We start from the raw sequence: 47,700 nt of genomic DNA, 5'->3' as shown, positions 1-47,700 counted from the left end.
TCGCTGCCCTCGGCATGGACGTCACCATCGCCTCGCGCGAACAGACCGCATGAACCGCGCCAACGCGTATCACTGCAGGTGATTTTCAAGAGAGTTCGAGGTACCGCGCCGCTCTCCTGCGGCGTCGCTGCTCGGCTGAGGCGTTTTTCTGAGGGCGGAGAAAGGACAACGACACCCTGGACGACGAGCGCGGAATGCGAGTGGCCCTCAGCGCCCGGGCAGCACTTGGTTGAACAGCCGCACCTGACCCCTGGCGATCAATCTGCCGTCCCCGTCGCTGATCTCGACCACCCAGAGTTGCAGACTCTTGCCCTGCTGGACGGGCGTCGCCAGGACGTCGAGGCGGCCGGCGACGTACGGCCGCAGGAAGTCGGTCTGGTTGCTCACGCCGACGGCGAATCCGCCGTCGGACTCCACCGCATAAGACGCACCCACACTGGCGACGCTTTCGATGACGGTCGCATACAGACCTCCGTGCGTGATCCCCCACGGCGTGTGGTGCCGCTCGGAGACGTCCAGGTGGGCCCGGACCTCGCGCGGGGACACCGTGTCGATGTGCAGACCGACAGCCCGCAGGAACTCACCCGCGTGCGCCGGGTCGAGGTCAACCGCGAGCTTCGCAGCGGGCGGTTCGGAAGCTTCGGACATCGTGACTCCTTGTCATATCTGGAGAGATCAGGTGTGGGCGGGGCGGTTGCGGATGAGGACAACGGCTGCCGCAGCGGCCGCGAGAATGCCCACAGCCGGGATCAGGACAGCCATGTGCAGGGCACCGGTGAACGCGTCGCCAATAGCCGCCGCAACGGTTTCACGCAGACCAGCAGGGGCTGCGGAAGCCGAGGCCCCGCTGCTGATGGCGCGGGTCACCTGGTCGGCAACGGCGGGTGGCGTGCCCTGCTGGGCCAGTTCGGACCGCAGTCGTGACGTCAGCCCGCTCGTGAGGATGGTGACCGTGATACTCGCCCCAAGCGTGCTGCCGACCTGGCGGAACAGATTGACCGTCCCACTGGCCATGCCACCATCGATGTGCGGCACGCTGATGACCGCCACCGCAGTGCTTGAGGGAAGAATCAGCCCTGCCCCGGCCCCGCACAGCACCATCAGGATGATCAGCGTCGCGGAGCTTGTGGCCGGACTCTGAGCGGTCATGAGCAGCATGCCGGTTGCCGCTAGCAGTGAACCGCCCCCCAAGGTCGCCTTGAAACCGAAACGGCGCGCGACCTGGGCTGCCACGTAGCTGACCACGATGTACGAGAGCATCAGAGGCAGCAGGAGAAGACCGGCGCTGAGGATCGACTCGTGCCGGACCGTTTCGAAATACAGCACCTGGGCGAACGCCACGCCCACGAACCCGTACTGACCCACCAGCGCGATGACGTTGGCCGTGGCAAATGACGGACTGCGGAACAGGCGCAAGTTCAGCATCGGCGTACGGGTGCGGGCTTCGAACAGGATGAACGTCACGAGCGACACCGCGGCGACTGCGAACGCCCCGACGGCCATGGGTGTCCCGAACCCCACGTGGCCGCCCTCTATGAGGCCGAAGCTCAGGAATCCGATGGCCGCTACCGCCAGCACGAGGCCCGGCGGGTCGAGATGACGGCCAGGGTGCCGGCTCTCCGCGACGAAGCGGGGCGTGAGCAACAGCACGACGACCGTGAGGGCCACGTTGACCAGGAACACGGCATGCCAGGAGAAGCGCTCGAGGATCAGTCCTGCCGCGATCGGACCGAACGCCAGGCCGATGCCGGAGACCGCGACCCAGATGCCTACCGCCTTGGTCCGCTCATGCGCATCGGTGAACATGTGCGTGACGATCGACAGGCTGTTGGGGAGGATCATGGCCCCACCGAGCCCCATGATCGCCTGCCCTGCGATGACGCCGACCGGCCCGGCGGACACAGAGACGATCAAGCTTCCGGTGCCCAGCAGCAGCGCGCCCAGGGCGAAGATCCGGCGGCGGCCGACGATGTCGCCGACCGTTCCGGCGGACAGAACGAAGCTGGCAACCACCATGGAGTAGATGCTGGCGATCCAGACCAGGGCAGGACCGGAGACGTGCAAATCCTGCTGGAGCGGCGCCAGGGTCGCCGTGGTCTGTGTGATGTTGACGAACATCGCCATCTGCCCGAGACAGGCAACGATGAAGCCGATCCGACGCCCCGTCGCCCCCTGGGACATCGGGGCGTTCTTGCCCGTCCGGGTGGCAGTCGCCGCAGCGGCGTGGCTCGCCATGAGCAGTCCCTTCCTCCTGGCTGAGTCTGGATTTCAGACTCAGCGTCGCCACCCTAGCAAGCTAAGTTCTTCATGCGAACCCAGATAGAATCAGGACATGGAATACCTCGATCAGGACGTCTCAAACTGCTCCATCGGCCGGGCCGTCGGGCTCGTTGGGCAGCCGTGGGCGCTGTTGATCCTCCGCGAGGCCGTACGGGGCGTTCGACGTTTCAGCGACATTCAGGACCACCTGGACATCTCCCGCTCGGTTCTGAGCGAGCGCCTCGAACACCTCGTGGCAAACGGTCTGCTGGAGCAGCGGTCGTACCAGGAACCCGGTCGGCGCCGGCGCAGCGAGTACGTACTCACCGAGAAGGGCCGCGATCTCTATCCAGTGCTCAGCGCCCTGCGCCAGTGGGGCGACAAGTACCTTGCCGACCCCGAGGGGCCGGCGGTACTGGCTACACACCACGCATGTGGAGCACCCGTGCATGTGGCATTGATGTGCGAAAAAGGCCATCCGATCGCCTCGAACCAAGAAGTCGAGCGCCGGCCGGGACCCAGCGCACGGCCGAAAACGGCCGAGCCGAAGGCCTAGTTTCTATCCGGCGGATCAAGGCGTCGCAGGCTCCAGGATTCGGAGACGAGTACCGACCCCGCCGGAGTGCGACCGCGACCACCGGGAGCGCTACTCGTGGAGGAGCTGACATTCGCTGCCGCGGATTCGATCCTGCGTGAGCTGTGCCCGCAGGTCGTTGAGGGCTCCTGCCGGTCTGGGTCCGCAATCTGTCCTATCGGCTGGTGCTCTTGCAGCGGCCGGACGAACCGGCGCTGATGCGAGAGGCTGCCGAGAACCTGTGGTTGCACGGACCGGATTGGGACGACATCGCAGCAGACCTGACTAGGCAGGCAGACGCCCTGGAAGCAGGCTCTATGACGGCATGAGCCAGAGGCGGATCGAGGCCACTGTGACCGTGTCGTGGAAGACATAGGCGCGCTTGTCATAGCGCGTGGCGAGGACGGGGATCAGCTGCGGGCTGTCGCCTCACTGCCGGGAGTTGGTAGCAGGGCCAGCGGTTGGGGCCGCCCCCTCCCCGGCAAGGTGCTTGCAGGTCAGACCACCCCGCGAGCATCCGAGTCCTTCGTCAGGGCCGGTGCTGCCGAGGCGTTGATCTTCCCTTCGGAACCCGTGGCACTCTCCGCGGTGCTCCAGCGGCAAGCTGGTGGGCCCTGCACGAGGTGGAGTCCACGCTCACCATGCTCCAGTCGACGGGTCCCTCGGCGTCAGCATCGGCCTGGACGGCCTGAAGGATCCTTTCCCAGGTGCCGTCCGCTGACCACGGGCGGTGGCGCTCATGCACGGACTTCCAACATCCGAACCGCTCCGGCAGGTCCCGCCACGGGACACCCGTGCGGATCCGGAACAAGAACCCGTCGGTCACCTTCCGGTGAGCAGTCCAACGGCCACCCTGGCTTGCGGATGTCGGTGAAACGCGCTGCGTTCTTCCGGGCACCGAGGGCCGTCGGCAGCACTTTCCGGTTCACTGTCCGACGGATGCCTGGCACCCGCTGATGTGACGGCCGCGGGAGGAGACCGCTAGAAGACCTGGAAGAAGCAGCCCAAGGCGATCACCCCTGCAGCCGTTATGGACGACAGCTTGATCAAGACTTTCGGGATCTGCACAGCGGTCTCCCTAGGAGAAATGTTGATCGTTTGACGACTTGGGGTCAGCTCTGGATGCTGCGCCGAGATAAGCAATCCAGCCTCGGGCACGGTCCACGCACTGCATCGCTTCCCGAGCCTGGGGGTTTGCCGGGCGGTCGCGGCTCACGATGACTAGGACGCGGAGGGCCGGTCGAATAGGTGCTGGCGTCGGCTCACAGGCAATTACGCACGAGCCACTCATCCGGGTTGTATGCGTCTCTCGCCGGATCCTGCGCCACGGCCGGCCGCTCTTCAACCGTGTCTTCCAACCGGATGCGCTCCGGCAGCTGCGAGAACCGCAGTTGACGCACCATTTGGGCTGCTTCCGTGGCCTTACGTTCCTGTTCCATTTCAACGCCTCCTCAGTGCGGTGATGCACCGCACTTGATGGCAGCCGCCCCATCCCTTGAACAGGATCAGGAGCGAGATGCTTCCTGGTGACTTCACGGACCCGAGAGTGGTACCGCAGCGGAACCGCCCGGACGCTCCATCCGGACGCGGGCCAGGGCCTGTCCTCCTTCGTCGGGACGGGACACGCAGACGTCACCGGCTCAACGGAGCCTGATGCTTGCAGGTTCCGCGTCACCCGTCAAGAGGGTGATTTACTCAATGGATGGCTGAGTCCCAGGCCGACAGAAGCCGAAAAGTTCGCGGCAGAGCCTGGGGACCAGTTAGCGCCCGGCTGAGCTCCACGCCCCTCCGGTGCTTCGACATAGCGCGATCGCCAAGCCAAGCACTTACCGCGCCTCGCCGTCACTCAACAGATGGGGGGCCACAGAATGTGGTCGTACAGCCTTACTACCCTGAGCTCGCGGAGATCGCTGTCTGTTCACTCGCGCGCTTGCGTGCCCGGTAGGCCGCAGCCTTGATCCTGTTGCCGCACGGATCCATCTTGCACCACTCCCGGCGCGCCCCCCGGGAATGATCGATGTAGATCTGGGTGCAGTCGGGATTCGCGCATTCCTTGAGTAGCGGTACCTCTGGCCCGCTGAGGACTGCGATGGCATCCCGGGCGACATAGGAAAACGCCTGCTGAACAGTGGCTTCAATGCGGCGTCCATCCGCAGTGAGCTGCGGAACAGGAGCTGGCCGGCGTGCCGCGTCATTCACCAGACTCAGCGCTTCCTGGTCATAGCCCTCGCCAGTGATCTTCGCGATGACCAGCTGATAGATCGCCTCCCTCAGAGCCACCGCCTCGCGGACATCGAACGGCTCACAGGCGATGTCACTTTCGGTGATTCCACACTCGCGGAACCACGAGGTGAGGCTCTCCGGCGAGTGGAGCATCTCCCGGGGGCTGGGACTGCGCCGTACGCGCAGCGTTCCCGCGAAGTCGAGCGCCGGGCTTCCGGCGGGAAAGGCATGTTCCATGTCACTATTCTGACAGGTGACGATTGCGCATGCAATGCTCTGCTTGCAGAAAGGCACGCGTCACCCCGCGCGTGAGCTCTCGCCCATGAACGCTCCCGAGGTCCCGATCGGACACGACCCTGACTGCCGCACGAGCACCATCGGGCAGTGGAGGGGCGGCCACGTCGGGCGAGTCCGACGGTCAGGTCACCCAGGCCGATGCGCAGGCCTCGGGCGTGCAAGTTGCCGAGCGGCATGCTCGACTGCCCCGCATAACTCGGAGCCGTACACGCGGCTTTGGAGGATGCGGGCCGCAGCGTCCGCGCTTCCCGGCCAAAACGATCACGACGAGCGGGGCGACGGCCGGCCCTCAGCGCCGCGGGGAATGAGGCGATCGCCCCGAGAGGACGGTGACGCCGGCGCTTGCCGGGGAACGCGCCGGGTCCACAGGCAACACCGAAGCCGCTTCCGCGAGGGGAGCGTCCCGACGGCATAGGCAGCTTCTGCCCCCATCCGGCCATTGCGGCCAGACCATTGACGAGCCTCATGGCCAGCGGACGAGACGAATGCAGCGGGACTAGGTTTGGACTAGGTTCCCACCGTCAGGCCCAAGATCACCGACGGTCTGACAGTCCCCCCGCCACAGCTGAACTGATCGGTTGGTGAGTACCTCTGAGTCGGCTGCCCTCATCGCAGGATCACGCCGAAAACGACCGTAAAGAAGGCTTCGAACGCCCTGGCCGAACGGTCAGTCCTGGAAGAAACGAGTGTTCCTTCCCATGCGCTGAGCACGAAGCGCGCCAAGGTGGAAGCATCCAGGGTCTTGGACACATCGCCCGCCTGCTGAGCCTCGGTGATGGCGAAGGCAAGGGCATCGGTCCAGGCTTCAAAGCTCTTGTGCGCCGACGCGCGCAGCGCCTCGCTGTGGTCGGCGACCTCGACGGCGAGATCACCCACCAGGCAGCCGCGATTGAAATCGGCACCGATATTCTCGTCACGCAGGAATTCGAAGTGCCGACGCAGCCGGGTCAGCGGCGCAACTGACTTGTCACGCAGGCTGCCCAACCGGCGGCTGGAGCCGTAACGCTCCAAGGCCACGACGGCCAGGGCTTCCTTGCTCACGAAGTGATTATAGAAAGACCCCTTGGGAGCCCCAGCGGCATCGGTGATGTCCTTCACGCCAGTTGCCGCATAGCCATGGGCGTGAAACTGCTCAACGGCTGCCACGATGAGATTCTCACGCAGACTGGGCCTAGCCACTGTCCGGCCTCCCGATGCACAAAATGGGCGATCATCTCGCAGACTACACCCTGCCCGCCCTCTCGGTCGGTCCGACCTGGGCTTACCCCCGCAACGCAGCAAGCGCCGCTGCTACACCAAATGACCGCTCGCCATCCGTCCTCCTGCGAGAATGGTGAGGCATAACGATGATGCCGCACGTACAGTCATTAAGCACCGCATTCCGGGCATACTGACGGGCAAGACGTGGGCGGCCCCAGTCTCGACCGCCACCCGTTGACTTCAAGACGACCGGTCATTATGGTCTAGATGATCGGTCGACTTACACCCGTGTCGCTCGTCCAGGCGGCGGCACACGACCAGGAGGACCTTGCCATGAGCGACCTCGCGACCACTGTCATCAATGCCCACGGCGGTCTGGACCGCTATGCGCAGTACAGTTCAGCTACCGTCCACTTCCGCTCCGGAGGGGCTCTGTGGGCGATGAAGGGTCAGGACGGGATATTCGACAAGGCTGCTGTAAGAGTCGACCTGCGCCGACAACACGCGAGTCACTACCCCTTCACCGCGCCTGGGCTTCACACCTCCTTTACCGCCCAGCGGGTGGCCGTGGAGAGTGACGCCGGCCAACTGGTGGCCGAACGCTTCGACCCCAGAGCCGCGTTCGCGGGCCACGATCTCGAAACCCCGTGGGATGACCTGCATGTCGCCTACTTCGCCGGTTATGCGATGTGGACGTACCTGACGTCTCCCTTCACCTTCACCTCGCCCGGGTTCCGGACCGAAGAACTGCCCCCCGTGATCGAGGACGGACAAAGTTGGAACCGGCTCAAGGTCACTTTTCCCGACGAAATCGCCACGCATTGCCGGGAGCAGACGTTCTACTTCGATCAGGAAGGGTTGCTCCGCAGGCACGACTACACGGCCGAAGTTCTCAATGCCGGGCCGGCCGCGCACTACTGCTTCGACCACAAGAATTTCGAGGGAATCATGGTCCCCACCCGGCGCCGCGTTCACCCGCTGGGAGAAGATGGAGTAGTGGTGCCTGATATCGAGCTCGTCACCATCGACGTCGACCACGTCGAGTTCAGCTGACACAGGACCTACCGCTGATGGAGGCGGTCGTCCAGGCATTCGCACATCGCCGTCGTGCTGCCCGCCGGTTCCCATCTCGGCAAAACACCCCGCGGGCACTGCCGACCTCGCGGCCATCTTGGCGTTCAGCAAGTACAGCCGCGCCGTGGTCCGGCCACCCCGGCCAACGTGGTCGCATTCCTGCTCCGACGGCAGCGCCTACGAAACGGGCCGATCGACCCTCGTCGGCGGCGGGTTCAACTCTGCCAGCTCCGGTTAACCAACCGACTCGCAGCGCCGGGTGCGGTGACTGCGGCCACTGTGTCCTCTGGCTCCAGCGGCTGAGGTTGATTCCAAGACGGGCGCCCGCACCGGCAGCTGGACGATGCGAACGGGGCATCCCACAGTTCAGAATGAGGTTCTGAGTCGTCGCAAGCAGATGATGCTGCAGGCGAGTTGGAGGAGGCCCAGGTGGAGGTCGGCGCGTATCTCGTAGCGGATCCGGAGCCGCTTGAACCGGTGGAGCCAGGCGAAGGTCCGCTCGACGACCCAGCGGGTCTTGCCCAGGCCGGATCCGTGCGAGGCGCCGCGGCGAGCGATCTTCGGTGTGATCCCCCGAGCTCGGAGCAGGCGGCGGTACTTGTCGAAGTCGTAGCCGCGGTCGGCGAACAGCCGGGCCGGCCGATGACGCGGCCGCCCGCGCACACCGCGGATGCGGGGTATCGCGTCCAGGGGCATCAGCTGGGTGACGTCGTGCCGGTTTCCGCTGGTCAGCGAGACGGCCAAGGGGGTGCCGTGCCGGTCGGTGATCAGGTGGTGCTTGCTGCCCGGACGTGCGCGGTCGACCGGCGAAGGTCCGGCGTGAGCCCCCCTTGAGGGCTCTGACATGCGAGCCGTCGACCGCCGCGTCGTCCATGTCCAGCAGGCCCGCCGCTCGCAGTTCTGCCAGAAGGATCTCGTGCAGGCGGGGCCACACACCGGCCTCGGTCCAGTCCCGCAGACGCCGCCAGGCCGTCACTCCGCTGCAGCCGATCCGCTCCGTGGGCACATCCGCCCAGCTCACGCCCTTGCGCAGCACGTAAACGATCCCACGCAGGGCAGCCCGGTCGTCCGTCGGCAGCCGACGTCAGCGGAGACAGCAATGGGGCTACCCGTACCCACAGGTCATCAGGCACAAGATCATCCGAAACCCGCACAACTCTGCCGCCACCAACCCCAACTGCCAAGCCCTACAAGCGAACTCATTCTGAGATGATCAGCTAGTCGCCGAGGACTCGCTCCCACAGCAGCCCGTCCCGCCAGCTCCCGTCGAGAAAGATCGAGGAGTGCGCGACGCCGTACGGGCTGAACCCGTTGCGGCGCAGCACCCGCTGCGACGGCAGATTCTCCAGATTGGTGGACGCCTCGGCGCGGTGCAACCCGAGTTCGTCCGTCATCACCCGGAGTACAAGCCCGACGGCGTGCCCGGCGTGCCCTTGATTCTGGGCGACGCTGGCGATCCAGGATCCGACGGAGCCGCGGCGCAGGTGCGGCTGCGGCTGCGGCAGGATGCCTCCGACGGTGACCTGCCCGATCACCTCGAGCACCGCACACTGACTGGCATCGGTCACAATTTGCCCCAAGAGGCGCCCACTGCTTTCGCCCAGGCCGTGATCGATGTGGACCATTTCTGACGCCCACCAACCAGTCTGCTGGGCTCGTCCGGCCACAGACCCGGTATGACGCAGTGCAGCGCTGGGGAACCGCGCGGCCAGCGGGCAGCCGCACGTCCGTTCGACCGACGATGCGGGTCGCCCAAAGTTGTGCGGGGCGGGCCACCGCTCCCTCACGTTCGGGGTCGGCATGGTGCTGCAGGCGCATGCGCCTCGACCCGATTGCTCTCCCACTCGGCCTGTGACGGCATTGCTGGAGATGCCGACTGGTCCAGAAGTCACCGGTCGTCTGCACTCATGACGTCACCATCTTGACAGGTGACGATTAGGTTGCCACTATTTAGTCACCGCTTGAACGGGTGACGAAAGACGAGGTCCCTGTCAAGACGGTTTCTCGACTCACCAGACCCGTAACGTCGTAACTTCCCTAAGAGGACATGCAATGTCGAACAGCTACACCGCCGTTGTGAACGTCACCGGCGAGGGCCGCAATGGCGGCCGCGTCCAGTCCAACGACCGCCTGCTGGAGACCAGCTTGTCTCTCCCGAAGGAGCTCGGCGGGGCCGGCACCGCCACCAACCCTGAGCAGCTCTTCGCCGCCGGCTGGGCCTCTTGTTTTCTCGGCGCCGTCCGTCGTGCCGCCGCCGACCGTAAGGTCAAGCTGGCCAGCACCGAGATCAACGCTGAGATCACCCTGAACCACAACGACGGCGAGTTCTCCCTCGCCGCCGTCCTCAACCTCGAACTCGGCGGCGTCGACCAGGACCAGGCCACCGAGCTCGCCAACGCTGCCCACCAGCTCTGCCCCTACTCGAAGGCCACGCGCGGCAACATCCCCGTCACCATCAACGCCACTGCGGTCTGACCTCACCGAGAGCCGGCCGGCCCTTAACCCGGCCTCCTCAAGCGGCAGGTCCCGCAACACCCCGGCTCCGGACCCGCACCCGTCGGTGCGGGTCCGGAGTGCGGGACCTGCTTCCACACACCAACCCTGCGCCCCGCACGCGCAGGAGGCACCCGGAGAGGTGGGCACACCATGTCACCTGCAATGGGCCCACTCGAACAGACCGATCGACACCGTCCGTCCGACACCCGGCCGGTCTCGGACAGGTTCCGAAGCGCCCGGTCGACCAGCGCAGTCAACTACGCCGGATGGCCGGAACCTTCCGCGGGGTGGTCATGAGCGGACACGGTGGCCCGACCACGAAGAACCGGCAAGGAAACGACTTCAGCCTCAGCTACCGCTCCGCCATCTTCTATCCGGACGATGAGCAGCGCCGCGTCGCTGAGGACACCATCGCCGATGTGGAGGCATTGGGCATGTGACCTGGGAGGGTAGTGACCGAAGTCGTACCGGCCGACGCGTTCTGGGCCGAGACGGAACACCAGGATTACGTGCGACGCTACCCAGACGGCTACACCTGTCACTTCCCGCGCCCGAACCGGCGGCTGCCACAGCGCGCAGAATCCTGACCACAGACTGCGCAACGCGCTGGACGCGGCCGTGCTCTCCACGGCCGGTCCGGCCGTCGCGGTGGACGCCGCGGGCCACGCCGTCGACACCGCCAACCGGGCCGCCGTCCTCAACGCGCTCACCCATCGGGGGCAGGTCGTCAGCCGTGGACGGTGAACCGCTGATGGGCTGGAGCTGGATCGGCGACCACCTCGGATACCTAGGCACCTAACGGTTGACCATGCCGCGACAGTAATCGCCCGGTCCTGCTCGCCCTGTTGACTGCCATACCGCTGGGCCTGGCCTGTGCCCGCGTCCCGCGCCCCTCAGCCGTTGGCCGCCGTCTTCAACGTGTTCTACGCGCTGCCCTCCGCGTCCGAGCTGCGTAGCAGGCCGAACGTTTCGCCGGGGTCGTTCTTCGGCGCCGGCATGGGCCGGGCAGCGGAGTACACCACACTGGCCTCGACGTGATCCTGCGGGTGGGCGTCGACTCCCGGCAGGTGGTGGAACGCGTGAACGCCCTTGGTCGCAGCGGCTTCTGCGAGGGGATGCCGGACAGCATCAGCGAGTGCGGGGTGCCCATGGCACCGGCCGCCAGGACTGCCGCGCAGATCGCCCGGGCGGTGACCTCTTCGCCCCGCTCGGCTCGATAGAGGACGCCAGTGCACTGATCACCCTCGACCAGAACACGGCGGACGAGTGCGTCCGTCACCACTCGGATGTTCTGCGCCCGACCGGGACGGAGATAGTGTCGAGGGGAACCCGACTTCGACAACGACCTCCAGACAGGCCGTCAGGGCTGGAATCGGCCGACGGGTGGGAGCCGGCCTCAGCAGACAGTGAGCCTTTTCCAACCTCATGCTGATGCGTGGTGAAGGGCGAGGACGGCCTTGACGAGGTCGGTGATGCGGTTGGTGCTGCAGCGGAGCTTTCGCAGGAGTCGCCAGCCTTTCAGGGTGGCCATGGCCTGTTCGCCGACGCAGCGGATCTTGGCGTGGGTGCGGTTGTGCTGACGCTTCCACCGCTTGAGTTTTCGGCCCCGGAACGGGACGCGGATCGGATGGCCGGCTCCCTGATACGCCTTGTCGGCCCAGCACTTGAGCCCGGTCTCGGCGAGCGCGTCGACGATGCCGTGGGTGCGGGCGGCGGTCAGGTCGTGGGCGGAACCGGGCAGCGCGGGCGAGGCTCACAACAGCCGTCCGAACGGATCGGTCAGGACCTGGATGTTCATGCCGAGGCGCTTGTGTTTGCCGGAGTAGTACGGGGTGTGCGGCGATGCGGTCGATCGCCAGCAGCGTTCCGTCGAGGATCACGAAGGCCAGGCGGCTCGGGCCCGCATCGCCTGAGCCAGCCTGGGAGCGAGCGCGGCCAGGACCAGTATCGCTTCGCGGACGTAGCGGTGGACGGTGGCGATCCCGATGCCGAACCCTGCGGCCAGCTGGGCGCAGGTGTCCCCGCAGCGCAGATGCGCAAGGACCAGCAGGGCCTGGCCGCCCGGCGTGAGCCGCCGCCACCGCGTACCGAGCCCGTGCCGGTGGGCGGACAGTTCGTGGGCGAGGTGCCGCAGGCTCGCGGTGGACAGATCGATGGCCGACGGGTAGACAAGCACACGAAGCTCCTGGCAGACACGGGTGATCTTGGCCGTGAACCCGTGTACAAGGAGCTTCGCCTGTTCGTACAGCCCACCAACTACCCGTCACCGCCACCAGGTTGGAAGCGGCTCAGTCCTGGCCGTGCGCCTGCGCGTTACAGCCTTCAGCGCGTTCGCTGCGCTTCATGCGGCACCAGGCCGTCGCAGCCCCACCCCTTCGCTCGGGAAGTGCCCCGGGCGTCGTAGCTGGAGCGGTGCCCACGGGTGAACCCCATGGACGCTTGCTCGGTGGCGCGCTCCCCCAGTTGCGTGGCGTACTCAGGAGCGTGGTCCGCGGAAGGAACGGACGTCATCGCAGGCTCCTGAGCGCTGCCCGCCGTCCAGCAGCAGGACGGGCGCCCTGCTGTCTTCGGACAAACGCGCCGAGCGAGCACACTGCCGGCCGGGCCTGCACCCACGATGCAGTCAGCAGCGAGCGATGATGAGACTCTTTGAAAACGGCCAGAGCTGCTCGTTCTCCCCACTTGTTCCGGTTCTGAACGATGTGGGGAGGGTGGGGAGCACGAGCATGCTGCTGTACTCGTGAAGAGTGGTCAGACCGTGTCCCCAAGGAGTCCGAAGTCCTCCGGGAACGCTTCCAGGAACTCGCGCCGTGCCGGGTCTGCCTCGGCGTCGCCTCGATCCGACTCTGGCTCCGCTCGTGATCCGCCGATTGGCTACTCGTCCGAGCCCGCAGCCGACGGCGGTACCTCAAGGACGAAGAAGAGGAAGCAGGTCTTGGTCGAAAGGGCATGGAAGTCGTCGGGGAACAGCTCACGGGCGGCTGGGTCGGGCTGCGGCTCGCTGATGGCGGAAAGACGGAAGCCGGCGGTGGTGAAGGCATCAGTCATCGCGTGCAGCGGCCTGCGCCAGAACCTCATTGGGGCGGACTGCCCGTTGAACGTCCAGTCGAAGGTATAGCTGGTGGTCGCAAAGTAGTCAGGCCGAGGATCCTGGATCATGTAGGCCACGAAAGGGTGGTCCACCGACGCGATCAGCCGGCCGCCGGGCCTGATCACTCGCCGCAACTCGGCCAGCGTCGGCCCCCAGTCCTCCAGGTAGTGCAGCACCAGCGACGCGACCACGTCGTCGAACGCACCGTCGTCGAACGGCAAGCGGTCGCTCAGGTCGACCACGTGCAGGGCCACGTCGTCACCCAGCCGCCGTCTTGCCAACGCCAGCATCCCGGCGCTGGCGTCGATGCCGGTGACGACCGCACCGCGGTCGCGCAGTGCAGCGGAGAGGGCGCCTGAGCCACAGCCGGCGTCCAGGATCCGACGGCCGGCCACGTCTCCGGCGAGGGCCAACATCCCGGGCCGCTCGTAGTACGCGTTCACGAGGTTGTTCTCGTTCTCCGCCGAGTACGCCTCGGCGAAACTGTCGTAGTCATTCACCCGGGCCGGATCTGCAGACTGGGCGAAACTCTCGGGCACATCGGTTAAGCGTTCCATCGTCGCAGCCTAGTAGTCACATGATCCGCCGGACAGGCGCAAGGCCAGGCCGCCGACCGTCAGGTCGGCGGCCCCTGGGGATCGGTGACGGTCAGGTGTTGTCGGCGTAGTAGACGCGGAGTATGCCGTCGATGTCGTTGACGGTGTTCGAGATGCTGATGCTGTTGATCCAGCGGTGTCCGAGGTGGGCGCTCTGGCAGATGCTGTCGGGGTGTTCGACGGTGACGGCGAAGACGAAGACTCGGGTGATCTTGCCGTGGTCGTGGAGGTGGTCGTTGTGGCCGAGGTATCGGTCGACCTTGGCGGATGAGAAGCCGAAGTGCTCGGCCAGGACGCGGTGCATGCCCATGACCAGGGTTTCGCCGGCCCAGACGCTGCCGGTGGGCAGTTCCCAGGCGGGCGGGGTGTCGAAGTCGGGGGCGGCGGCCTCGATGAGGAGGAACCTCCCGCCGTGCTCGATCAGGGCCGCGGCGGCCAGGTCGGTGATGCCCTCACTGTGGGTTCGCGTGACCAGCTCGTCGAGCTGGCCGTTGTCGAAGAGGCTGATCACGGAGTCCTCCGCAGCGGGATGATGTCCGGGCTGCGGACCGGCATGGCCGGGCGGGCGGCTTCAGGGGTTGCCAGCAGAGCGACGATCGTGACGGGCTGCTGGCAGTGCGGGCAGTTCCGTGTCGCCGCGGGCTCCAACGGGTCGCGTTCGGCGGTAATTTGGCGTGATGCTCCGGGCCGGTGGGCGGGTTTGGGACCGCCCCGCGGTGACGATGTTCAGGAAGTCCTCGCCCAGGCGGCGGACCACCGTCACCCGGGCACCGGGCAGGCCCGGCGGCACCGAGTAGAAGTTGCCCTCGAAGGGCACCAGGCTCTGCGCGGTAACCGTCCGTTCCACCGACAACTCCGCCGGGAACGGCAGCGCGGGAAGACCCAACAGCGGCTCCGACTGGGCGAGTTCGGCCACCGTGGTTCGCGCTCCGTCGACCGTGCGGCGGCGCTCGTCCATCCGGACGGCAAGCTTGTCGACGCCGGACTGGGCCTGCTCGACGCTCAGATCGTCGGGGACAGTTCGCCACCAGCGCTGAGCGGCCGAGTGGTTCGCCTTCTTACGACACCCTTGCGGTTGCCCCGGCGGGAGGGACACACATCCACCCCGACGCCGTAGTACTTCGCGACGCCCGCGAACGCGGCGGTGACCTGCCCGCTGGACGGGTAGCAGACCGTGGACATCCGGTCGAAGCGCCACCGGCGGGCCGTCCCGCCCAGCTTGCGCACCACCTGGTCCAGGCCCTGGACCAGATGCGGGAAGTCCTCGGACTCCGCGAGGACCGCCCGCCACCGGCCCGAGTGCGCCAGGGCACCGACCAGCAGATGCGCATGCCCGCCGACACCCCATACCCCGGGCGGATCCGGCAGCTCAAGCCAGTCGAACTGGATCTCCTCACCCGGCGGATGCGCGATGATCGCCACGTCACGACCCCGCGTCGAGTGGCACGGATCGCAGTGCGGCCGCACGTCATACCGGCGAAGGGCACGAGTGAACGTCGAGTAGCCGCCCCGGTAGCCCAGCTCGGCCATCTCGTCGAACAGGGCGGTCGCCCACAGGTGCGGGTCGTCGGCGAGCCGCTGGCGGCAGTACTCCAAGTACGGCACGAACTCGTCCGCGGCCAGGCGGCGCTGCCCCGCCTCCTGCTCGCCGTTCAGGTATGCACGGATCGTCTTGCGGTCACGCCCCAGGTGCCGGGCGATCGCCGAGATCGTCCACCCCTGACGACGCAGAGCATGTGCGTCCACGTCTTCCTCCCGCGTGAGCATCCGGGCCTCCGAACAGGCCGACCGTCAAGCACACGCAGGCTCTCCACGACACGCCGACACCAGTTCGACACGCCGATCAAGACCACTCAATAGATGGGGAGATCAACTGAGCAGGTTTGAGGACACAACTGAGCACGGGTGGGGAAATTCAAAGAGCGTCATCAGCGACGGAGCGACAGCATTTCGCCAGTCGACCGTCAACGCTTTATGTGGACGGTGAAGTGCCTCTCCGTTTCACCGGCGGGAACGGTACGGACGTAGCCCTGGGCGTTGCGGTAGTCGCCCGTTCCGCCTGTGATGGCGACATCGACGAAGGACGGGGCAGGCAGGTGGAGCAGCGCCTGCGCGCTGAACTGCCCCTCAGGCAGAGCGAAGGTGCCCACACACTGGAGCTTTCCCGGGTTGACGTGAATATAGGTGCAGATCACGCTGTGATCGCCAACCTTCTCGCCGTCACGGTACAGGTCTTCGGCGATGACGCGCTGATCACCCAGACTGATTCCCTGCTTGCCCAGGTCGAGGTCTTCAATCTGGGTCTGCTTGCCCACCAACTGGATGACATCCGTGCGCTGTCGAGTGTCGGGCGCGCTGCTGGCCGACGTGTCCGCCGATGCCAGCGGGGCAAGCGCGACGGCACCGGCGAGGGCAGCAGCCATACCGACGGCTGCACTCAGGTAACGGGCCTTATTGATCTTCAACATACTTCGCAACTTGCCGCTCCGTTCCGTGGGATGTCGATTCGGCGGCGACAGGGAGGTGTAGAACCTCGGTCCGGCTGCAAGGGCGGACCCCGCTCCGACCGACTCGTGAACAACCCTGCGGGGTTGTGGATCGACACTCACACAGCCTTCGTCACCCGTCAAGCCGGTGACTGCTGGCATGAGAGGTGCCCCTTCCGTGGACGGCTGCCTGAAGTTCTGGACGGCAGGCGCACTCCGGCGCGGTGGTGACCGCGGGCCACCGGGTAGCCGCGGCCCTTTTCAGCACCCTGACCAGCCAAGCACGCGCCTGGTCAACGCGACCGGTGCCGAGCAGGCCAACACCTGCGACCTGCGTGTTTCGTGGGCCGCGGTCTGGGCGACCCCGCCCTGCAGCGGTTCACGTACCCACTAGTTCCGGTGATAAAGGCTTGGGAGTACCGTGCCGGGGCGCGGCTTGCCTGGCGGCGGCGACTGTTTCATAGTCCCAGGTATGGACGCGCGCGAGACGGCGCTCCGACAGGCATACGGCCATGCCGTCCGCTGGCTGGCGAGCCTGTCCGATCGACGGGTTCCCGCCCGCGCTTCGGTCGACGAGATCGTGCGCGCGCTCGGTGTCGAACTGCCCGACGGTCCGAGCACGCCCGCCGAAGTCGTCGACCTGCTGGTCACGGCCTGTGAGCCGGGTCTCACCGCGTTTCCCAGTGGCCGCTTCTACGGGTTCGTGGTCGGTGGCACTGAACCTGCCGCGCTGGCCGCGGACTGGCTGGTCAGTGCCTGGGACCAGAACTGCGTAATGCGCGCCGTCTCGCGCGCGTACACAGCGGCGGAAGACATCGCGAGCGCGTGTTTGCTCGATCTGCTCGGCCTGCCGGGTGACAGCGCCGTCGGCTTCACCACAGGTGCCACGATGGCAAACTTCACCTGCCTCGCCGCCGGTCGCGACGCGGTGCTGCGGCGCACCGGCTGGAATGTCCCCCGCGAGGGACTCTCAGATGGGCCAGCCGTACACGTCATCGTCGGCGAGGAAACCGCCACATGTCAGATCGGGACGCATCCGCCTCGGCTCCATGTGCGGACCCGTGCGCCGACCAGTCGACGGCGCCAAGGTCCTCAGTGCTCTCATGGCTGGAACCGTGACGGGCGCCGGAGCGTTCGGTCGGCCGTTGACTCTAGCCTTCGCCGATGAGTGCGGCCTGTACTCTCGCCAGCGTCGTGGGGTGGCCGAAGAGCCCGGGGAGGCCTCCCGAGTGCAGGAAAACCGTGCGCTGTCCGGGGGTGATGTCGCCGTCCTTGACCGCTGCGGCCAGGCCCGCCATCGCGCGTCCGGTGTAGATCGGGTCAAGCACGATGCCCTCGGTACGGGCGGCCAGGGTCAGGGCGGACATGACCGGCTCAGCCAGTGCGCTGTAGCCGTCGCCGACCTGGTCGAGCCGCAATCTCAGCGACTCCGGTGCACAGCGCGTACCGGACAGGCCGGAGGCCAGATCGGACACAGTCCGGCCGGGCTCGTTCACGGCACCGCAATGCACGCCCAACACACGCGCGGCACCCAGCGCGTCGACGAGGCCGGCCATGGTGCCCCCGGAGCCCACCGCGACGACGACCGTAGCCAGGTCGGGCGCCTGGGTGAGGAGTTCGCGTCCGCACTCCACGTAACCGCGCGCACCGAGCACGCTGGAACCCCCGAAGGGAATCAGCGCCGGGACAGCGCCCTGGCTCCGCAGCTGCTCTGCTGCCTGCTCAGCCATGGAGCCGAGCGCCTCGCCGCCGACGTTGCCGGCCCAAACGACCGTGGCGCCGAAGAGACCGTCCAATGCCAGGTTGCCCGAAGTTGACGAATCGGGTGCCCCGGCGAGTACGAGCACGACATCGAGCCCGAGGCGTGCGCCGGCGGCGGCGGTCAGCCGCGCGTGGTTACTCTGCGGGGCACCGGTAGTCACCAGGTGCGTGGCGCCGTCGGCCAGCGCCGCGCCGCAGGTCCACTCAAGCTTGCGGATCTTGTTACCGCCGCCCCCCAGGCCGGTGAGATCGTCGCGTTTGATCCACAGGTCGTCCTGCCCGAGGCCGAGCGCACTGGCCAGCCGCGGTACCGGTTCAAGCGGGGTCGGCCATGTGGCGAGCAAGGCCCGCTGCGGAGTACGGCTGTCGAAGACCATCGTTCACCTGTCCGGGATTGACTGAGCTCACGCCGCTGCAGAGCGAATGAGCAGTGCAAACGCCTGATCGGCGTTGCACCTCAGAGCTTCGTGGTCACGGCTGCGACCAGTGATAGTGGCACCCGTAGTGGGGCGCCTGGTACACCGACTTCGCTGTTGCGCCGGTCACCGACGGCGCCCTGCGAGGCGGGCCCGGCGCCGCACAGAGGGCGAGTTTCCGCTCAGTCCGGCCTCGTCTGCGCAGACCGCCTGCCGGGAGCCCTCCGGGCGGCACATGAAGTGGGCCGCCTTGTGCCGGTGCCGAGGAAGGGAGAGAGTCAGCGGCCGACAGTCCGAAGGCAAGAGCTACGGCTCGTTTGCGCATTCAGCTCCAGCACCACGTATCCGGCCCCGGCCCACGCGCGCCTCAGGGCCGGACATGGTCTGATTGGTGCCGGGAGTCGTTCCTAGCAGTATCCAGGAGAGGTCGAGATGAGCACGTATCGAGCTGCTCAGGTGGCCGCCGCCGGCGGGCCGTTCGAGATCATCGAGCGTGAGACACCGAAGCCTGGCCCCGGCCACGTTCGAATTGCCGTAGACGCCTGCGGGATTTGCCACAGCGACGCCGGATTCGTCGATGCCGCGTTCCCGGGCGTCCGGTTTCCAGTGGTCCCCGGCCATGAAATTGCCGGTCGCATCGAAGAGCTCGGCGAGGGGACGCAAAGCGGCGGCTGGCAGGTGGGCGACCAGGTGGCGGTCGGCTGGTTCGGCGGCAGCTGCGGCCACTGCACGCCCTGCAGGCAGGGCGACTTCATCGTGTGCGAGAACCTGAAGGTCCCGGGATGGGCATACGACGGTGGTTTCGCCGACGTGGTGATCGCACCGGCCGATGCCCTGGCCCGAATCCCCGAAGCGCTGGCGGCGACCGACGCGGCACCCCTGGCCTGCGCGGGGGTGACCACGTACAACGGGCTCCGGCGCAGTTCCGCACGGCCGGGCGATCTGGCCGCCGTACTCGGCATCGGGGGCCTAGGCCACCTGGGGGTGAAGTATGCGGCCGCCATGGGCTTCGAGACTGTGGCCATCGCCCGTGGGTCCGACAAGGCCGACTTCGCCAAACAGCTCGGCGCGCACCACTACATCGACAGTACAGCGGACACCACCGTCGCGGACGCGCTGCAGTCTCTCGGCGGCGCCAAGGTAGTCCTGGCCACCGCTGCCGACTCCCACGCCATCACGGCGACCGTTGACGGGCTGTCCCACCGCGGCGAGCTGGTGGTCGTCGGCGCGGACGCTCAGCCGCTGGGAATCAACCCGATCCAACTGCTCATGCAAGGCAGGGTCGTGCGCGGCCATCCGTCCGGGACAGCTCAGGACGTGCAGGAAACCATGGCATTCAGCGCCCTTCACGGGATCCGCCCGATGACGGAGATCATGCTGCTGGACCAGGTCGATGAGGCGTACCGGAAGATGCTGTCCGGCGCCGCACGTTTCCGCATGGTGCTCACTCCCCACTGATTTTGCAGTCTCCATCTCCTGCGGCGACCACCGGCCATTGGGTGCAGGAGCGTCTCGGTTGAAAGCGCCGGTCGGCGCCGCCGAGAGAGGCGACGCCGACCTGCATGCCCTCGCCCGGCGCGGCCGTCAGGCGGCCTTGAGCTGCGCGGCGATCTTCACTACGCGCTCCGCCTGGTGGCGAGCGGCGGCGCGGGTGGTGTCGTCCACCGGGTTCGTGCCCTGACCGTCCACGTGCGAGGTGCCGTATGGGTTGCCGTCCGCGAACTTGACCGGGTCGGTGAAGCCTGGGGCGACCACGATGCCGCCGAAGTGGTGGACGCTGGTGTAGAGCGCCTGCAGCGTGGTCTCCTGGCCGGCATGGGCGGTCGCGGAGGAGGTGAAGCCGCTGTAAACCTTGTCGGCCAGCTTGCCCTGCGCCCACAGCCCGCCGAGCGTGTCGATGAACTGCTTGAGCTGCGCGGAGAGGTTGCCGAAACGGGTCGCGGAACCGAACAGCACGGCGTCGGCCCACTCAATGTCCTCGGGGGTCGCCTCGGGGATGCCCGCGGTGGCGGCGTGATTGGCCGCCCAGGCCGGGTTGGAGTCGATGGCCGCTTGCGGGGCAAGCTCGGCAGCCTTCACCAGGCGGACCTCGGCACCGGCCTTGACACCGGCGTCGCGCAGCTCCTTGGCGATCTCGGCGATGGTGCCGGTAGAGGAGTAGTAGACGATTGCAAGATTGACAGGAGTGGCCACGGCGGCGGTCTCCATTCCATTATCGGGATACTGATGGGGGCCCGGTCTAGCCGACCGGTCTATTACTCCAAACTAGACGACCGGTCGAGAAATTCCAAGCTGCCAAGTGACGAGGGCGATTGACTGCTGCACCAGGCGCCCCCGAAGACAGGCGCCACTCTGCTGAAGGCAGCCGAACGGCTGCCACTCCGGCTACGCGGCAAGCAGGACGGACGGGCCATTTCATGGGAGGCGGATCACGGGCGCCCAGAACAGCATGCTGGTGACTCCGCGCCGATTGAGGTCAACAGGCCACCTCAACAGGACGAGTGCGAAGAGCGCCGCCTCCTGCCGCCGCGGGCCCTGTTGCGCCAGCAGGAGGAGGGACGGTGGGACTCAAGTGGCGGTGCCGGCCTTGCCCGGGTCGTTGGGGTGGGACTCCAAAGCCGTGACCGCCGGGGTCATCCATGACCAAAGCGGCAGGGTGCCGAGCACCTTCTCGCGCAGCTCGTCCTCGTCGGCGGCGCGCCACACACCGATGCTGCGTAGCTCGCCTACCGGGCGCCACAGCCGCACAAGGTGGCCGGCTGCGGCCAGTTCTTTCGCCCGTACGGCTTCCGCGGCGCGGCGGCGGTCGACCTCGGCCGGGTCGGTGCCCTCGGGGATGGTGGTGGTGAGCTCGACCAGGAACTCCTTCATGATCCTTCTCCTTTTCTGCGGAGCGCTTCGGAGCGCAGGGACGTTTTGGTGTGGCTGCAGGTATACGACCACGTGGTTCTGGCCGGATGGCTGCACCGGTCGCCGGTGAAGCTCAGGCAGCCGTCCGCCAACGGCGGATCGGCGGCCCCGGCGGCCCGGCGGCCCGGCGGACAGGACCGCTTCGCGACAGGGCGGACCCCATCCGCGTGGCGACGTCCAGGGACCTCGTCGCCTGCGTGCCGGTGCAACAGCGGCACAGCATGGATCGTTCCCCGTCGCTTCATCACGCCCGACCATGGGTTGCCTGCGCCGGCTCTCGCGGTGACGGGCCGACAGGCTTCCACGACGCCGCTCGACGAGAACACCACGTCACGCACTGGCCTCTTTAGCCCGGGCGGCCCGATCACAGCCCCTTGGAATTTTTCGACCGGTCGCCTACTTTGCAATAGGCGACCGGTCGGTTAGTTGTCGGTCGGCACCCCATCCCTCCCTTCGAAAGGTCATCATGAGTACGCAGGTTCAGAAGGTCGCCGTCATCACCGGTGCATCCCAGGGCATCGGAGCCGGACTTGTCACCGCCTACCGCAAGCTGGGCTACGCCGTCGTCGCCACCTCGCGCAGCATTCCCGAGTCTGAGGACCCGGAGGTCTTTACCGTCCAGGGCGACATCGCCGACCGTGCCACCGCCGAGCGCGTCATCGCTGCGGGCGTCGAGCGGTTCGGCCGCATCGACACACTGGTCAACAACGCCGGGATCTTCATCGCCAAGCCCTTCACCGACTACACCGAGGACGACTACAACGCGGTGCTCGGCGTCAACGTGGACGGCTTCTTCCGGATCACCCAGCTCGCGGTCGAGCGCATGCTCGAGCAGGGCGGCGGTCACATTGTGCAGATCACGAGCAGCCTGGGCGACCAGCCCGACTCCAACGTGACTTCTGTACTCGCCTCGCTGACCAAGGGCGGCCTTCAGTCCGCCACCAAGGCGCTGGCCATCGAGTACGCCACCCGCGGCATTCGTTCCAACGCCGTCGCCCTGGGCACCGTCAAGACCCCCATGCACCCCGAGGAGTTCCATGAGACCCTCGCCGCCCTGCACCCGGTCGGCCGGATGGGTGAGGTGAGCGACATCATCAACGCGGTGATCTACCTGGAGAACGCCCCGTTCGTCACAGGCGTCGTCCTCCCCGTCGACGGCGGCCAGACCGCCGGCCGCTGAGCCGCAGGAGAGCCTGTCGCCCGCCCGGTGATCCACACGGCGGGAGCTGAACCGGTCGCACCAATGCCCGGCGTGCCGGGCCGGGAACGGCTCATGCGGCACAGCCCCGCCGGCACAGCCCGGGCAGGGCGCGTCACCCGCGCGCCCTGCCCCGCCCGCATACCGGAGTTCCACTGTCACCGGTCCGTTCAGACGCGACTCACCGGTCAGCGTCTGGAGCTCGCCTCCGGGTATTGGCCTGACAGGCGTAGTCCCCACCTCAGAGGAAGAAGACACGTCATGGCTTCACCACTGGCCGCTCTCGGGGTGGGCACCCCGATCCTGGCCGCGCCGATGGCCGGCGGTCCCAGCACCCCCGCACTGGTCACTGCAGCTGCCCGTGCGAACGGCTTGGGATTCCTTGCCGGCGGATACAAGACAGCTGATGCGCTGGCCGAGCAGATCACCCAGGTCCGCCGCGAAGGCGTCAACTTCGGGGTCAACCTCTTCGCGCCCGGCCCCCTGCCGATCGCCACGGAAGCCTTCCGACGCTACGCCCGCGCAATCGCCCCCACGGCCCAGGCCTACGACATCGATGTACAGGCAGCTGAAATCGTCGAAGACGACGACCACTGGTCGGACAAGATCGACCTGCTGCTGTCCGAGCCGGTACCCGTCGTCAGCTTCACCTTCGGCATCCCGGAGGCAGCTGTCATCGCCTCACTGCGCGCCGCCGGAACCCTGGTGGTCCAGACCGTGACCTCGCCCGCGGAGGCCCGCCTGGCCGCGGACGCCGGCGCCGAGGTGCTTGCCGTGCAGGCCTCCGCCGCAGGAGGGCACTCCGGCACGCTCACGCCGCAGCGCATCCCGGCCTCCATCCCCCTGACCCATCTGCTGGGCGAAGTGCGCCAGGCGGTGTCGCTGCCGCTCGTCGCCGCGGGCGGGCTGGCCACCCCGCCCGGCGTGGCCGGGGCGTTGCGCGCGGGCGCCGCGGCGGTCATGGTCGGCACTGTCCTGCTGCGTGCGGACGAGGCCGGCACCTCACTCCCCCACAAGGCCGCACTGGCCGACCCAGCACGACGCCAGACCGTGGTGACCAGGGCGTTCACGGGCCGGCCCGCAAGGGCGCTCCGCAACCACTTCACCGACCACTACACCCACATCGCCCCCACCGGCTATCCCGCACTGCACCACCTGACCAGCCCGATGCGCAAGGCTGCCGCCGCAGCGGGCGATCCTGAACGGATCAATCTGTGGGCCGGTACCGGGCACGGCCACGCCACCGCCGAGCCTGCTGCTCAGATCCTGCAGAGGCTGGCCTCCCGACTCTGACCACTACGCGCCGCGCCCGACGCGCGGCACGACACGGAGGTCTGCTCCATGATCGGGCTCGGGCTGCCCGGCGAGCAGGACCACAAACCGGTGTCTGCCGTCGCCCGTCGACTGCACAGGGCGCCGGGAGGGAGCTGCGGTCGCCGACCGCCGCGGCAAGCGACCCGACGGCCGGCCGGCGGGCGCGCGGGGAGAATGTCACGTGCGTCGAGCCACGAGCCGCCCGTGCCGATCCCGGCACCCCGAGTCAGGCCGGCTCACTGGCCGGCCGCTGCCTCCTGCGGCGCGCGCGCACCCAACAGGGCCAGGCAGTTCACCCAGAGGGCGCTGAGCGGGGACATGTTGTTGTAGAGCTTCGCGAACAGCACCTGGCCCTCGAGTTGCGCGACGACAGAACGAGCGGCTTCACGTGTGTCGGTGACAGAGACGTCTCCGCGCTGAAGGGCTTCGGTGATGACCGACTCGACCATGTCGACCTGGGCTTCGAAGATCTCCTGCAGGCGCAAGCGGATCGCTTCGGTCTGATTGCTCAGCTCCAGGGTGAGGTTCCCGAACAAGCACCCCGAAACGGTGCCGCAACTCTTCTGACCGGCGCGCTGAGCCGCCTCGGTCTCCTCGAACAGCTGCCTCAGCCGCTGCAGGGGCTGTTCGGCGTCGCTGCGCAGGACGCGGGTCCAGTCGCGCTGCTGGCCTGCCCAGTGCTCATCGAGGACCGCCAGCGCCAGAGCCTCTTTGGACTCGAAGAAGTAGTAGAAGCTGCCCTTGGGTACGCCGGCCGTCTTGCAGATCTCGGCCACGCCCAGCGCCGAGTACCCACGCAGCTCGATGAGTGACTGCGCGGCGCTGATGATCTTTCCTCTGGCGTCACTGGTTCGTCCCATGTTGCAAGTATACGACCGCTCGACTAGTTTGTACTAGACCGGTCGGCTAATCTGCCCGAGTCCACTCGGCCACAGGCAGAGCCTCATGGCGGGAGCCGCCCCCTACCCGACACGCACAGATAAGAGCTGAAGCGATGAGCAATCCAATGCACGAGGTACTGCAGCGCTGGAAGGCCGCGTTCGACGGCCATCAGCCGGACGTCATGGCCGACCTGTTCACGCCGGATGCCCTCTTCCAGGGCTTCGGACCCGAGGTTCTCTCCGGCCGGGACTCCGTACGTGGCTACTACGAAGCCGTCCCGGGCGATCGCAGCGCCGATGTGACGATCCTCCACACGTACACGATCGGCGAGCAGGTCGCCGGAGGTTTCGCGGACGTCACGTTCCGCGACCCGGCAGGCTGGGAGGCGTCCGTACACCTGTCGCTGGTTCTTCGGCGGGAGGGCAGCAGTTGGCGGATCCGGCAGTACCACGTCTCCCGGGTCGTCACCGAGCACTGAACCGCAAGTCCCGGCCCTGCTGGGCCGTTCATTTCGCCTTATCCGTCAGCGCACCGCAGATCCCGCGTCCGGACGCAGCCGACTGACGCCCGTCCGCATCGGGCCGATCGGGGGCCGTGATCTCGGATGTGGAACACCTGCGATCCTGGTCATCCACTCTCATCAAGGGCCCTCAGCTCTCCCCCGGTACGCCGGCCGCGCAGCCGCACGAACCTGCCTCCTCGTCAACCAGTCCGGCTGCGAGGTAACCGCCCACGTCCGAGGTGATGATGCCGGCTTGCCGCCGGTCCGGACGCCTGTACGGAGACATTTCCCGCCCTCGGCGCGGCCTCGGCGGTCAATGCCTGCGGGCCGCCGGGGAACGTCTGCTGTGTGACTGTGTCACCGGTGATGTGTGTCGGCCGGTGCACGGCTGTTGGCCGTGCCTGGGCGGCCGGCTCCCCCGCGGCCGTGGTCTGACCGCTGACCGAGGGCGCGCCGGCAGCCGCAATGACAGCTGCCTGAGATCTCCTACGCATGCCGTTGCACTCCTCGATTGGCGGAACAGCAACAACGACGTCACGACGCTTCTGAGACAGGGAACCGCGACCGAGCAGAAGGCAGGAGCTCGCCGGCCGGGCAAGGTCAGCGGCCGGCCGATTCGGCCTGGCGGACGGCCCAGGCGGCGTTCACCAGGCCGATGTGGCTGAATGCCTGCGGGAAGTTGCCGAGCAGCTCAGCGCTGTGCGGATCGACCTCTTCGGCCAGCAGACCTACATCGTTGGCACAGCGCGCGGCACGCTCGAAGACCTCGCGTGCCGCGGCGGTGTCCCCCGCCAGGGCCAAGGCGTGCGCCAGCCAGAAGGTGCACAGCAAGAAGGTGCCTTCTTCGCCTGGGAGGCCGTCGTCGGTGAGGTAACGGTAGACGAGGCCGTCCTTGCCGGTGAGCCGCTCGCGGATCGCATCGATCGTGGCGTGCATCCGGGGCGCGTTGGCAGGGACGAATCCCACGATCGGCATCATCAGCACGGACGCATCCAGGATGTCCGTGCCGAATGCCTGGGTGTACGCGCCCGCCTCGTCGCTCCAGCCCCGCTCCTCGATCGCGGCCCGGATCTCGTCCCGAGCGCGGACCCACGCCGGTGCACGCTCCGCGGCGTTGAGGTCGTCGGCCAGTTCGAGGGCACGGTCGAGGGCGACCCAGCACATGAGCTTCGAGTAGAGGAAGTGCTGAGGTGGGCCGCGTACCTCCCAGATGCCCTGGTCCGGGATGTGCCACCAGGTGGCTGCCACATCGGCGCAGCCTGCCAGGAAGTCCTTGGTGGAGTCGTCCAGTCCGCCGAGGTAGTCCCGGAGCCGGCAGGCGGCCGACAGCAACTCTCCGTACACGTCGAGCTGACGCTGCCGCCAGGCGTCGTTACCGACGCGTACCGGCCGGCTGCCGCGCCAGCCTGGCAGATGCGGCAGTTCACGCTCGCTCAGGTCCCGTTCACCGCGGATTCCGAACATGATCTGCATAGATTCGCAGTGGCCCGGGGCGCTCGCGGCGGCCTGTGCCATCCAGCTGAAGAAGGCCTCGGCCTCGTCGGGACAGGCTGCCACCCACAGCGCATCCAGGGTGAAGGATGCGTCCCGTACCCAGGCGAAGCGGTAGTCCCAGTTGCGCACGCCCCCTACTCCTTCCGGCAGGGATGTGGTCGGTGCCGCGACGATCGCGCCGGTCGGCTGGAAGGTAAGGCCCTGGAGAAGGCGGCCGCTCAAGTGGACCAGCTCCTCCCAGGGACCTTCGTAGGACTGGTGCAGCTGCGACCACGAGCGCCAGCCGTGGAGGGTGTCTTCCAGGTGCTCGATGATCTCGGCCCGGGAAGGCGGCATTGGGCGGCTGCCAGCGGGCACCTGCTGAAGGGAGAAAGCCAGGGTCTCTCCTTCCTGCAGCCGCGCCCTGGCCTGGGCCATGTCGGAGATCTCCAGTGGCACCGGGCAGCAGAGCCCCAGCGTGGCAGGGCCGCCGTGGCACCGCAGTCCGCCATCCACCGGGATGAGCAGAGGCCTGATCAGCCCGTACTCGGGCCGTGGTGCGAACTGCATCTCGATGGCCACGGCACCCTCGGTGCATTCCACGACCCGCAGCAGCACATGCGGCGCATGTCGGCCCAGGTCGTGGCCCCGCTCGTTCCGCCCTGAGGCGAGCGCATCGGTGACGGCGACCGTGCCGGTGGGGGTGCGGAACTCCGTCCGCAGCACCAGGCTGCGGTCCAGGTAACGCCGCCGCACCGTGTACGTACTGAGTGGCCGGATCGACCAGTGGCCCGCCTCCGGTCCCAGGAGCCGCCCCAGCACCGCTCTGGAGTCGAAATGGGGGAGGCAGAGCCAGTCGACGGAACCGTCGAGGCTGACCAGCGCTGCGGTCTGGCAGTCGGAGAGCAGTGCGTAGTCCGAGATCGGACGGTCGCTCGTACCGGTCACCTCTCCATAGTCCCCCGACGGCGCAATCGGGGCACCAGGTGTGCGGACGCCACGTGTGCATTCGGGCGGTGCGCAGTCCGACCCCGCGGCACGGGCCCGGCCCACATCGCTGGAGGCCCGGCCTTGGCCCGGCCAGCCGCATCCGCGCGGGAGGTCAGGCGGCTCGATGGTCAGGCGCGGGCGGGTGCCTGGGCCAGCCAGCGATGAATGGCCTGTTCGTTACGGTTGACGACCTCCTGGGCGGCCCATTGGGCTGATTCCCGGTCGGGGTAGGTAGCGGAGCGGGTGAGCACGGGTTGTCCATCGGGCGGTGGTTCAGATGGGCAGCAATGCCCAAATCAGAGTGACTTCGGTGTCGTTCACGGCGATCAGGCCGGCATCCCAGCCGTATCGGCTGAACGGATATTCCTGTGACGGGTTGCTTGTAGAAGTCCGGCTCCTTCCCCGTCCAGCCGACGTTGGACTGTAGGCGGGTGCCTTCGCCGAAATACGCCGCTGCTGTCGGCGGTGACGGCGGTCGTCGGATTCTGTTGACCTGCAGAGTGCATTAGGGTGACGTGCGCCCGTCAAGTAAGATCGGCTTTACGTCACATCCATACACACGCTTGCGTCAAGTGCACACGTTCAATGGGGGTCGGATCGTGAAGAGGCGCCATGTCCGTGCGATCGCCGTCTTCGGCATCGTCCTGATCACGCTGACCGGCGCGCGCGGTTCGCGCGGTGGCGGCTGCGACAACGACCACAGCTCCGGTACCAGCAGTTCCAGCGGCAGCGGCGGCAGCCACTACGACGACTACGACGGTGGCACGGACGGCGGTTCGGTCTCCGGCGGCGAAGACGCCACGGAAAGCCCTACCGACGGGTCCGCTGCCGGCCCCGTCGACGCTACGGCGCACGTGGAGTTCAAGTACTGCTCCATCGACCCCGCGGCCGCGCACCTCAGGGGCCATCTCTACATCACCAACTCGGCCGCGACGGACCAGACGTACGACATCACGGTGCAGTTCGAGGGCGACAGCCCCAGCGCGGCACCGGTCACCAAGACGATCAGCGATGTGACGGTGGCCGCCCTCAACAACTACGAGATGGATGTAGAAGCCCCCTACACCGGCCCCGGCAAGGAGACCGACACCAGGAACTGCAAGGTCGCCAGCGCGACCCGCACCGCCTCCGTCTCCTGACGCATCCGGCACTCACCCAGGCCCCGGCCGCTCGTGAACAGCTCGGCATACCGCTCCGGCGGCAGGCTCCCGAGCGCAAGCCACGGAGCTGGAGAGCCGGCCGTCGCGGCCCGTGCCACGAACAGCAGGTAGCCCAGCCGACGATCGGGTGGGCTACTACCGCCGCAACCCCCTTGCCCTGGGCGGCGTACTGGACCTCTCCCAGCCGCCCGAAGCGGGCGTCATCGGCGAAGTTCCTCCACGCTGGATTTGGATCACGTCGCCGGGTAGGCCGTATCACGACCTCCAACTCTGCCGGGCCGTCACTTCTGTCACAGGAGGGAGGCGGGAGGTCAGCTGGGGATCCGGTGGTGCCACCAGGGAAGGTCGGCTGGGCAGTTCAAGGTGCGCGAGGAAGCGGTGCCGAGAGGGTCGACGGCCATGCGGAGCTCGCGTCGCGCCTTGGTGCTGATCGTTCGCACGGCCGCTTCGAGCAGCGAGCGGGCGTGCATGTCACACTTGGCTGTCGTGCCTTCGCAGTAGGAAAGCTCCGCGTGCGGACTGGACCACCGAGGGGCGCCGGAGGTTCGTTCGGGCTGCTCGACGATCCGGACCCGGAGCTGATCGACGGGATCCTTAGCCTCTCATCATGGCCGTGCGGGCGGCCCCGCAGAAGGGGCGGCGTGCAGGAGGGTACGCAGGGATTCCTTCAGGTTCGCGACGAAGATCGTGCGGGATTGCTCGTCGAGGAGGTCCAGCGACAGATACGGATTCAGATCTTCGAGTTCGACCAGCAGGAGTTCGCCGTCCGGGGCGCGGCAGGCATCGACCCGCTGGATGCCGTGGTCGATGCCGTTCCAGTCGATGAAGCACTGGGCGAAGGAGAGGTCGGCCGCCGTGGGTTCGTACGGTTCCAGGAGCCACCGCTGATCGGTCCGGGGCGCGTAAAGGGCGTACTGGAACGCGTGGTCGATGAAGTAGAACGAGACCTCGTAGGCGAAGTCGATGCGCGGCTGGACGAGAACATTCTCGAACACCAGGTCGTCCAGGCGGTCTGGGGAGACGAATTCCAGGCCGATGGAGTCCGCACCGAGCTTGGGCTTGACCACGTACTGGTCCGCCTTCGGCAGACGGTCCAGGTTTTGCGGGCGGTCGATGGTCGGGATGACCGGGTATCCTGCGGCGCTCAGATCCAAGAGGTACTGCTTGCCGGCCATGTCGGCCTTACCGGACAGCTGGCTGTAGACGCGGGCGCCGCTGTTGACCGCGCGCTCGCGGAAGGCCTCGTACTGGGCCCGGTAGTGCAGGACAGGGCCGCTGTTGCGGACGACCACGGCGTCGAAGGCGTCCATCAGCGCAGCCGCCTCCAGCGGGTGGCACAGGGCAAGGTCGAAGTCCTCGCGAAGGCGGGACGTCAGGAAGATGTCCTCGTCGCAGTACCGCCGCCCGCGTGCCTGGTAGGCCAGGTCGGTGACGTACAGGACCCGGTCACGGGTAGATGACATGACTGCTCCTCGGAGATCGTTGCCCACGAAACTACATGGCCGCGGTACACGGTCCCTCGGGACAGGTGAGTCGACCTCCCCGTCGCGCGCGCCCAGGACGAACCCACCACCGGCAACTCGGGCTCGTGGCGGCGGTGAACCGCCCACGACCGAGTCGGCGAGCGTCACCTCGCTTCCCGATGTGCTGCCGCTGGTCCTGCAGCACGCCCCGGAGATCCCTTACATGGCCGTCGCCCTGAGCCGCGTCGCCCCGGAACCCCGCCTCAGCCATGTCGGCGCGGCCGGGGACTGGCCGCAGAACGCGTTCGCGGTCGCGCACGAAGTGGAGAACCCGCGCGAGTGGAGCGACGCGGAGACGATGGTGCTGCGCAGCGGGGCCGATGACGTGTGGCTGCGCGGCGCCCGCCTCAATCGCCTGCCCACGTCCACGCAGCAGCGGGTCATCACGGTGCCCGACCAGGGGCGGCCGGAGGCCGAGGACGGCCGCGCCCTCCTGGAGGCCGAGCTGAGCGAGACCCTGCAGGGCGGGATGAGTGAGCGGGACAAGACCCTGAGGGACAGGCATCTGGCACAACGCGCCCGGCACCCGGACACCACCGAAGGAACGGCCGCCGCTGTAATAGGGCGTGGTGCGAAGGCGCGCAGGTAAGGGGCGGGGCACCGTACGTCCCCGCGCTGCCCGCACCCGGTCCATCTGCTGACTTGCCACACGCCTCGTGTAAGGCGCCTCAGCTCGTGGGCCGCCGAAGCGTCAGCCCCTGCGGGCGGCGCGCCACTCGCGCACGACGGCCTCTACATCGAACGGCTTCCGGCCCAGCGGCGGGCCTGGCGGCGGACGCAGCAGCGCCTTCGTGATCTTCTCGTTGATCTCGGTGAGGATGCGCCGGACCTGGTACTCCGTCGCCGCACGGTCGACCGCTTCGCGAGCGTCCTCGGCCTCCTTGCGCAAGGCCAGTCCCGGCGGGAGGACGGAGACACCCTCGCGGCGCATCTTGCTCTTGATCCACCACTGTTCGTCGTACGGAGCCCTGTCGTCCTCAAGCGGCTTGCCGAAACCGGGCAGGGACGCGAACTCACCGCGGTCGGTCGCGTCCCGGATCTGCTTGTCGACCCACGACTCGAAACTGACACCCTGTGGCTTGCGTTCGGTCACGATCCCTCTCCCGTCTCCGCCCCTCCATCGTAGGCGGGCGGTCCGCCGCCGGGTCGGCCTCGCGGATCACTCCAGTCACGTGCTCACCAAGCACGTCAGGCTCGCCGGCGATGCGTCCCACTCGGATCGACTGGGGGCGGCCATCACCCGCCTCGTCACCCACGGTCGCCAGCAAGAAACACGGAGTCGACAGATCCCGGGCCCGCACAGCACCGAGGCGGTCCAAGGAAGGTCACGGTGATGCCGGCTGCTCCCTGGCGGCGCGGGCGGAGACGGCCCGAAGCGTTTGCGCCTCGGGTCCCGCCTGACCGGGACCGGGGCCGGGCGGGGCAGCTACAGAGCGGCCCCGTCCGGCTCATCGGCACCTGCTGCTCAGAGTCTGCTGCAGGAAGGTCCACACGAGCGCGTTCTTCAAAGCGATCTGCTCATGGTCGGCCGCGCCGGCGTGTCCGCCACTGGTGTTCTCCCAGAACAGGACTCGATGCCCGAGCTCGCACAGCCGCGCCGCGGTCTTGCGGGCGTGCGCGGGGTGGACGCGGTCGTCCCGCGTCGACGTCGTGAGCAGGACGGGCGGGTAGGCGGCGTCGGCGCGGAGCTGGTGGTAGGGGGAAAGCTGTTCGAGGTGGGGGCGGTCTTCCTCGTGGTCGGGGTTGCCGTATTCCGCCATCCAGCTGGCGCCGGCCAACAGGTGGTGGAAGCGGAGCATGTCGAGGAGGGGCACCTCGGCGACGATGGCGCCGAACAGGTGGGGGTATTGGGTGAGCATGGCGCCCGCGAGGAGTCCGCCGTTGCTGCCGCCCATGGCTGCGAGGCGGTCGGGTGTGGCGATGCCGCGGTCGACCAGATCCTTGGCGACCGCGGCGAAGTCCTCGAACGCGCGGTGCCGGCCGGCCTTGAGGGCGGCCTGGTGCCAGGTGGGGCCGTATTCGCCGCCGCCGCGGATGTTCGCGGCCACGTAGGTACCACCCCGCTCCAGCCACGCCCGGCCGGTGATCGGCGAGTAGGCGGGGGTGAGGGAGACGCGGAACCCGCCGTACCCGTACAGCAGCGTCGGCCCGTGGCCGGCCGCATCGGGGTTCGGTGTATCGGGCCCGACGACGACGTACGGCACCCGGGTGCCGTCGGCCGATACCGCGAAGTGCTGTCGCACGGCCAGGCCGTCGGCGGCGAAGCGCGCAGGCGCCCGCTTGACCACCTCAGTAGTGCCGCCGAGCTCGCCCCGGTAGAGGGTGGGGGGCTGGAGGTATCCGGTGACCTCGAGGAAGAACTCGTCGCTCGCGTACCGGTCGGTGTCGGTGATCTCTGCGCAGGACAGCGGGGGCACTTCCGTCAGCGGTCGGCGCGTCCAGCCGCCCTCGCTTGGCGTCAGAGCCTCCAGGCGGGTCGCGACGTCGCAAAGGGACTCCACGACCAGGTGGTGGCGCGTCCAGGCGTGGCCCACCAGGGCGGAGCGCTCGTCCGGGGTGAAGAGGACCTGCGCAGTGCGGTCGCCGGCGAGGAAGGCGTCGAAGGAGAACGCGAGAAGAGTGCCGGCGCCATGGCCGAGCCAGGGCGTCTTCGGTGTGACCAGCAGCCATTCGCAGTGGACGGTCTTGCCGGCGTCGTCAGGGACGTCGACCTTCACCAGCTCGCCGTCCGGCCTACGGTAGAAGAGTTCGCTGCTCCAGAAGTCGAGCGCGCGGGAGACGAAGTCGCGCTCGAAGCCAGGTGTGACCTCGCGCCAGCCGACGGTGGACAGATCCTCCTCCGCTGCCTCGTAGACCAGTTCGGCCTCGGACAGGGGTGTACCGCGCCGCCAGCGGCGCACGGTGCGCGGGTAGCCCGAAGCGGTCATGGAGCCGGGGCCGGTGTCGGTGCCGACGAAGACATGGTCGACGTCGATCCAGCCGATGGACGTCTTCGCCTCCGGCAGGACGAAGCCGTCCTGCACGAACGTCTGGGTGACCAGGTCGAACTCGCGGACCACGACCGCGTCCGCACCATCCCGCGACAGCAGGACCAGGGCGTTCCGGTAGTCCGGGTACAACGCCCGCGAGCCTGCCCACACCCACGGTTCACCCTCGGTGTCGGCCAGTACGTCGAGGTCGAGAAGCAGCTCCCAGCGGGGTTCGTGCTTGCGGTACTCCTCGAGCGTGGTGCGCCGCCAGATACCGCGCACGTGCTCGGCGTCCTGCCAGAAGTTGTAGAGAAACTCGCCACGGCGGAAGGTGTAGGGGATGCGGTCGGAGGCGTCCAGCACCTGGCGCAGCCCGGCCACGAGTTCTTCAAATCCTGGGACGGTGGTCAGCTCCTCCATGGTCTCGGCGTTGCGCTCGGCCACCCACGCCGAAGCAGCCCCGCCCCCGACATCCTCCAGCCACACGTACGGGTCGTCCTCGATCACACCGCAGATTCTCGCCGATCAGCCGGCCTGCGTCCGCTGATCAGTGCGGTGGCGAATGAGGCCAGGGCGAGAAGTGAGCGCGAGCACAGCGTCCAGCACCCGCGCAAAACTGCACGTAGCCTGCAAATAGTCGCAAAGAGGAGATCAGTTCCGGAGGTACACATGTCGATGGGACCCCTGCCCGAGGTGGTGTCGCGCGAGGAGTGGCTCGCCGCACGCAAGGAGTTGTTGGTCGAGGAGAAGGAGCTCACCCGGGCGCAAGACCGGGTCAACGCCGACCGCCGGCGGTTGCCGATGGTTCGCGTCGACAAGCCGTACGTGTTCGAGGGACCGAACGGGAAGGTCAGCCTGCTCGATCTGTTCGAGGGGCGGCCGCAGCTGGTGATGCATCACTTCATGTGGACCTACGACATCGACGTCGACGGTACTGAGCATCCCCGCGACACCGGCTGCTCCAGCTGCTCCTCCGCCGCCGACGGCATCGGCAAGCTGAGGCAGCTGCACGTCCGCAACACCACGCTTGTCGCGGTGACACGGGCGCCGTACGAGAAGCTCGCTGCGTACCGCGAGCGCATGGGCTGGACGTTCCCCTGGTATTCCTCGGCGGGCAGCGACTTCAACTACGACTTCCACGCGACCGTCGACGAACGGGTCGCGCCAGTGCAGATCTACCACCGCACGGAGGCTGAGCTCGCCGAGGCCGGAACGCCGTTCACGGAGAGCATGCGCGGCGACTGGCCGGGCATCAGCGCCCTCCTCCGAGTCGGCGACGAGGTCTTCCACACCTACTCCACGTTCGGCCGTGGCATCGAGGAGTTCCACAACGGCTACCACTACCTCGACCTCACCGCGCTCGGCCGCCAGGAGGCGTGGGAAGAGCCGAAGGGACGCGCGGTCCCGCTCGGCCTGCACGTCGGCGGCCCCAACATGCGCGTCCCCGACGAGTACGACACCTGACGATGTGGCCGGCCATAGCCCACCCTTCGTCCACCCGTTGGGGAAGCGAGGAGGTCCGAGCCTCCGCAGATGCTCCCGAGCGCCCGGCTCAGGCAGACGAGCCCGCGCGGTGTCAGCTGGCGGTGGGCCAGGATCGCAGCAGTGCGGCGATCTCCGCGACGGTGCAGGCGGAGTCAAGAAGCATGTCCCGCAGGGCGATGGCGTCGTCGCGGGTGGGTTTGACGGGGATGCCGGCGGCTTCCAGGTACATGACGCCGGTGGCGGCCGCGACAGCCAGGTTGGAGCGCTCCAGCCAGCGACACCGCCCCAGAGTGTGCACCAGCGCGGCCGCCTTGGCGTAGGGGCCGTCGTAGACCGGCTGCTCGAAGAGCTCCGCCCGGTGGCGCGCGACAGCAGAAACAGGAATTCCGTAGTCGTCGGGGGCGGGATCGCCCGCCCCGGCCGCCTCGGCGACCTGCAGAATCCAGGGAACGTCAATGTGCAGGTCCATCAGGCGGCGCGCGCTCCCGCGGAGGTCTGCTGCGCGTCCTCGGCCTCGTCGAAGACGTCCTGATGCTCGGAAAGGAACCGGGCGGCCGCATCCACCGCGCGGGCGCGCAGACCGCTGGCATCATCCTGTACAAGGCGCGCCAGGTAGTCCCCCACACTCAGGCCGAGGTCCGCGGCCCGCTTCTTCGCGAGTTCCGCGACGTCCTGATCCACGCGTGCGCCAAGCTGTGTCTTCGCCATGCCCCGCATGGTAACACTTGGTACCATGCGGGCGGCCGTCTGGCCGGCATGCACTCCTGCGGTGCTCGGGCCGGTGTCCGATGCCGTCAGGCGTCCTCTGACACGGCGCGGGCCGGCGGTTCGAGATCGCCGTACACGGCGGTGCGCAGTGCGGCCGCGCGCTCGCGCGCCCGGTCCTCGCCCGCCCGGCAGTTGGCCGCGCGGCAGGCCGGTGCCGGCCTGTGCCTCGAGTCGTTGCGCCCGCCGGATGCATCGCGGCCGGGGAGCACAGCAGCCGGGCGGGCATCGGCCCTTCGGCCACGAGCCGGTCTCCTGCACCGTCTACGGGGCAGGTGTGCTCTCAGTGCCGCGAAGCCGCCACAGTTCCTGACCCGGCGCGGGACGGACAGCGGGACTGGACCGGGGCATCGACGGATGCACTGGACCGGGCCTGCCCGTGCGAGGCATCGGATCGCCATAACCCGCACCGGTGTTTATAGCTGCGGACCCCATATCCGGCCCCTACGCCTGGACCTAACCTCCCGGAAACCACGGCAACACACGTGTGGTGCCACCGCGGTGTGCCTGCACCTCGCCCCAGGAGGGTCCATGAGATCGTCGCCCGCTTCCCGGTTTCTTCGGCTGACCGCTCTGCTACTGCTGGTCGGCGCAGCGCAGGTGCTCCCCCCAACCGCTCCCGCAGTCGCGGCCGCCCCGGCACCCGTACCGGGCGAGCTCCAGCCCCACGACATCAGCGGCGTATACAGCGCCGGTATCTCCTCCGGGGGGTATATGGCAACCCAGCTCCATGTGGCGTACTCCGGGACGTTCGACGGGTCGGCGGCCTTCGCTTCCGGGCCGAACTACTGCGCGCAGAACGACCTCAACAAGGCCCTTTACGCCTGCATGGACACGATGCAGGACCTCCAGCTCAACAAGCTGGAGCAGACAACGCGGGACTGGGCGGCGCAAGGCCTCATCGACCCGGTGGCCAATCTCTCCGGAGACCCGGTCTACCTCTTCAGCGGATCCAGCGACTCAACCGTCAAGCGTCCCGTGGCCGACGCGCTGTCCACCTATTACGGCCGGTTCGGCGCCCAGGTCCTCTACAACAAGAGCACCGCGGCCGGACACGCCTGGATCAGCCCGCTCGGACCGAACTCCTGCGCGGTCACAGCAACCCCATGGATCAACAACTGCGGCTTCGATGCCGAACGTGACCTCCTGGGCCATCTGCTCGGCTCCGTCACGGCCCCCAGCAGCACACCTGGCGGCACCCTGACCCAGTTCGACCAGAACCGATACGCACCGGGCGGGCAGGCCAAGCCCATCTCCATGGACGAGAAGGGCTTCGTGTACGTGCCGTCCAGCTGTGCCGGCGGCGCGGCCTGCAAGCTCGTGGTCGCGTTGCACGGCTGCAAGCAGGGTTACTCGTACCAAGGGTTCGGCAGCCAGTTCATCGACAAGGCGTACCTCAATGAGTACGCCGACACCAACAACCTGATCGTCCTGTACCCGCAGGCCATCGCGACCACCACGCTGGACAACCCCAACGGCTGCTGGAACTGGTGGGGCTACCAGGGCGATTCCGCCTACGCCCGACACGGCGGCAAGCAGATCGAGACGATCACGGCGATGGTGGAGGCCCTCAGCGACGGGACACCTCCTTCCGGCCAGAACAGGGTGACCATTGCAAGCACGGATTCCCAGGACGGCTACATCAAGGCCGCCGCGGACGGTTCCGGCGCGGCCCTCGGCACACTGGAGGACTCCTACGGCCTCGCGGTCGGCCGCGGCAGCGACGGCAAGTACAACCGGACCGTGCTGTCTTTCGACACCTCGCAGATCCCGGCCGGCAAAGAGATCACGCGCGCCTATGTGACGGTGAGCCGCAGCAGCGGCTCCGGTGACCCCTGGGCCGGCCCGGCGGGCAACCGGCTGCTGGTCGACGTACAGCAGGGATGCCTCGGCGGCTGCGGCGTGGAAGCCTCGGACTGGGCGGCCACCGCCACCATCGCAGGTGCTGCCGAGATCGGCGCCTTCACCTCAGGAAGCAAGCCCTCCACCGACCTGTCGGCAACCGGACTCAACGCGATCAGCCGGACTGGACTCACCCAGCTCCGGCTGCGCTTCGAATCGAACCAGACGTCGAATGCGTACCTGTTCGTCAACAAGGACAACCAGGCAACCCTGACCGTCGAGTACCGATAGCAGCCGCCGTTCGATGAGGCCGTGACCCGTGCGGCGAAGCCGCACGGGTCACGGCCTCGCGGGACGTGCCATCACCCGCCTGATCACGTGCATGACGGTCACATGCCCTGCTCGGCGATCAGTCCGGCAGGCCGAGCTCCCGCCAGACGGTGGTCACTTGGCCGACGCCCTCCGTCATACGGCGACCGTCCGGGCCCGGTCGAGGATGGCGGTGGTGTCCACGCCGAGCGGCAGGGTGCCGAACGCGTTGCCGTGTTCGCCGCCGAGCCGGGAGACACAGAAGGCGTCGGCGACCGCGGCGGGTGCGTGGCGTTGCAGGAGCGAGCCCTGGAGGACGAGCGCCATGGTCTCGGTGAGTCCGCGGGCACGGTATTCGGCCTCGGCGGGGTCTGCCAGCTGCTTGCGAAGGCCTGCTACCGCCGCGTCGAGGTGCCGGTTCACTCCCGCCGACTGCTCGACTTCCGCGAAGAAGGCCTCGACGGTCTCCGGTTGCCGGGTCATCGCCCGGAGCGAGTCCAGGGCAGCGACATTACCGGAACCTTCCCAGATGGATGCCAGCGGCGCTTCCCGGTACAGGCGGGGCATGCCGGACTCCTCGATGTAGCCGTTTCCGCCCAGGCATTCGAGGGCTTCGGCGGCATGTGCGGGGCCGCGCTTGCAGACCCAGTACTTGGTCACCGCCAGACCCAGACGGCGCAGGAGGGCCTCGTCGGTGTCCCCCGCGACAACCCGGTCGGTGGCGCCCGCGAGTCGCAGCGCCACCGTGGTGGCTGCCTCGGACTCCAAGGCGAGATCGGCCAGGACATTGCGCATCAGGGGCTGGTCGATGAGCGCGGAGCCGAATGCCCGGCGGTGGGTTGCGTGGTGGACCGCCCGGATGAGCCCGAGGCGCATACCGGAGGCCGCGCCGAGTACGCAATCGAGACGAGTCATGTTGACCATCTCGATGATGGTCGCCACTCCCCGTCCTTCCTCGCCGACCAGCCATCCGAAGGCTTCGTCGTATTCGATCTCGGCGGAGGCGTTGGAGCGGTTGCCCAGCTTGTCCTTCAGGCGTTGCAGCTGGATGCGGTTGCGGCTGCCGTCCGGCAGTACCCGGGGCAGCAGAAAGCAGGACAGTCCGCCGGGTGCCTGGGCCAGTGTCAGGAAGACGTCCGACATGGGGGCGGAGGTGAACCACTTGTGCCCGGTAAGGCGATACGTGCCGTCGGCGTCGGGTATCGCAGTGGTGGTGTTGGCCCGTACGTCGGAGCCGCCCTGCTTCTCCGTCATCGACATGCCTGCGATCAGGCCGCGCTTGGTGTCGGGCCGGCGCAGCCCGAAGTCGTACTCCCGGGAGGCGAGCAGCGGCTCCAGCCAGCGGGCGAGGTCCGGCGCTGCGCGCAGGGCGGGCACTGCCGCATAGGTCATTGACACCGGGCAGGAGTGGCCTGCCTCGACCTGCCCCCAGATGTAGAACTTCGCAGCCCTGGCCACGTGCGCGCCCGGCCGGTCGTCCCGCCACGGCGCGGCGTGCAGGCCGTGACCGACGGCCTCCCGCATGAGCTCGTGCCAGTACGGGTGGAACTCCACCTCGTCGATGCGCCGGCCGAAGCGGTCATGGGTGCGCAGCACCGGAGGATTTTCATTGACCAGGCGCCCCCATTCGGCGGCCTGTTCCGAGCCGGCGAGAACGCCGATTTCATGCATCTCGGCGGCGGCCCAGCCGGCGCCCTCGCGCGCGGTCGCCTCCAGCAGTGCCAGGTCGGCGGCAGCATCGTAACCGTGGTGCGGCGGGACCTGGTTGGTGACCTCATGCGTCTGCGACATCTGGCCCTCCAAGAGCGCGCAAGGTGAAGGTGATCAGTCCTGGAATTACGTCGTCCGGTGCCGCGTCACCGTCGGCGAGCGGTCCGATGAGCGCCTCGGCGACCGCGCCGACCAGGGCCGCCGCGGTCAGCTCCGGCGACTGCGGGGGCAATTCACCGGTGGCCACGCCCGCCGCGATCTGCTGGGCGTACACGTCTCGGAACGCCCGCCGGAAGACGAGCCGTTCGGAGTCGACAGCCGGGTCCACCGGCTCCGCGAGCAGGGCGAAGGCCCGTCGTGGCGCCTGCAGGGCTCGTGCGGCGAAGGTCTCGACCGCGGCGGCAACGCGCTTCGCCGCGGGTCCGGGGCGGGCCGCGGAGGAGGCGACCGCCTCCACCTCGCGGGCCACCAGGGTCCGGAAGAGCGCGGCCGCCAGCTCGGACTTGCCGGAGAACGACTGGTACACGCTGCCGGTCGAGATTCCCGCCTCGGCGGCGATCGCCGCCACCGAGCATCCGGCGTACCCCTCCCGCGACAGCAGGCGGACGGCGGCCTCGAGCACCAGGTCGCGGCGCGCGTCGAGGCGGGCCTGCACGGCGGGGGGTCTTCGGTAGGGCATGGAACAATTGAAGCACCGATTCACTGCTTCACGCCAGTCCCTCGGACCCGCTGCGTCGAGTATCGGGCGCATCCAGGGTGTGGACGAGTTCTGTACCCCGCTCGGTGTCGTAGTCGAGGACTGGTCCCAGTACATCGCGTACATAGCCGTGGATGTCGGCCCGTGCGCCGAGGAGTACGCCGACGAAGCCCAGGTCTGGGAGGGCTGCGCCGTCTCCGGTGCGGCCCAGGGTGTGCAGGGCTTCCAGGCAGCGCCCGGCCTCTGCGTACGTGGTCGGGAGCCGCTCCGGCGCAGTGGCCGGCCCGGCGGAGCCGACCGTCACCGGAGTGCCGAGCGCCTGCCCCAGGTCCATGGCGAGGAAGGCGGCGAGGGAGCCGGGGTCCTCGGATGGTACGAGGAGGACGAAGTGGCCGCCGTGGGGGCAGCCGGCCAGCCCACCGCCCAGAGCGCGGGCGTGACGGGCGGCCTCGGTACTGAGCCGGGAGCGCCACTCGGGCGCGCAGTGCACCAGGAGGACCCGCGGCGAGTGCCCGCACGGAGGGGACATGGAGGCTGCCTGCTGTGCCGTCTTCGGAGGCACAGCAGGCAGCCGGTCGAATCGCAGGCTCAGACCCGGTCGACGGCGGGAGACGCCGCGACGGGGGCGGGAGCGGGAGCGTCGGATGTACTGGCCAGGTCCCGGCCTACGGTTTCCTTGGCGACGGCCACGGTGATGGTGGTGACGATCGCGGCGAAGCAGAGGTACACGGACACCGGGACCGAGGAGTCGTAGTCCTTGAGGAGTTCCACCGCGATGATGGGGGCGAGTGCGCCGGCGACGATGGACGCCAGCTGGGAGCCCATCGACGCCCCGGAGTAGCGGACCTTCGTGTCGAACATCTCCGAAATGAAGGCGGCCTGCGGTCCGTACATGGCGCCGTGCAGCAACAGGCCGATGGTGACGGCGAGGGTGATGACGGCGAACGACTTGGTGTCGAGGAGGGCGAAGAACACGAACGCCCAAACACTCATACCGAGGGAGCCGATCAGGGTGACCTTGCGCCGGCCGATCCGGTCGGAGAGGGCGCCCCAGGCCGGGATGGTGACGAAGTGGACCGCCGAGGCGATCAGGACCGCGTTGAGGGCGGTGCTCTTCGGCAGGCCGAGGTGGGCGGTGACGTACACCAGCAGGAAGGCCGTGATGACGTAGTACGAGATGTTCTCACCGAACCGCGTACCGATGGCCGTGAGCACCTCGCGCCAGCTCTTACGGAAAACCTGTACGACCGGGGGCTTCTCCTTGACCCCCTGCGCCGCCTCGGCCTCCGCCTTCGCCTGCGCCTCGAGGAACACCGGGGACTCGGACACCGACAGCCGGATCCACAGGCCGACCATCACCAGCAAGCCGGAGAGCAGGAACGGGATGCGCCAGCCCCAGGCGAGGAACGCCGCGTCGGACTGCACTGCCGCCAGGAACGCGAGTACACCGGTGGCCAGCAGATTGCCGCCGGGGGCTCCGGCCTGCGGCCAGGAGGCCCAGAATCCCCGGCGCCTGTCACCGCCGTGCTCCGCGACGATGAGCACCGCGCCGCCCCACTCGCCGCCCAGCGCGAAGCCCTGGACGAGGCGCAGCACCGTCAACAGGATGGGAGCGCCGATTCCGATCGAGGCGTGGGTGGGGAGCAGACCCATGGCGAAGGTCGAGCCGCCCATCAGCAGCAGGCTGATCACCAGCAGTTTCTTGCGGCCGAGCTTGTCGCCGAAGTGGCCGAACACCACGCCGCCCAGGGGGCGGGCTAGGAAGCCGATCGCGTACGTGATGAACGCGATCAGGGTGCCCACCAGAGGGTCCGAGGTGGGGAAGAACAGGGTGTTGAACACCAGCGCGGCAGCCGAGCCGTACAGGAAGAAGTCGTACCACTCGATCGTGGTGCCGATCAGGCTGGCGCCGACAATTTTGCCGATGCCACCGGGGCGGGCGGTCCGCTCCGGCTCTGCGGCCTGGTTACGCGACATCGCGGTTCACCGAATCTCACTCGCGGGGATGGGGACGTACGTGGAGCAGGTGGGGGTGAAACAGGTGGGGGGCAACAGGTGGGGGTGACGCGTCAGCTCGCACCCCACCCCCCGTCGAGAGGCAGGGAGATGCCGGTGACGTAGCCGGTGTGCGGGCCGCACAGCCAGACCGCGGCGGCGGCGACCTCCTCGGGCTCGATGAGCCGCTTGACCGGAGACCGAGCGAGCAGCACGTCCGACAGCACATCGCCGGCGCTCAGGCCGTGCGCGGCTGCCTGGTCCTGGATCTGGCCCTCGACCAGCGGGGTGCGGACGTAGCCGGGGTTGACGCAGTTGCTGGTCACTCCGTGCGGCGCGCCCTCGATGGCGGCGACCTTGCTGAGGCCCTCCAGCGCATGCTTGGCGGCCACGTATGCCGACTTGTAGGCGCTGGCCCGCAGTCCGTGGACGCTGGAGATGTTGATCACCCGGCCCCAGCCGCGCGCGTACATGTGCGGCAGCGTCTGGCGCATCAGCAGGAACGGAGCAGTAACCATCACCTGCTGGATCAGGGCGAACCGCTCGGGCGGGAAGTCCGTGAGCGGTGCGACATGCTGAAGCCCGGCGTTGTTGACAAGGATGTCGGCATCGGCCGGCAGCGCGGCGACGGCTGCGGGGTCGGCCAGATCGGTGGCGTGCGCGACGCCGCCGATCAAGTCGGCCACGGCCTTTGCCGCCTCCGCGTCGATGTCCACGACATGCACCTCGGCGCCCGCGTCGGCCAGGGCTACGGCGCAGGCCCGGCCGATGCCGCTGCCGGCCCCCGTCACCAGCGCCATCCGGCCGCTCAGATTTCCGTTCGTCATGGCCGGAAACATAGGCCTGCCACAACGCCTATCCCCATGTGTGAGCGACCCACATTCTGACCTCAAATGATGGGGTCTACCGCTACTCGAGCAAGGCAACTCACGGATGCGATCACGTGTCGGTAACACACGTATGACGACCAGAGCCGGATGGAAAGGACTCCGTTGGGACACACACGCGCTCTTTCGGCTCGATCCCGTCCGGGAGGCGACCGCCCCAAATGTCGTTGATCGCAGGAGCGCGGCCATCTCGCCACCGGCTCCCTTTCGGAGGAGGCGACCAAGCGCGGCTCTGCCCCGTTGGCACAGCCCCGTGGAGCGTGCGCACAGCTCGCGAGGTCAGTTCCCGAAGCGCCCTACGCCGTTCGGTAGGTACGCAAGGTGGCTCGGCATCATCGGACGACTCCGTCGCCCGGCCGGCAGGCGGAGGCGAGACGGCGCAGGCAGACGGAACCGTCCCTGAGCGCAACTCCAAGGAGTACAGCGGCGCTCGGGCGGACCAGGCGGCGGAGCCGAAGACGTTCTCGCTGCAATGAAACGTCAGCATCGCCGGCCCGTGAGCTACTTGGCCGCAACGGCCTCACGGTGCTCGGCGACGGTGAGCGGGGCATCCGTGGCGGCCCGTACCTCGTCGGCAGTCACCCCCGGGGCGAGTTCGCGGAGCACGAAGCCGCCGTCGGCAACATCGAGGACCGCAAGGTCGGTAATGATTCGCTGGACGACACCACGCCCGGTCAACGGGAGGGTGCAGCGCGCCACCAGTTTGGGCGAGCCGTCCTTCGCCGTGTGCTCCATCAAGACGATCACCCGGCGGGCGCCGTGCACCAGGTCCACGGCACCGCCCATCGGCAGCCCGATCCCGAGATTGACGTAGGTGCCGTCGGTCAGTTCCCGGGCGGCGCGTGCCGCCATCTGTTCACGGGAGAGTGCCATGTCAGCGCCCGCCTTCCCGCTCGGTGCCGACGGTGCTCAGCACGCGCCGCTCGATGCGGCGTTGGGCCGTCGGGTCGTCCGGGAACACCCGGACGACCAGGTACTCGGCGTCGCCGAAGACTCTGGTGTCCTTCGGCGGCGAGGCGACGGCGATCGTACCGTCCGGGTGGTAGCGCCAGGGCAGTCCGCCTTCGGCGATCTGGGTGCCGACGCCGGCGGGGGTGTAGAAGGCGGGAATGCCGGCCCCGTCGGCCCTGAGCCGCTCGGCGAGTATGCCCTGGGGCACCAGCTCGAGCTCCCCGGACAGGTACTGCCGGGCGAACTCCTTGTTCTCGCCGACGTACGAGCTGGTCATCCGGGCTATGCGGCTCGCGCGTAGCAGCAGACCCAGACCCCAGTCGTCCACTCCGCAGTTGTTGGACACCACATGCAGTCCGTCCGTCTCCCGATCGAGCAGAGCGGCGATCAGCGCACTGGGAATGCCGCACAGACCGAATCCGCCGACAGCGAGCGACGCCCCTGCTGGGATGTCCGGTCACCTCACAGCTGCTTCGGCGCGGCCCCGCTCTCCTCCCTGGCCAGGTTCGACTTCCGGTACGAGTACCCGAAGTAGATCACCAGGCCGATCAGGAGCCACACCAGGAACCGGAGCCATGTCTGCCACGCCAGGAACGTGATCAGCCAGAGTGAGAACACGACACCGATCGCCGGCACGAACGGCACTCCCGGGCAGCGGAACGTCCGCGGCAGGTCCGGTTGCCGGCGACGGAGCACGATCACCGCGATGCACACCACGACGAAGGCGAGCAGAATGCCGATGTTGGTGAGCTCCGCCGCCTCGCCGATGGGCAGGAACCCGGCGATCAGCGCCGACCCCACGCCGACGATCCACGTCACCCGCACCGGCACATGCCTCGTCGGGTGCGTCTTCGCGAACCAGTGCGGCAACAGCCCGTCGCGGCTCATCGAGAACCACACCCGGGTCACGCCCAGCATGAAGGTGAACATCACCGTGAGGATGCCGATGATCGCGCCCACCGCGATGAGGTTCGCCAGACCTCCCAGCCCCACCGACTTGAAGGCCGTGGAGAACCCGCTTTCCGGATCGATCTCGGTGTAGTTCTGCATACCCGTCAGCACCAGACAGGCCAGTACGTACAGCACCATCGAGATCGCCAGCGAATAGATGATCGCCTTCGGCATGTGCCGCTGCGCGTCCTTGGACTCCTCGGCCGCCGTCGACATGGCGTCGTACCCGAACACGGCGAAGAAGACGGTCGCCGCACCCGTGAAGGCCCCGCCGACGCCGTACGGGAAGAACGGGTTGTAGTTGGACGTGTCGATGTGGAAGAAGCCGATGACGATCACCAGCAGGACGACCAGGACCTTCAGCACCACCACGACCGTCTCGAACCGGGCGGCGTTCCTGATGCCGAGCGTGAGCAGGTACGCGGTGAACAGACACAGGATCATCGCGAACAGGTCGACCTGACGCCCCTCACCGGTGCCCGGCGCGCCCAGCATCCAGACCGGCAGGTCGACCCCCAGCTCACCGAGGAGGAAACCGAAGTAGCCCGAGATTCCGATGGCGACCACCGCCACGATCGCCGTGTACTCCAGCAACAGGTCCCAGCCGATGAACCAGCCCGCCAGCTCGCCGAGCACGGCGTAGCCGTAGGTGTACGCCGAACCCGCCTTCGGGATCATGCCCGCGAACTCGGCGTACGAGAAGGCCGCGGCCGCGCTCGCCACGCCCGCGATCAGGAACGAGACGACCACCGCGGGCCCGGCCGTACCGTTCGCGACCGCCCCGGCCAGGGCGAAGATTCCGGCGCCGATGATGCCGCCGACACCGATGGCCGTCAGCTGCCACAGGCCGAGTGTTCTGGTGAGCTGCTCGCTCGGAGCGCCTTCTTCGATCCGTTCGATGGGCTTGCGGCGAAGTACGCCCTGTCCCATCCGGAGCCCTGCCATGAGCCACCTCTTCGCAGACTGCCGTCGGCCGACGGCGGCTCATGATGGCCCAGGTGAGGCGGCGGAGGAAGGCGACATGCGGTGTGGCGGGAGTGAGGGGTCCGGGAGGGTTACGGGACCACCGTCACGGACCAACGCCCGGCCTGCACCAGCTGCATCGCCACCGCCGACGATCCGGTGTCGCGCCGACTCCGATTCGCTGAGACCGAACCCGAAGGGGGGTCGGCCTGTCGTGCGTCCGGGCAACTTGGCAGCCGCAGGAGCCTCGTAGTCGGCCGGGCGGTCCGGTCCCGGTGAGGCTAGGACGGTGACGATGCGCAGACGGGCGGGATCACTACACGGTGCCGGGCGTGGAACCGACCGCATCGCCCGATCCCCGGCGCCGAGCGCCATACCACGCACAGCGGCCCGGCACGGCCGCGGAGGCCGACCAGGGCGCTGATCCCGGACAGTGCCGGCCCTGCAGCCGAGCTCTTGTCCCCTGCCTGCTTGGCGGCCGTGGGCGTCTCCGGCTGTCGCCGAAGTGCCGCACGAAGCGTTGGTGCTCCCCCGCTCGATCGCAACCGTCAGCCCAACCTTGACAGGAGGGTACTCACGTTTTACGCATGATTTAGCAGCATTGTCGGTTAAATATGCTGGTCAATGTGGGGAAGGAGCAGGAAATGGCACGCGCAGTGGGTATCGACCTGGGCACGACGAACTCGGTCGTCTGTGTGCTGGAGGGTGGCGAGCCCACCGTGATCGCCAACACGGAGGGCGCCCGGACCACCCCCTCGGTGGTCGCCTTCGCCAAGAACGGGGAGGTGCTGGTTGGCGAGATCGCCAAGCGTCAGGCCGTGACGAATGTGGAGCTCACCGCGCGATCCGTCAAGCGCCACATCGGAGATGCGCAGTGGCGTTTCCCGGAGTCGGGCGGCGTGGAGGGCAGGCGGTACACCGCGCAGGAGATCTCGGCGCGGGTGCTGCAGAAACTCAAGCGCGACGCGGAGGCGTATCTGGGTGAGGACGTGACGGATGCCGTGATCACCGTTCCGGCTTACTTCAACGACTCCCAACGCACCGCGACAAAGGAGGCCGGCGAGATCGCGGGCCTGAAGGTGCTGCGGATCATCAACGAGCCGACGTCCGCCGCGCTGGCCTACGGCCTGGACAAGGAGAACGACCAGACAATCCTGGTGTTCGACCTCGGTGGCGGCACCTTCGATGTGTCACTGCTCGAGATCGGGGAGGGCCTGGTCGAGGTGAAGTCCACCAACGGGGACACCCATCTGGGCGGGGACGACTGGGACCAGCGGGTCGTGGACCACCTGGTCACCCAGTTCAAGAACGGATACGGCGTGGACCTGTCGAAGGACAAAATGGCGCTGCAGCGGCTAAGGGAGGCCGCCGAGCGCGCCAAGATCGAGCTGTCGTCCTCGACCGAGACCACGATCAACCTGCCCTACATCACCGCCTCGTCCGAGGGGGCGCTGCATCTGGACGAGAAGCTGACGCGGGCGCAGTTCGAGCAGCTGACCGCCGATCTGCTGGATCGCTGCAAGGGGCCGTTCCACAACGCCATCAAGGACGCCGGCATCAGCGTCTCCGCCATCGACCATGTGATTCTCGTCGGCGGTTCGACCCGGATGCCCGCGGTGACCGAGCTGGTGAAGGAACTGACCGGCAAGGATCCGCACAAGGGTGTCAACCCGGACGAGGTCGTCGCCATCGGCGCCGCCCTCCAGGCCGGTGTGCTCAAGGGCGAGGTCAAGGACGTCCTGCTGCTCGAC

General features: G+C 67.9%; 43 protein-coding genes and 8 pseudogenes. 17 read left to right on the top strand and 34 right to left on the bottom strand.

What is annotated here, in order from left to right; translation table 11 throughout:
* Window positions 1–207: 207 nt before the first annotated feature.
* Both AB0M62_RS30665 and AB0M62_RS30660 read right to left on the bottom strand, forming a co-directional pair.
* Window positions 208–648, bottom strand: coding sequence for a PaaI family thioesterase (locus AB0M62_RS30665; protein WP_366077591.1), 441 nt, complete (start codon window positions 646–648; stop codon window positions 208–210).
* A 27-nt stretch (window positions 649–675) separates the two neighbouring features.
* On the bottom strand, window positions 676–2,235 hold the full coding sequence (locus AB0M62_RS30660; protein WP_366077590.1) for an MFS transporter: 1,560 nt from the start codon (window positions 2,233–2,235) through the stop codon (window positions 676–678).
* Between the two features lie 97 nt (window positions 2,236–2,332).
* Between AB0M62_RS30660 and AB0M62_RS30655 the strand changes: the two genes are divergently transcribed.
* Window positions 2,333–2,815: a helix-turn-helix domain-containing protein gene (locus tag AB0M62_RS30655; RefSeq protein WP_366077589.1), complete on the top strand. Its 483-nt coding sequence runs from the start codon at window positions 2,333–2,335 to the stop codon at window positions 2,813–2,815.
* Window positions 2,816–3,148: 333 nt separating this feature from the next.
* Here AB0M62_RS30655 and AB0M62_RS30650 read toward each other — a convergent pair.
* The 4 genes and pseudogenes from AB0M62_RS30650 to AB0M62_RS30635 form a co-directional block, all read right to left on the bottom strand.
* A pseudogene (locus AB0M62_RS30650) lies at window positions 3,149–3,689 on the bottom strand (transposase); the annotation flags it as partial.
* A gap of 406 nt (window positions 3,690–4,095) precedes the next feature.
* Complete coding sequence (locus AB0M62_RS30645) at window positions 4,096–4,272, bottom strand: hypothetical protein (protein WP_366077588.1); 177 nt, start codon at window positions 4,270–4,272, stop codon at window positions 4,096–4,098.
* 448 nt (window positions 4,273–4,720) lie between these two features.
* Window positions 4,721–5,293 (bottom strand): CGNR zinc finger domain-containing protein, encoded by a 573-nt coding sequence (locus AB0M62_RS30640; protein WP_366077587.1) that lies wholly within the window; start codon window positions 5,291–5,293, stop codon window positions 4,721–4,723.
* 666 nt (window positions 5,294–5,959) lie between these two features.
* A complete protein-coding gene (locus AB0M62_RS30635; RefSeq protein WP_366077586.1) occupies window positions 5,960–6,499 on the bottom strand; it encodes a TetR family transcriptional regulator C-terminal domain-containing protein in 540 nt (179 codons plus the stop codon).
* A 342-nt stretch (window positions 6,500–6,841) separates the two neighbouring features.
* Between AB0M62_RS30635 and AB0M62_RS30630 the strand changes: the two genes are divergently transcribed.
* Window positions 6,842–7,606, top strand: a complete 765-nt coding sequence (locus AB0M62_RS30630; RefSeq protein ID WP_366077585.1) for a hypothetical protein — start codon at window positions 6,842–6,844, stop codon at window positions 7,604–7,606.
* 387 nt (window positions 7,607–7,993) lie between these two features.
* Here AB0M62_RS30630 and AB0M62_RS30625 read toward each other — a convergent pair whose 3' ends face one another.
* The 3 genes and pseudogenes from AB0M62_RS30625 to AB0M62_RS30615 all read right to left on the bottom strand — a co-directional run.
* On the bottom strand, window positions 7,994–8,473 hold the full coding sequence (locus tag AB0M62_RS30625) for an IS5 family transposase (RefSeq protein ID WP_366077584.1): 480 nt from the start codon (window positions 8,471–8,473) through the stop codon (window positions 7,994–7,996).
* A 130-nt stretch (window positions 8,474–8,603) separates the two neighbouring features.
* Window positions 8,604–8,648: pseudogene (locus AB0M62_RS30620) on the bottom strand (hypothetical protein); the annotation flags it as partial.
* Window positions 8,649–8,844: 196 nt separating this feature from the next.
* Window positions 8,845–9,165: pseudogene (locus AB0M62_RS30615) on the bottom strand (GNAT family protein); the annotation flags it as partial.
* Window positions 9,166–9,679: 514 nt separating this feature from the next.
* Here AB0M62_RS30615 and AB0M62_RS30610 point away from each other — a divergent pair.
* The 5 genes and pseudogenes from AB0M62_RS30610 (at window position 9,680) to AB0M62_RS30590 (ending at window position 11,343) form a co-directional block, all read left to right on the top strand.
* Entirely contained in the window at window positions 9,680–10,102 is a 423-nt protein-coding gene (locus tag AB0M62_RS30610; RefSeq protein ID WP_366077583.1) for an organic hydroperoxide resistance protein, read from the top strand.
* A gap of 332 nt (window positions 10,103–10,434) precedes the next feature.
* Window positions 10,435–10,710: pseudogene (locus AB0M62_RS30605) on the top strand (peptide-methionine (S)-S-oxide reductase); the annotation flags it as partial.
* Window positions 10,711–10,741: 31 nt separating this feature from the next.
* On the top strand, window positions 10,742–10,867 hold the full coding sequence (locus tag AB0M62_RS30600; protein ID WP_366077582.1) for a hypothetical protein: 126 nt from the start codon (window positions 10,742–10,744) through the stop codon (window positions 10,865–10,867).
* Window positions 10,868–11,023: 156 nt separating this feature from the next.
* A complete protein-coding gene (locus AB0M62_RS30595; RefSeq protein WP_366077595.1) occupies window positions 11,024–11,161 on the top strand; it encodes a hypothetical protein in 138 nt (45 codons plus the stop codon).
* The gene (locus AB0M62_RS30590; RefSeq protein WP_366077594.1) at window positions 11,158–11,343 is read left to right on the top strand and encodes a hypothetical protein; all 186 of its coding nucleotides are present in this window, start codon (window positions 11,158–11,160) and stop codon (window positions 11,341–11,343) included. Before AB0M62_RS30595 ends, AB0M62_RS30590 begins: the two co-directional genes overlap by 4 nt.
* On the opposite strand, the pseudogene AB0M62_RS30585 reads toward AB0M62_RS30590, so the two are convergent.
* The 7 genes and pseudogenes from AB0M62_RS30585 to AB0M62_RS30555 form a co-directional block, all read right to left on the bottom strand.
* Window positions 11,286–11,402 (bottom strand): annotated as a pseudogene (locus AB0M62_RS30585) (hypothetical protein); the annotation flags it as partial. The gene AB0M62_RS30590 and the pseudogene AB0M62_RS30585 sit on opposite strands and share 58 nt — an antisense overlap.
* Before the next feature lie 144 nt (window positions 11,403–11,546).
* Window positions 11,547–12,299, bottom strand: a pseudogene (locus AB0M62_RS30580) (transposase family protein).
* A 698-nt stretch (window positions 12,300–12,997) separates the two neighbouring features.
* Window positions 12,998–13,771 carry a class I SAM-dependent methyltransferase gene (locus AB0M62_RS30575; protein ID WP_366077581.1) on the bottom strand — a complete coding sequence of 258 codons (774 nt, stop codon included), beginning with the start codon at window positions 13,769–13,771 and terminating at the stop codon, window positions 12,998–13,000.
* Between the two features lie 91 nt (window positions 13,772–13,862).
* Window positions 13,863–14,321: an NUDIX hydrolase gene (locus AB0M62_RS30570; RefSeq protein ID WP_366077579.1), complete on the bottom strand. Its 459-nt coding sequence runs from the start codon at window positions 14,319–14,321 to the stop codon at window positions 13,863–13,865.
* A gap of 60 nt (window positions 14,322–14,381) precedes the next feature.
* Window positions 14,382–14,768, bottom strand: a complete 387-nt coding sequence (locus AB0M62_RS30565) for a hypothetical protein (RefSeq protein ID WP_366077578.1) — start codon at window positions 14,766–14,768, stop codon at window positions 14,382–14,384.
* 44 nt (window positions 14,769–14,812) lie between these two features.
* On the bottom strand, window positions 14,813–15,556 hold the full coding sequence (locus AB0M62_RS30560; protein ID WP_366077577.1) for a transcriptional regulator: 744 nt from the start codon (window positions 15,554–15,556) through the stop codon (window positions 14,813–14,815).
* A gap of 218 nt (window positions 15,557–15,774) precedes the next feature.
* The gene (locus AB0M62_RS30555) at window positions 15,775–16,278 is read right to left on the bottom strand and encodes a hypothetical protein (protein WP_366077576.1); all 504 of its coding nucleotides are present in this window, start codon (window positions 16,276–16,278) and stop codon (window positions 15,775–15,777) included.
* A 490-nt stretch (window positions 16,279–16,768) separates the two neighbouring features.
* On the opposite strand from AB0M62_RS30555, the gene AB0M62_RS30550 reads away from it, so the two are divergent.
* Window positions 16,769–17,464, top strand: coding sequence for a hypothetical protein (locus AB0M62_RS30550; protein WP_366077575.1), 696 nt, complete (start codon window positions 16,769–16,771; stop codon window positions 17,462–17,464).
* Here AB0M62_RS30550 and AB0M62_RS30545 read toward each other — a convergent pair.
* On the bottom strand, window positions 17,448–18,434 hold the full coding sequence (locus AB0M62_RS30545) for a D-cysteine desulfhydrase family protein (protein WP_366077574.1): 987 nt from the start codon (window positions 18,432–18,434) through the stop codon (window positions 17,448–17,450). The two genes, AB0M62_RS30550 and AB0M62_RS30545, sit on opposite strands and share 17 nt — an antisense overlap.
* 471 nt (window positions 18,435–18,905) lie before the next feature.
* Here AB0M62_RS30545 and AB0M62_RS30540 point away from each other — a divergent pair, with 471 nt between their 5' ends.
* A complete protein-coding gene (locus AB0M62_RS30540; RefSeq protein ID WP_366077573.1) occupies window positions 18,906–19,931 on the top strand; it encodes an alcohol dehydrogenase in 1,026 nt (341 codons plus the stop codon).
* Window positions 19,932–20,057: 126 nt separating this feature from the next.
* On the opposite strand, the gene wrbA is transcribed toward AB0M62_RS30540, so the two are convergent.
* Together wrbA and AB0M62_RS30530 are read right to left on the bottom strand one after the other, a co-directional pair.
* On the bottom strand, window positions 20,058–20,666 hold the full coding sequence (gene wrbA, locus AB0M62_RS30535) for an NAD(P)H:quinone oxidoreductase (protein ID WP_366077572.1): 609 nt from the start codon (window positions 20,664–20,666) through the stop codon (window positions 20,058–20,060).
* Window positions 20,667–21,041: 375 nt separating this feature from the next.
* Window positions 21,042–21,344: a muconolactone Delta-isomerase family protein gene (locus AB0M62_RS30530; protein WP_366077571.1), complete on the bottom strand. Its 303-nt coding sequence runs from the start codon at window positions 21,342–21,344 to the stop codon at window positions 21,042–21,044.
* Between the two features lie 505 nt (window positions 21,345–21,849).
* Between AB0M62_RS30530 and AB0M62_RS30525 the strand changes: the two genes are divergently transcribed.
* Complete coding sequence (locus AB0M62_RS30525) at window positions 21,850–22,563, top strand: SDR family oxidoreductase (RefSeq protein ID WP_366077570.1); 714 nt, start codon at window positions 21,850–21,852, stop codon at window positions 22,561–22,563.
* 279 nt (window positions 22,564–22,842) lie between these two features.
* Entirely contained in the window at window positions 22,843–23,874 is a 1,032-nt protein-coding gene (locus AB0M62_RS30520; RefSeq protein WP_366077569.1) for a nitronate monooxygenase, read from the top strand.
* 257 nt (window positions 23,875–24,131) lie between these two features.
* On the opposite strand, the gene AB0M62_RS30515 is transcribed toward AB0M62_RS30520, so the two are convergent.
* Window positions 24,132–24,755 (bottom strand): TetR/AcrR family transcriptional regulator, encoded by a 624-nt coding sequence (locus tag AB0M62_RS30515; RefSeq protein WP_366077568.1) that lies wholly within the window; start codon window positions 24,753–24,755, stop codon window positions 24,132–24,134.
* Between the two features lie 146 nt (window positions 24,756–24,901).
* Here AB0M62_RS30515 and AB0M62_RS30510 point away from each other — a divergent pair, with 146 nt between their 5' ends.
* The gene (locus AB0M62_RS30510; protein WP_366077567.1) at window positions 24,902–25,255 is read left to right on the top strand and encodes an SgcJ/EcaC family oxidoreductase; all 354 of its coding nucleotides are present in this window, start codon (window positions 24,902–24,904) and stop codon (window positions 25,253–25,255) included.
* Between the two features lie 624 nt (window positions 25,256–25,879).
* On the opposite strand, the gene AB0M62_RS30505 is transcribed toward AB0M62_RS30510, so the two are convergent.
* The gene (locus AB0M62_RS30505) at window positions 25,880–27,700 is read right to left on the bottom strand and encodes a glycoside hydrolase family 15 protein (protein ID WP_366077593.1); all 1,821 of its coding nucleotides are present in this window, start codon (window positions 27,698–27,700) and stop codon (window positions 25,880–25,882) included.
* Between the two features lie 641 nt (window positions 27,701–28,341).
* Between AB0M62_RS30505 and AB0M62_RS30500 the strand changes: the two genes are divergently transcribed.
* Window positions 28,342–28,881 (top strand): hypothetical protein, encoded by a 540-nt coding sequence (locus AB0M62_RS30500; protein WP_366077566.1) that lies wholly within the window; start codon window positions 28,342–28,344, stop codon window positions 28,879–28,881.
* 626 nt (window positions 28,882–29,507) lie between these two features.
* On the opposite strand, the gene AB0M62_RS30495 is transcribed toward AB0M62_RS30500, so the two are convergent.
* The gene (locus AB0M62_RS30495; protein WP_366077565.1) at window positions 29,508–30,365 is read right to left on the bottom strand and encodes a hypothetical protein; all 858 of its coding nucleotides are present in this window, start codon (window positions 30,363–30,365) and stop codon (window positions 29,508–29,510) included.
* Window positions 30,366–30,546: 181 nt separating this feature from the next.
* Here AB0M62_RS30495 and AB0M62_RS30490 point away from each other — a divergent pair, with 181 nt between their 5' ends.
* The gene (locus AB0M62_RS30490) at window positions 30,547–31,014 is read left to right on the top strand and encodes a hypothetical protein (protein WP_366077564.1); all 468 of its coding nucleotides are present in this window, start codon (window positions 30,547–30,549) and stop codon (window positions 31,012–31,014) included.
* Window positions 31,015–31,116: 102 nt separating this feature from the next.
* On the opposite strand, the gene AB0M62_RS30485 is transcribed toward AB0M62_RS30490, so the two are convergent.
* Both AB0M62_RS30485 and AB0M62_RS30480 read right to left on the bottom strand, forming a co-directional pair.
* The gene (locus AB0M62_RS30485) at window positions 31,117–31,518 is read right to left on the bottom strand and encodes a DUF1992 domain-containing protein (RefSeq protein ID WP_366077563.1); all 402 of its coding nucleotides are present in this window, start codon (window positions 31,516–31,518) and stop codon (window positions 31,117–31,119) included.
* A 355-nt stretch (window positions 31,519–31,873) separates the two neighbouring features.
* On the bottom strand, window positions 31,874–33,910 hold the full coding sequence (locus AB0M62_RS30480; protein WP_366077592.1) for a prolyl oligopeptidase family serine peptidase: 2,037 nt from the start codon (window positions 33,908–33,910) through the stop codon (window positions 31,874–31,876).
* A 153-nt stretch (window positions 33,911–34,063) separates the two neighbouring features.
* Here AB0M62_RS30480 and AB0M62_RS30475 point away from each other — a divergent pair, with 153 nt between their 5' ends.
* The gene (locus tag AB0M62_RS30475) at window positions 34,064–34,858 is read left to right on the top strand and encodes a DUF899 domain-containing protein (RefSeq protein ID WP_366077562.1); all 795 of its coding nucleotides are present in this window, start codon (window positions 34,064–34,066) and stop codon (window positions 34,856–34,858) included.
* 112 nt (window positions 34,859–34,970) lie between these two features.
* Here AB0M62_RS30475 and AB0M62_RS30470 read toward each other — a convergent pair whose 3' ends face one another.
* Window positions 34,971–35,348 carry a fic family toxin-antitoxin system, toxin component gene (locus AB0M62_RS30470; protein ID WP_366077561.1) on the bottom strand — a complete coding sequence of 126 codons (378 nt, stop codon included), beginning with the start codon at window positions 35,346–35,348 and terminating at the stop codon, window positions 34,971–34,973.
* Window positions 35,348–35,587: a hypothetical protein gene (locus AB0M62_RS30465; RefSeq protein WP_366077560.1), complete on the bottom strand. Its 240-nt coding sequence runs from the start codon at window positions 35,585–35,587 to the stop codon at window positions 35,348–35,350. Before AB0M62_RS30465 ends, AB0M62_RS30470 begins: the two co-directional genes overlap by 1 nt.
* A 588-nt stretch (window positions 35,588–36,175) precedes the next feature.
* Between AB0M62_RS30465 and AB0M62_RS30460 the strand changes: the two genes are divergently transcribed.
* Entirely contained in the window at window positions 36,176–37,777 is a 1,602-nt protein-coding gene (locus AB0M62_RS30460) for a PHB depolymerase family esterase (RefSeq protein WP_366077559.1), read from the top strand.
* 174 nt (window positions 37,778–37,951) lie between these two features.
* Here the strand turns inward: AB0M62_RS30460 and AB0M62_RS30455 are convergent, their stop codons facing one another.
* The 8 genes and pseudogenes from AB0M62_RS30455 to AB0M62_RS30420 form a co-directional block, all read right to left on the bottom strand.
* Complete coding sequence (locus AB0M62_RS30455; RefSeq protein WP_366077558.1) at window positions 37,952–39,586, bottom strand: isovaleryl-CoA dehydrogenase; 1,635 nt, start codon at window positions 39,584–39,586, stop codon at window positions 37,952–37,954.
* Entirely contained in the window at window positions 39,570–40,184 is a 615-nt protein-coding gene (locus tag AB0M62_RS30450) for a TetR/AcrR family transcriptional regulator (protein ID WP_366077557.1), read from the bottom strand. Before AB0M62_RS30450 ends, AB0M62_RS30455 begins: the two co-directional genes overlap by 17 nt.
* Before the next feature lie 67 nt (window positions 40,185–40,251).
* Window positions 40,252–40,701 (bottom strand): annotated as a pseudogene (locus AB0M62_RS30445) (diguanylate phosphodiesterase); the annotation flags it as partial.
* Window positions 40,702–40,790: 89 nt separating this feature from the next.
* A complete protein-coding gene (locus tag AB0M62_RS30440) occupies window positions 40,791–42,179 on the bottom strand; it encodes an MFS transporter (RefSeq protein WP_366077556.1) in 1,389 nt (462 codons plus the stop codon).
* Window positions 42,180–42,271: 92 nt separating this feature from the next.
* Entirely contained in the window at window positions 42,272–43,024 is a 753-nt protein-coding gene (locus AB0M62_RS30435) for a 3-hydroxybutyrate dehydrogenase (protein WP_366077555.1), read from the bottom strand.
* A gap of 561 nt (window positions 43,025–43,585) precedes the next feature.
* On the bottom strand, window positions 43,586–43,957 hold the full coding sequence (locus tag AB0M62_RS30430; RefSeq protein ID WP_366077554.1) for a CoA-transferase: 372 nt from the start codon (window positions 43,955–43,957) through the stop codon (window positions 43,586–43,588).
* Between the two features lie 94 nt (window positions 43,958–44,051).
* A pseudogene (locus AB0M62_RS30425) lies at window positions 44,052–44,486 on the bottom strand (CoA-transferase); the annotation flags it as partial.
* An 11-nt stretch (window positions 44,487–44,497) separates the two neighbouring features.
* A complete protein-coding gene (locus tag AB0M62_RS30420) occupies window positions 44,498–45,931 on the bottom strand; it encodes an amino acid permease (protein ID WP_366077553.1) in 1,434 nt (477 codons plus the stop codon).
* 662 nt (window positions 45,932–46,593) lie between these two features.
* Here AB0M62_RS30420 and AB0M62_RS30415 point away from each other — a divergent pair.
* Window positions 46,594–47,700, top strand: a 1,107-nt coding sequence (locus AB0M62_RS30415; protein WP_366077552.1) for an Hsp70 family protein, incomplete at its 3' end; no start/stop codon positions are given.

It is taken from the genome of Streptomyces sp. NPDC051219 (assembly GCF_040682335.1).
In the GTDB taxonomy this organism is placed as follows: Bacteria; Actinomycetota; Actinomycetes; order Streptomycetales; family Streptomycetaceae; genus Streptomyces.
Note: the sequence above shows the minus strand (reverse complement) of the source record. Positions and strands in the feature narration are given on the sequence as shown.

What these genes read in the sequence shown, in the direction of transcription:
- AB0M62_RS30660 (WP_366077590.1), bottom strand. Translation starts at nt 2,235, where the DNA reads ATGGCGAGCCACGCCGCTGCGGCGACTGCCACCCGGACGGGCAAGAAC.
- AB0M62_RS30545 (WP_366077574.1), bottom strand. Translation starts at nt 18,434, where the DNA reads ATGGTCTTCGACAGCCGTACTCCGCAGCGGGCCTTGCTCGCCACATGG.
- AB0M62_RS30475 (WP_366077562.1), top strand. Translation starts at nt 34,064, where the DNA reads ATGTCGATGGGACCCCTGCCCGAGGTGGTGTCGCGCGAGGAGTGGCTC.
- AB0M62_RS30530 (WP_366077571.1), bottom strand. Translation starts at nt 21,344, where the DNA reads ATGAAGGAGTTCCTGGTCGAGCTCACCACCACCATCCCCGAGGGCACC.
- AB0M62_RS30645 (WP_366077588.1), bottom strand. Translation starts at nt 4,272, where the DNA reads ATGGAACAGGAACGTAAGGCCACGGAAGCAGCCCAAATGGTGCGTCAA.
- AB0M62_RS30470 (WP_366077561.1), bottom strand. Translation starts at nt 35,348, where the DNA reads ATGGACCTGCACATTGACGTTCCCTGGATTCTGCAGGTCGCCGAGGCG.
- AB0M62_RS30665 (WP_366077591.1), bottom strand. Translation starts at nt 648, where the DNA reads ATGTCCGAAGCTTCCGAACCGCCCGCTGCGAAGCTCGCGGTTGACCTC.
- AB0M62_RS30455 (WP_366077558.1), bottom strand. Translation starts at nt 39,586, where the DNA reads ATGTCGCAGACGCATGAGGTCACCAACCAGGTCCCGCCGCACCACGGT.
- AB0M62_RS30420 (WP_366077553.1), bottom strand. Translation starts at nt 45,931, where the DNA reads ATGGCAGGGCTCCGGATGGGACAGGGCGTACTTCGCCGCAAGCCCATC.
- AB0M62_RS30495 (WP_366077565.1), bottom strand. Translation starts at nt 30,365, where the DNA reads ATGTCATCTACCCGTGACCGGGTCCTGTACGTCACCGACCTGGCCTAC.
- AB0M62_RS30450 (WP_366077557.1), bottom strand. Translation starts at nt 40,184, where the DNA reads ATGCCCTACCGAAGACCCCCCGCCGTGCAGGCCCGCCTCGACGCGCGC.
- AB0M62_RS30435 (WP_366077555.1), bottom strand. Translation starts at nt 43,024, where the DNA reads ATGACGAACGGAAATCTGAGCGGCCGGATGGCGCTGGTGACGGGGGCC.
- AB0M62_RS30640 (WP_366077587.1), bottom strand. Translation starts at nt 5,293, where the DNA reads ATGGAACATGCCTTTCCCGCCGGAAGCCCGGCGCTCGACTTCGCGGGA.
- AB0M62_RS30565 (WP_366077578.1), bottom strand. Translation starts at nt 14,768, where the DNA reads ATGGACGAGCGCCGCCGCACGGTCGACGGAGCGCGAACCACGGTGGCC.
- AB0M62_RS30430 (WP_366077554.1), bottom strand. Translation starts at nt 43,957, where the DNA reads ATGGCACTCTCCCGTGAACAGATGGCGGCACGCGCCGCCCGGGAACTG.
- AB0M62_RS30510 (WP_366077567.1), top strand. Translation starts at nt 24,902, where the DNA reads ATGCACGAGGTACTGCAGCGCTGGAAGGCCGCGTTCGACGGCCATCAG.
- AB0M62_RS30550 (WP_366077575.1), top strand. Translation starts at nt 16,769, where the DNA reads ATGGACGCGCGCGAGACGGCGCTCCGACAGGCATACGGCCATGCCGTC.
- AB0M62_RS30655 (WP_366077589.1), top strand. Translation starts at nt 2,333, where the DNA reads ATGGAATACCTCGATCAGGACGTCTCAAACTGCTCCATCGGCCGGGCC.
- AB0M62_RS30465 (WP_366077560.1), bottom strand. Translation starts at nt 35,587, where the DNA reads ATGGCGAAGACACAGCTTGGCGCACGCGTGGATCAGGACGTCGCGGAA.
- AB0M62_RS30520 (WP_366077569.1), top strand. Translation starts at nt 22,843, where the DNA reads ATGGCTTCACCACTGGCCGCTCTCGGGGTGGGCACCCCGATCCTGGCC.
- AB0M62_RS30625 (WP_366077584.1), bottom strand. Translation starts at nt 8,473, where the DNA reads ATGTCAGAGCCCTCAAGGGGGGCTCACGCCGGACCTTCGCCGGTCGAC.
- AB0M62_RS30440 (WP_366077556.1), bottom strand. Translation starts at nt 42,179, where the DNA reads ATGTCGCGTAACCAGGCCGCAGAGCCGGAGCGGACCGCCCGCCCCGGT.
- AB0M62_RS30575 (WP_366077581.1), bottom strand. Translation starts at nt 13,771, where the DNA reads ATGGAACGCTTAACCGATGTGCCCGAGAGTTTCGCCCAGTCTGCAGAT.
- AB0M62_RS30460 (WP_366077559.1), top strand. Translation starts at nt 36,176, where the DNA reads ATGAGATCGTCGCCCGCTTCCCGGTTTCTTCGGCTGACCGCTCTGCTA.
- AB0M62_RS30525 (WP_366077570.1), top strand. Translation starts at nt 21,850, where the DNA reads ATGAGTACGCAGGTTCAGAAGGTCGCCGTCATCACCGGTGCATCCCAG.
- AB0M62_RS30555 (WP_366077576.1), bottom strand. Translation starts at nt 16,278, where the DNA reads ATGTTGAAGATCAATAAGGCCCGTTACCTGAGTGCAGCCGTCGGTATG.
- AB0M62_RS30610 (WP_366077583.1), top strand. Translation starts at nt 9,680, where the DNA reads ATGTCGAACAGCTACACCGCCGTTGTGAACGTCACCGGCGAGGGCCGC.
- AB0M62_RS30515 (WP_366077568.1), bottom strand. Translation starts at nt 24,755, where the DNA reads ATGGGACGAACCAGTGACGCCAGAGGAAAGATCATCAGCGCCGCGCAG.
- AB0M62_RS30540 (WP_366077573.1), top strand. Translation starts at nt 18,906, where the DNA reads ATGAGCACGTATCGAGCTGCTCAGGTGGCCGCCGCCGGCGGGCCGTTC.